The 57,671-nt window shown below is 71.2% G+C and carries 39 protein-coding genes and 1 pseudogene (2 of these 40 cut by a window edge); 18 read left to right on the top strand and 22 right to left on the bottom strand.

All coding sequences use genetic code 11. The features are described 5' to 3' along the window. Nucleotides 1–519, top strand: the 3' portion of a protein-coding gene (locus AB0959_RS27300; protein WP_366829218.1) for an iron ABC transporter permease. It extends 606 nt beyond the left edge of the window; only the last 519 of its 1,125 coding nucleotides appear in the window; the start codon falls outside the window, past its left edge; the stop codon is at nucleotides 517–519. Between the two features lie 4 nt (nucleotides 520–523). Further along, nucleotides 524–1,414, top strand: coding sequence for an ABC transporter ATP-binding protein (locus AB0959_RS27305; RefSeq protein WP_366829219.1), 891 nt, complete (start codon nucleotides 524–526; stop codon nucleotides 1,412–1,414). A 34-nt stretch (nucleotides 1,415–1,448) separates the two neighbouring features. On the opposite strand, the gene AB0959_RS27310 is transcribed toward AB0959_RS27305, so the two are convergent. Further along, nucleotides 1,449–2,396 (bottom strand): methionyl-tRNA formyltransferase, encoded by a 948-nt coding sequence (locus AB0959_RS27310; protein ID WP_366829220.1) that lies wholly within the window; start codon nucleotides 2,394–2,396, stop codon nucleotides 1,449–1,451. A 122-nt stretch (nucleotides 2,397–2,518) separates the two neighbouring features. Here AB0959_RS27310 and AB0959_RS27315 point away from each other — a divergent pair, with 122 nt between their 5' ends. From AB0959_RS27315 to AB0959_RS27330, 4 genes are all read left to right on the top strand, one after another. Beyond that, nucleotides 2,519–3,862: a lysine N(6)-hydroxylase/L-ornithine N(5)-oxygenase family protein gene (locus tag AB0959_RS27315; RefSeq protein ID WP_366829221.1), complete on the top strand. Its 1,344-nt coding sequence runs from the start codon at nucleotides 2,519–2,521 to the stop codon at nucleotides 3,860–3,862. A 124-nt stretch (nucleotides 3,863–3,986) separates the two neighbouring features. Continuing rightward, nucleotides 3,987–4,628, top strand: coding sequence for a phosphoribosyltransferase family protein (locus AB0959_RS27320; RefSeq protein WP_366829222.1), 642 nt, complete (start codon nucleotides 3,987–3,989; stop codon nucleotides 4,626–4,628). A 32-nt stretch (nucleotides 4,629–4,660) separates the two neighbouring features. Beyond that, nucleotides 4,661–5,125 (top strand): TIGR03668 family PPOX class F420-dependent oxidoreductase, encoded by a 465-nt coding sequence (locus tag AB0959_RS27325; RefSeq protein WP_366829312.1) that lies wholly within the window; start codon nucleotides 4,661–4,663, stop codon nucleotides 5,123–5,125. A gap of 87 nt (nucleotides 5,126–5,212) precedes the next feature. Then, nucleotides 5,213–8,311 carry an FAD-binding and (Fe-S)-binding domain-containing protein gene (locus tag AB0959_RS27330; protein WP_366829223.1) on the top strand — a complete coding sequence of 1,033 codons (3,099 nt, stop codon included), beginning with the start codon at nucleotides 5,213–5,215 and terminating at the stop codon, nucleotides 8,309–8,311. A gap of 37 nt (nucleotides 8,312–8,348) precedes the next feature. Here the strand turns inward: AB0959_RS27330 and AB0959_RS27335 are convergent, their stop codons facing one another. After that, complete coding sequence (locus AB0959_RS27335) at nucleotides 8,349–9,050, bottom strand: HAD family phosphatase (protein WP_366829224.1); 702 nt, start codon at nucleotides 9,048–9,050, stop codon at nucleotides 8,349–8,351. Nucleotides 9,051–9,069: 19 nt separating this feature from the next. Then, nucleotides 9,070–9,546 (bottom strand): Lrp/AsnC family transcriptional regulator, encoded by a 477-nt coding sequence (locus tag AB0959_RS27340; RefSeq protein WP_366829225.1) that lies wholly within the window; start codon nucleotides 9,544–9,546, stop codon nucleotides 9,070–9,072. A gap of 287 nt (nucleotides 9,547–9,833) precedes the next feature. Between AB0959_RS27340 and AB0959_RS27345 the strand changes: the two genes are divergently transcribed. Continuing rightward, a complete protein-coding gene (locus AB0959_RS27345) occupies nucleotides 9,834–11,333 on the top strand; it encodes an FUSC family protein (RefSeq protein WP_366829313.1) in 1,500 nt (499 codons plus the stop codon). A 201-nt stretch (nucleotides 11,334–11,534) separates the two neighbouring features. Beyond that, a complete protein-coding gene (locus AB0959_RS27350; protein ID WP_366829314.1) occupies nucleotides 11,535–12,611 on the top strand; it encodes a lactonase family protein in 1,077 nt (358 codons plus the stop codon). Nucleotides 12,612–12,885: 274 nt separating this feature from the next. Here the strand turns inward: AB0959_RS27350 and AB0959_RS27355 are convergent, their stop codons facing one another. Together AB0959_RS27355 and AB0959_RS27360 are read right to left on the bottom strand one after the other, a co-directional pair. Continuing rightward, complete coding sequence (locus AB0959_RS27355; RefSeq protein ID WP_366829226.1) at nucleotides 12,886–13,809, bottom strand: hypothetical protein; 924 nt, start codon at nucleotides 13,807–13,809, stop codon at nucleotides 12,886–12,888. Between the two features lie 193 nt (nucleotides 13,810–14,002). Next, nucleotides 14,003–14,986 carry a BadF/BadG/BcrA/BcrD ATPase family protein gene (locus AB0959_RS27360; protein WP_366829227.1) on the bottom strand — a complete coding sequence of 328 codons (984 nt, stop codon included), beginning with the start codon at nucleotides 14,984–14,986 and terminating at the stop codon, nucleotides 14,003–14,005. Nucleotides 14,987–15,281: 295 nt separating this feature from the next. On the opposite strand from AB0959_RS27360, the gene AB0959_RS27365 reads away from it, so the two are divergent. Then, entirely contained in the window at nucleotides 15,282–15,959 is a 678-nt protein-coding gene (locus AB0959_RS27365) for a uracil-DNA glycosylase (RefSeq protein ID WP_366829228.1), read from the top strand. 126 nt (nucleotides 15,960–16,085) lie between these two features. Here the strand turns inward: AB0959_RS27365 and AB0959_RS27370 are convergent, their stop codons facing one another. From AB0959_RS27370 to AB0959_RS27415, 10 genes and pseudogenes are all read right to left on the bottom strand, one after another. Beyond that, nucleotides 16,086–19,196 carry an alpha-N-acetylglucosaminidase TIM-barrel domain-containing protein gene (locus AB0959_RS27370; protein ID WP_366829229.1) on the bottom strand — a complete coding sequence of 1,037 codons (3,111 nt, stop codon included), beginning with the start codon at nucleotides 19,194–19,196 and terminating at the stop codon, nucleotides 16,086–16,088. A gap of 20 nt (nucleotides 19,197–19,216) precedes the next feature. Next, nucleotides 19,217–20,122 (bottom strand): beta-glucosidase, encoded by a 906-nt coding sequence (locus tag AB0959_RS27375; protein WP_366829230.1) that lies wholly within the window; start codon nucleotides 20,120–20,122, stop codon nucleotides 19,217–19,219. Beyond that, nucleotides 20,119–21,048 carry a hypothetical protein gene (locus AB0959_RS27380; protein WP_366829231.1) on the bottom strand — a complete coding sequence of 310 codons (930 nt, stop codon included), beginning with the start codon at nucleotides 21,046–21,048 and terminating at the stop codon, nucleotides 20,119–20,121. Before AB0959_RS27380 ends, AB0959_RS27375 begins: the two co-directional genes overlap by 4 nt. A gap of 5 nt (nucleotides 21,049–21,053) precedes the next feature. Then, nucleotides 21,054–22,484, bottom strand: coding sequence for an alpha-L-fucosidase (locus AB0959_RS27385; RefSeq protein ID WP_366829232.1), 1,431 nt, complete (start codon nucleotides 22,482–22,484; stop codon nucleotides 21,054–21,056). A 10-nt stretch (nucleotides 22,485–22,494) separates the two neighbouring features. Next, nucleotides 22,495–24,672, bottom strand: coding sequence for a GDSL-type esterase/lipase family protein (locus AB0959_RS27390; RefSeq protein WP_366829233.1), 2,178 nt, complete (start codon nucleotides 24,670–24,672; stop codon nucleotides 22,495–22,497). A gap of 8 nt (nucleotides 24,673–24,680) precedes the next feature. Then, a complete protein-coding gene (locus AB0959_RS27395; RefSeq protein ID WP_366829234.1) occupies nucleotides 24,681–26,576 on the bottom strand; it encodes a glycoside hydrolase family 31 protein in 1,896 nt (631 codons plus the stop codon). Beyond that, nucleotides 26,576–30,229 carry a beta-galactosidase gene (locus tag AB0959_RS27400; RefSeq protein WP_366829235.1) on the bottom strand — a complete coding sequence of 1,218 codons (3,654 nt, stop codon included), beginning with the start codon at nucleotides 30,227–30,229 and terminating at the stop codon, nucleotides 26,576–26,578. Before AB0959_RS27400 ends, AB0959_RS27395 begins: the two co-directional genes overlap by 1 nt. Further along, nucleotides 30,226–32,094: a glycoside hydrolase domain-containing protein gene (locus tag AB0959_RS27405; RefSeq protein WP_366829236.1), complete on the bottom strand. Its 1,869-nt coding sequence runs from the start codon at nucleotides 32,092–32,094 to the stop codon at nucleotides 30,226–30,228. Before AB0959_RS27405 ends, AB0959_RS27400 begins: the two co-directional genes overlap by 4 nt. A 149-nt stretch (nucleotides 32,095–32,243) precedes the next feature. Further along, complete coding sequence (locus AB0959_RS27410; protein WP_366829315.1) at nucleotides 32,244–35,219, bottom strand: TIM-barrel domain-containing protein; 2,976 nt, start codon at nucleotides 35,217–35,219, stop codon at nucleotides 32,244–32,246. Nucleotides 35,220–35,629: 410 nt separating this feature from the next. After that, nucleotides 35,630–35,731, bottom strand: a pseudogene (locus AB0959_RS27415) (sugar isomerase); the annotation flags it as partial. Nucleotides 35,732–35,755: 24 nt separating this feature from the next. On the opposite strand from AB0959_RS27415, the gene AB0959_RS27420 reads away from it, so the two are divergent. Continuing rightward, on the top strand, nucleotides 35,756–35,914 hold the full coding sequence (locus AB0959_RS27420; RefSeq protein ID WP_366829318.1) for a hypothetical protein: 159 nt from the start codon (nucleotides 35,756–35,758) through the stop codon (nucleotides 35,912–35,914). Nucleotides 35,915–35,976: 62 nt separating this feature from the next. Here the strand turns inward: AB0959_RS27420 and AB0959_RS27425 are convergent, their stop codons facing one another. Together AB0959_RS27425 and AB0959_RS27430 are read right to left on the bottom strand one after the other, a co-directional pair. Continuing rightward, on the bottom strand, nucleotides 35,977–36,765 hold the full coding sequence (locus tag AB0959_RS27425; RefSeq protein WP_366829237.1) for a DeoR/GlpR family DNA-binding transcription regulator: 789 nt from the start codon (nucleotides 36,763–36,765) through the stop codon (nucleotides 35,977–35,979). A gap of 648 nt (nucleotides 36,766–37,413) precedes the next feature. Continuing rightward, nucleotides 37,414–38,502 carry an exo-alpha-sialidase gene (locus AB0959_RS27430; protein ID WP_366829238.1) on the bottom strand — a complete coding sequence of 363 codons (1,089 nt, stop codon included), beginning with the start codon at nucleotides 38,500–38,502 and terminating at the stop codon, nucleotides 37,414–37,416. Nucleotides 38,503–38,795: 293 nt separating this feature from the next. Here AB0959_RS27430 and AB0959_RS27435 point away from each other — a divergent pair, with 293 nt between their 5' ends. Next, complete coding sequence (locus AB0959_RS27435) at nucleotides 38,796–39,377, top strand: hypothetical protein (RefSeq protein ID WP_366829239.1); 582 nt, start codon at nucleotides 38,796–38,798, stop codon at nucleotides 39,375–39,377. A 130-nt stretch (nucleotides 39,378–39,507) separates the two neighbouring features. On the opposite strand, the gene AB0959_RS27440 is transcribed toward AB0959_RS27435, so the two are convergent. Both AB0959_RS27440 and AB0959_RS27445 read right to left on the bottom strand, forming a co-directional pair. Beyond that, complete coding sequence (locus AB0959_RS27440; protein ID WP_366829240.1) at nucleotides 39,508–40,311, bottom strand: pectate lyase; 804 nt, start codon at nucleotides 40,309–40,311, stop codon at nucleotides 39,508–39,510. Between the two features lie 101 nt (nucleotides 40,312–40,412). Continuing rightward, nucleotides 40,413–41,393, bottom strand: a complete 981-nt coding sequence (locus tag AB0959_RS27445; RefSeq protein ID WP_366829241.1) for a polysaccharide lyase family 1 protein — start codon at nucleotides 41,391–41,393, stop codon at nucleotides 40,413–40,415. Between the two features lie 426 nt (nucleotides 41,394–41,819). Between AB0959_RS27445 and AB0959_RS27450 the strand changes: the two genes are divergently transcribed. From AB0959_RS27450 to AB0959_RS27460, 3 genes are all read left to right on the top strand, one after another. Continuing rightward, nucleotides 41,820–43,178, top strand: coding sequence for a PHB depolymerase family esterase (locus tag AB0959_RS27450; RefSeq protein WP_366829242.1), 1,359 nt, complete (start codon nucleotides 41,820–41,822; stop codon nucleotides 43,176–43,178). 221 nt (nucleotides 43,179–43,399) lie between these two features. Then, a complete protein-coding gene (locus AB0959_RS27455; RefSeq protein WP_366829316.1) occupies nucleotides 43,400–44,722 on the top strand; it encodes an SGNH/GDSL hydrolase family protein in 1,323 nt (440 codons plus the stop codon). 78 nt (nucleotides 44,723–44,800) lie between these two features. Beyond that, nucleotides 44,801–47,206 (top strand): SpoIIE family protein phosphatase, encoded by a 2,406-nt coding sequence (locus AB0959_RS27460; RefSeq protein ID WP_366829243.1) that lies wholly within the window; start codon nucleotides 44,801–44,803, stop codon nucleotides 47,204–47,206. Between the two features lie 41 nt (nucleotides 47,207–47,247). On the opposite strand, the gene AB0959_RS27465 is transcribed toward AB0959_RS27460, so the two are convergent. After that, nucleotides 47,248–50,136, bottom strand: a complete 2,889-nt coding sequence (locus tag AB0959_RS27465) for an XRE family transcriptional regulator (protein WP_366829244.1) — start codon at nucleotides 50,134–50,136, stop codon at nucleotides 47,248–47,250. 296 nt (nucleotides 50,137–50,432) lie between these two features. Between AB0959_RS27465 and AB0959_RS27470 the strand changes: the two genes are divergently transcribed. From AB0959_RS27470 to AB0959_RS27480, 3 genes are read left to right on the top strand one after another with little or no spacing between them, the layout of a single operon-like run. Next, complete coding sequence (locus AB0959_RS27470; RefSeq protein ID WP_366829245.1) at nucleotides 50,433–51,719, top strand: tryptophan dimethylallyltransferase family protein; 1,287 nt, start codon at nucleotides 50,433–50,435, stop codon at nucleotides 51,717–51,719. Between the two features lie 19 nt (nucleotides 51,720–51,738). Beyond that, nucleotides 51,739–53,106 (top strand): tryptophanase, encoded by a 1,368-nt coding sequence (locus AB0959_RS27475; protein ID WP_366829246.1) that lies wholly within the window; start codon nucleotides 51,739–51,741, stop codon nucleotides 53,104–53,106. Nucleotides 53,107–53,160: 54 nt separating this feature from the next. Continuing rightward, the gene (locus AB0959_RS27480; protein WP_366829247.1) at nucleotides 53,161–54,006 is read left to right on the top strand and encodes a methyltransferase domain-containing protein; all 846 of its coding nucleotides are present in this window, start codon (nucleotides 53,161–53,163) and stop codon (nucleotides 54,004–54,006) included. Nucleotides 54,007–54,163: 157 nt separating this feature from the next. On the opposite strand, the gene AB0959_RS27485 is transcribed toward AB0959_RS27480, so the two are convergent. Together AB0959_RS27485 and AB0959_RS27490 are read right to left on the bottom strand one after the other, a co-directional pair. Continuing rightward, nucleotides 54,164–55,549 carry a nucleobase:cation symporter-2 family protein gene (locus tag AB0959_RS27485; RefSeq protein WP_366829248.1) on the bottom strand — a complete coding sequence of 462 codons (1,386 nt, stop codon included), beginning with the start codon at nucleotides 55,547–55,549 and terminating at the stop codon, nucleotides 54,164–54,166. Between the two features lie 166 nt (nucleotides 55,550–55,715). Next, on the bottom strand, nucleotides 55,716–57,059 hold the full coding sequence (locus AB0959_RS27490) for an FAD-dependent oxidoreductase (protein WP_366829249.1): 1,344 nt from the start codon (nucleotides 57,057–57,059) through the stop codon (nucleotides 55,716–55,718). Nucleotides 57,060–57,246: 187 nt separating this feature from the next. Here AB0959_RS27490 and AB0959_RS27495 point away from each other — a divergent pair, with 187 nt between their 5' ends. Then, nucleotides 57,247–57,671, top strand: partial view of a DUF6214 family protein gene (locus AB0959_RS27495; protein WP_366829250.1) — the 5' portion only. The gene runs 46 nt beyond the window's last position; only the first 425 of its 471 coding nucleotides appear in the window; its start codon is at nucleotides 57,247–57,249; its stop codon lies beyond the right edge, outside the window.

Genomic DNA, 57,671 nt, shown 5'->3' on the forward strand with positions numbered 1-57,671 from the left:
ACCGACTACCTCATGGCCCGCGGCCAGCGCTTCCAGGCCCAGGCGGCCCTCGGCTGGCTCGTCGGCAACCTCAACGGCCGTACCTGGGACCAGATCGGCCCGCTCGCCGTCACCGTGGCCGTGCTCGTACCGGTGGCGCTGCTGCTCGGCCGGCTGATGAGCACCCTGCACCTCGGGGACGACGTCGCCCGCGGCCTCGGCACCCGCGTCCAGACCGTCCGGGTGGCCGTCCTGCTGATCGCGGTCGTCCTGGTGGCGTTCGGCACGGCGACCGCCGGTCCGGTCGCGTTCGTGGCGCTCGCCGCCCCCCAGGTCGCCCAGCGGCTGGCCGGCACCGCCTGCCCGCCTCCGCTGGCCGCGGGACTGACCGGCGCCGTGATGGTGCTCGTGTCCGACCTCGTCGCGCGCAAGGCCGTCCCGGGCACCGAGCTTCCGGTCGGAGTCGTCACCGGTGTGCTCGGCGCCCCCGTCCTGCTGTGGCTGCTCGTCCGCGCCAACCGCGCCGGTTCAGGAGGCTGAGAACGTGTCATCGAAGTACGAGGTGCCGCCGGGGCGTTCCGGATACCGGGCTGCGGCCGACGGCCCCGACCTGCGCGCCGAGGGCCTGCGCCTGGCCTACGACGACCGGGTCGTCGTCGAGGACCTCGACCTCGTCATCCCCTCCGGCAAGGTCACCGCGATCGTCGGCGCCAACGCCTGCGGCAAGTCGACGCTCCTGCGCGCCCTGGCCCGGCTGCTGACGCCCAAGGCGGGCGCGGTCCACCTCGACGGGCGCTCCGTGCACGCGATGCCCACCCGCGCCCTCGCCCAGAAGCTCGGCATCCTGCCGCAGTCACCCGTGGCGCCGGAGGGACTGACCGTCATCGACCTGGTGGGACGCGGCCGTTCGCCCCACCAGACCTGGTGGCGGCAGTGGTCGTCCACCGACGAGGAGGCCGTGCACGAGGCCCTGCGCGCCACCGCGATGACCGACCTCGCGCACCGCGCCGTCGACGAACTCTCCGGGGGACAGCGCCAGCGCGCCTGGATCGCCATGGCGGTCGCCCAGGACACCCCCGTACTGCTGCTGGACGAGCCGACGACGTACCTCGACCTCGCCCACCAGATCGACGTGCTCGACCTGGTCACCGACCTGAACCGGCACCAGGGCCGCACCGTCGTCATGGTCCTGCACGACCTCAACCAGGCCTGCCGGTACGCCGATCACGTCATCGCCATGAAGGCGGGCCGCGTCGCGGGCGAGGGCGCGCCCGCCGACGTCATCACCGCCGCGATGGTGGAGGACGTCTTCGGACTGCGCTGCGTGGTCGGCGAGGACCCGGTCAGCGGGACGCCGTTGATCGTCCCGATGGGCCGGCATCACGAGGGCGCGGACTCGTCTTCCGCCGTACCCGTGTCGGGCACCACGGGTTGAGCCCACCCGTGGTGCCCTTCCACCAGGGCGAGCCCTACGGACGGGTCGTCAAGTAACCGCCCATGGTGCGGAAGTAGTCCGTCGCGGCGTACTCCGTGCCGTCCTCCGTCCGCACCCTCTTCACCACCAGACCGGGCAGGCGGCCGGAGCGCGCCTCGGCACCGGCGACGATGACGACCCCGTCGCCCTCCTTGATGAAGATCCGTCCGGGCGTGCCGCCGTAACGGCCCTCGGAGACCGCCGCCGAGACGATGCGCAGGCGCTTGCCGCGGTGGTACGCGAAGGCGTTCGGGTACGGATCGGACTGGGCACGTACGAACCGCTCCAGGTCCTCGGCGGACCATGTCCAGTCGATGAGGCTGTCCCGCGGTGAACGCTTGTGGAAGAAGCTCGACCTGGAGCGGTCCTGCGGCGTCCACACCGCCTTCCCCGACGCGATGAGGTCCATGGAGTCGGCGACGATCGGGCCGATGAGATCGACCGTACGGTGGAACAGGTCCGTCGCCGTGTCGGCCGGGCCGACGGGCACGGCGCGCTGCAGCAGGACGTCTCCCATGTCGAGGTCGGCGTCCATCCGATGGGCCGTCACACCGACCTCCCTCTCGCCGTTGATCAGCGCCCAGATCAGCGGCGAGAAGCCGGCATAGGAGGGCAGCAGCGAGTCGTGGATGTTGAGCGTGCCGTGCGGTGGCAGCTCGAAGATCTCCGGCGGCAGCCAGGTCCGCCAGTTGTTCGCCACGATGATGTCCGGCTCGGCCTCCTTGAGTGCCCGCAGAAGTTCGTCGTCGCCCGGACGGTTGCGCAACAGCACGGGCACGCCGTGCTGTTCGGCGAGATCCGCGACCGAGTCGCTCCAGATCTTCTCGTACGCGTGCTCACTCTTCGGGTGAGTGACCGTCAGGACCACGTCGTGTGCGGAGTCCAGCAGAGCCTGCAGCGTTCGGTGTCCCCAGGTCTGGTACCCGAACATGACGACCCGCATGTGAGCCCTCCTCAGCCATTGCTAGGTAAGGCTTACCTTATCTAACATGAGCCTGCTTGGGGGAGGCTGTGTTCCAGCTTGGGGAACGCTGTACTCCCCCTAGGACAGGAGGAGATGACGCGGTGACGACGTTTCAGGGCGGGCCGGACTCCGACGACGAGGTCTACGACGTACTGGGCATCGGCTTCGGCCCATCGAATCTCGCACTCGCGATCGCGCTCCACGAGCACAGTGCGACGGCCGGCGAAGGGGAGGGGCTGCGCGCCGGATTCCTGGAGAAACAACCGCGGTTCGGCTGGCACCGCGGCATGCTCGTCGACGACGCCACCATGCAGGTGTCCTTCCTCAAGGACCTGGTGACGATGCGCGACCCGACCAGCGACTTCAGCTTCCTGTGCTACCTGCGGGAGCGCGGCAGGCTGGTCGACTTCCTCAACCAGAAGACGCTCTTCCCGCTCCGCATAGAGTTCCACGACTACTTCGAGTGGGCCGCCGCCCGCGTCGCGCACCTCGTCGAGTACTCCGCCGAGGTCGTCTCCGTACGGCCCGTCACCGAGGACGGCGAGATCCGTTTCTACGACGTCACCAGCCGCGTTCCCGGCACGGGGCGCTCGACCGTCCGCCGCACCCGTAGTGTCTGCGTGGCCACCGGACTGGAACCGCACCTGCCGCCCGACGCCTCACTGTCCGAACGCGTCTGGCACAACAGCGAGTTGCTGCCCCGGGTCGACGAACTCCTCCGTTCCGGCACGCCGGTTCGCCGCGCGGTCGTGCTCGGCGCGGGCCAGAGCGCCGCCGAAGCCGTCGACTACCTCCACCGCAGCCTCCCCGACGCCGAGGTCTGCTCCGTCTTCTCCAAGTACGGCTACACGCCCGCCGACGACAGCCCGCTCGCCAACAGGATCTTCGACCCCGAGGCCGTCGACCTGTACTTCGGTGCGCCGGCCGAGGTGAAGCAGTCGCTCTTCGACTACCACCGGGGCACCAACTACTCCGTCGTCGACATGGATCTGATCGAGTCGCTGTCCCGGACGATGTACCAGGAGAAGGTCCAGGGCCTGAAGCGGCTGCGGATGATGAACGTCTCCCGTATCCGCGAGGTCGAGCCGGGCGCCGACGAGGTGCGCGTGACGGTGGAGTTCCTGCCGACGGGCGAACGCGAGGTCCTCGCCTGCGACCTGCTCGTCTACGCCACCGGCTACCAACCCCGGGGCGTCGGCGACAACCTCGGCGAGGTCGGCAAACTCTGCCTGCGCGACGAGGAGGACGCCCTTTGCGTCGGACGTGACCACCGCGTGGAGACGGCCCCCAACGTCGCCGCCGACATCTACCTCCAGGGCGGCACCGAGCACACCCACGGCCTCACCTCGACCCTGCTGTCCACCGTCGCGGTACGAGCCGGGGAGATCCGCGCCGCCCTCCTCGCCCGCCGCCCGGCCGATCGCCTCCAGACCGCCGTGCGGTGAGCGCTGCCGTGTAGCGAGCCGTCGGGGCGGGTACACGGCACCTCCGACAAGGACACGGCCGTCTCGTAGCTCCCCGTGAGGGCGGGGATGCTCCCCGTGATCAACAGAGGGGAGATGGGAGCACATGCTGTTCCGTGACCGCAGGGAGGCCGGGCAGGAACTGGCTGGACAACTGCGCATCCTGTACGACAAGGGGGCGCTGCCCGACCCCGTCGTCCTCGCCCTGCCCCGCGGCGGCGTCACGGTGGCCCGTGAGGTGGCGCGGGAACTCGACGCCCCGCTCGACGTCCTCGTGGTACGGAAGATCGGTGCCCCGTTCCACGAGGAGTACGGCATCGGCGCGATCGTGGGCGACGATCCGCCGTTGTTCGACACCCACGCCCTGGAGCGGCTCGGCCTCAGCGAGGCCTCCCTCGCCCCCGTGGTCGACCGCGAGCGGCAGGAACTGCACCGCCGCGAGGCGCTCTACCGGCAGGGCCGCGAGGCTCCGGAGCTCCGGGGCCGCACCGTGATCGTCGTCGACGACGGGGTGGCCACCGGATCGACGGCACGCGCCGCGCTGCGTTTCGTGCGCGGCCGGGAGCCCGAACGCGTCGTCATGGCCGCACCGGTCGCCGCACCCGAAGCCGCCCACATGCTGGAGGGTGAGGCCGACGACGTGGTGTGCCTGGACCGGCCGCGCTCCTTCATGGCCGTCGGCGAGTGGTACCGGAACTTCGACCAGCTGACGGACAACGACGTGCTCGCGGCGCTGCACGGCGGCTGAGGGAGCACCGGAGGGAGGGCACGGTGCCGGACATGGCGCCCGAGGAGGCACGACGGTGGTTCACCGAGGCGAGGGTCGCGCGGCTGGCGACGGTCGACGCCGGCGGACGCCCGCACCTCGTGCCGGTGGTGTTCGCCCAGCGGGACGGCACGATCGTCACCGCCGTCGACCACAAACCGAAGAGGTCCCAGCAGCTCAGGCGGCTGCACAACATCGCGGTCCACCCGGCCGTCTGCCTGCTCGCGGACGCCTACGACGAGGACTGGGACCAGCTGTGGTGGGTACGGGCCGACGGCGGCGCCCGGGTCGTACCGCCCGACGCGCCCGGAGCGGACGCGCGGGCCGAGTACGCCGCGGCCGTCGACCTGCTCCGGCAGAAGTACCCGCAGTACCGGAGCCGGCCGCCCGAGGGTCCGGTGATCGTGGTCAGTGTCGTGGGGTGGAGCGGCTGGCGGGCATCCGAGGAGGACGGCACCCCGGCCGGTCCGCCGGGCTGACCCGCACCCGGCCGTGCTTGTCCCCTGCCCCACCTGGGTACCCGGCGGTCCCGTCCGGCAGGACGGCCGGGAGACACGGAGGGCTCGATGGGTGCGAGGACGGGTGTGAGGGAGACGCGGCTCAGCGCCGCGCTGCGCGAACGCGTGGACGGAGAGGTCCGCTTCGACGCCGGCAGCCGTGCCGCGTACTCCACCGACGCGTCGAACTTCCGGCAGACACCCCTCGGCGTGGTCGTCCCCCGCACCCCGGAGGCCGCCGCGGAGGCGGTGGCGGTGGCCCGCGAACACGATGCCCCGGTGCTCTCCCGGGGCGGCGGCACCAGCCTGGCCGGGCAGTGCACCAACACGGCCGTGGTGATCGACTGGTCGAAGTACTGCACGCGCCTGGAGTCCGTCGACACCGACGCCCGCACCTGCGTCGTCCAGCCCGGCATCGTGCTCGACGAACTCAACCGGCAACTCGCCCCCACCGGCCTGCGCTTCGGCCCCGAACCGGCCACCCACATGAACTGCACCATCGGCGGCATGATCGGCAACAACTCCTGCGGCGCCACCGCCCAGCGCACCGGCAAGGTCGTCGACAACATCGCCCGCCTCGAAGTGCTGCTCCCCGACGGCACCCGCTTCTGGTGCGGAGAGACGAGCGACGAGGAGTACGCCCGGATCGAGCACCGCGGCGACCCCACGGCGGCCGTGTACCGCGGCCTGCGGAGGCTGCGCGACACCTACGCCGACGAGGTGCGCCGCCGCTTCCCCGACATCCCGCGCCGCGTCTCCGGCTACAACCTCGACTCGCTGCTGCCGGAACACGGCTTCGACGTCGCCGGCCTGCTCGTCGGCAGCGAGTCGACGCTGGTCTCCGTCCTGCGGGCCGAGCTCGAACTGGTCCCCGTGGTCAAGGAGCGCTCGCTCGTCGTCCTCGGCTTCCCCAGCGTCTACCAGGCCGCCGACTCCGTGCCCGCGATCCTGCCGTACGAGCCGATCGCCCTCGAAGGCGTGGACGAGCGGCTGATCCGCGACCAGCGGATCAAGCACCTCAACCCCCGGATGCTCGACGAACTCCCCGAAGGGAACGCCTACTTGATGGTCGAGTTCGGCGGCGACACTATCGAGGAGGCCGACGACCTGGCGCACCGGATGCTGGACGCGCTCCAGGAGTCCGAGCACGACCCCGAGGTGGCGTTCCTCGACGACCCGGCCCACGAGGAGCAACTCTGGCAGGTCCGTGAGGCGGGCCTCGGCGCCACCGCCCACGTGCCCGGCCACCCCGACACCTTCGAGGGCTGGGAGGACTCGGCGGTCGCGCCCGAACGGCTCGGCGACTACCTGCGCCGACTCCACGACCTCTACGCCGAGTTCGGGTACGCCGACGAGACGGGGCCCAGCCTGTACGGCCACTTCGGGCACGGCTGCGTCCACACCCGCATCCCCTTCGACCTCTACTCCGCGGACGGGGTGGCCACGTACCGCCGCTTCATGGAGCGAGCCGCGGATCTCGTCGCCGAGTTCGGCGGCTCCTTCTCCGGGGAGCACGGCGACGGCCAGAGCCGCGGGGAACTGCTGGAGCGGATGTTCGGGCCGGACCTCGTCGAGGCGTTCGGCCGCCTCAAGGCCCTCTTCGACCCGGAGAACAGGATGAACCCGGGCAAGGTCGTGGCGCCGTACAAGCTCGACGAGAACCTCCGGCTCGGCGGCGACTGGTCCCCGCACGACCCGCAGGACCTGTACTTCCGCTACCCGGACGACGGCGGATCCTTCGCCGAGGCCGCCAACCGCTGCGTGGGTGTGGGCAAGTGCCGGCAACTCACCAACACGGGCGGGACGGTGATGTGCCCCTCGTACCAGGTGACGCGGGAGGAGGAGCACTCCACGCGAGGCCGCGCCCGGCTGCTGTTCGAGATGCTCGACGGGCACGGCGACAGCGCCGTACGGGACGGCTGGCGCTCGGACGCGGTTCGCGACGCCCTCGACCTGTGCCTGGCCTGCAAGGGCTGCAAGAGCGACTGCCCCGCCGACGTCGACATGGCCACGTACAAGGCCGAGTTCCTGGCCCACCACTACGCGGGACGCCCGTGGGAGCGCCCCCGCTCGGACTGGACGACGGGCTGGCTGCCCGCGCTCGCCCAGGCGGTGGGCCGCACCCGCTCCGGCCCGGTCGTGAACGCGCTCACCCACACGCCGCCGCTCTCCCGCATCGCCTCCGCGGTCGCCGGAGTCGAGCACCGCGAACTCCCGCTGTTCGCGGACGAGACGCTGCAGCAGTGGTTCGCCCGGCACGAGCCGAGGGGCGACGGGACACGGGGCACGGTCCTTCTGTGGCCCGACACGTTCACCAACTCCTTCCACCCGCACCTCGGCAGGGCCGCCGTCCAGCTGATGGAGGACGCGGGCTGGCGGGTCACCCTGCCCACCGAGCCCCTGTGCTGCGGGCTCACCTGGATCTCCACCGGACAACTCACCACCGCCAAGCGGATCCTGGGGCGCACGGTGCGCCACCTGGCCGGGCACCTGCGCGACGGGGGACTGGTCGTGGGGCTGGAGCCCAGCTGCACGACGGTCTTCCGCTCGGACGCGGGCGAGTTGTTCCCCGGCGACCTCGACGCCCGACGGCTGCGACACCAGACGGTGACCCTCGCCGAACTCCTCACCGAGCACAGCCCGGACTACGAACCCCCGCGCGTCCCCGACCGCTCGGCGCGGGCCCTCGCCCAGGTGCACTGCCACCAGCACGCGGTCCTCGGCTGGGACGCCGACCAGGAACTGCTGCGCCGCGCCGGGGTGGACGCCGAGCACCTGGAGTCGGGGTGCTGCGGGCTGGCCGGCAACTTCGGCTTCGAGCGCGGCCACGCGGAGGTCAGCGAGGCCTGCGCCGAACGGGTCCTGCTGCCGCGGCTGCGCGCGGCCGCCCCCGAGACAGTTGTGCTGGCCGACGGCTTCAGCTGCCGCACACAGATCCACGAACTGGACAGCGGCGGCCACGAGGCCGTGCACCTGGCGGAACTGCTGGCGTCCGCGCTCCCGGACAGCGGCGATCCGTCGCGCACGGCGTACGGCGTCGCCCCCGGCGCACGGCCCGCGCCACCGGGCCGCCTGGCCAGGTCCCTCGCCCTCGCGGGCATCGGCCTCGCCGCCGCGGGCGCCGCGGCCGGTGTCACCGGCGCCGTGGCGAGGATGCTGCGACGCTGAAAGGCTGCCGACGGCCGCCCGGCGGGGGCGGCGCCGGTCAGTCGCGCCGAACCGGGCGTGAGCGTACGAGCCAGTCGTATGCCTCCCGTGCCGTGAACGCGCTCTGACCGCCGCGCACCAGGAGCCCCGCCGTCGCGAACGCGGGGTCGTCCGTCTGAGCGGGCACGTAGGGGATCGCGATGCACCGCATACCGGCCGCGTGGGCCGCGGCCGCGCCGGGCGCGGCGTCCTCGAGGACGACACAGTCGGCCGGGGCGGCACCCAGCCGCCGCGCGGCCTCCAGGAACACGTCGGGCGCGGGCTTGCCGCGGGCCACCTCGTCGGCCGAGACCACGGTCTTGAGCCGGTCGGTGAGACCCGTACCCGTCAGGATCGCCTCGATCGCCTCCCGTGACGATCCCGAGGCCACGGCCATCGGAACACCCTCGCCGGCCAGCAGTTCCACGAACGCCCGCATCTCCGGGTAGACGCGGGTGGAGGCGCGGGCGAGCCGCAGATAGCGGCGGTTCTTGTCGGCGAGCATCTCGTCGACGGACGCGGAGAGGCCGTACCGCTCCTTCCAGAGGGTGATCGTCTCCTGGGTGCTGATGCCCACGTATCGCTCGTGGTCCGCCCAGGCGAAGTCGGCGACGCCCTGCTCGGCGAGCGTCTGCCGGCCCGCCTCGAAGTAGTTGGGCTCGCTGTCCACGAGGGTTCCGTCGAGATCGAAGATGACCGAGGTGCTGTCGAGACCGCTCATGGCCACAGGGTGCCAGTGATCAACTCCGCGCCGCCAGGCCCACCGACTCCACCAGCGGAAGCACCCGGTGGGGCACGCGCTCGCGGAGCGCCACCTCGCTGCGGGTGCGGACCACGCCCGGCAGGCTGATCAGTGTCTGGATCACGTCCTCCAGGTGGGCGTTGTCCCGGGCCACGACCCGCGTCAGCAGGTCGCCGCCGCCGGTGATCGAGAACGCCTCGATGATCTCTGGCACGGCGGCCAGCGCGTCGCCCACCTCGTCGAGATGCCCCTGGGTGACCTCGATGTGCACGAAGGCGAGAACGGGGTGGCCGAGCGCGGCGGGGGAGAGGGAGGGGCCCGTGCCCGTGATCACGCCGTCCCGTTCCAGCCGGTCGAGCCGGGCCTGGAGCGTCCCTCTGGCGACACCGAGGACGCGGGCGTACTCGCGCACGCTGGTGCGCGGCTGTTCCAGGAGCAGACGCAGGATGCGGGTGTCGAGTTCGTCCACGGCCATGGTCCGTTGGCCTCCCTGTCTCCTCGGCTGATCGCGAACAACTGTACCAATGGCCCAGTCGGCGGGGCACCTGTTGAGCCATCGCCGCACCGCTGCTTACCCTGAGGACATCAATGGCGCCGCGCAGCGCAGGACAGGCAACGAAGCCCGATCCGTGCCCGCGGCGCCATTCCCATGTCCGAATCCTGTCCCCTGTGTCTGATCCCGTGTTCTGAAGGTGTGGTGCTGTGCCGGTGTTGCTGGGACCCGTGTCGCTGGGTGGGGGCGGGCTGCCGACGGTGAAGAGGATGTTCGTCGCTCCGGATCCCGGACGGGCCCGGCTGCGGGTCTCCCTGCGGGCGGTGCTCGGCATCGGCCTCGCGGTGATCGCCACCGAGACCGCCGGGCTGTCGCTGCCCGCGTCGATCGCGGGCGGGCTCGCGGCTCTGCTCGCGCTGTTCACGGTCGCCGACCCGACCGTGCGCGGCCAGGCGGTCACCACGGCACTGCTGCCGGCCGTCGGCTTCCCGGTCCTCGCGCTCGCGACCGCCCTCCACGGCGTACCCCTGCTGCGTGACGCGATCTGGTTGCTGGTCGTCTTCTGCGGCGTGTACGCGCGCCGGTGGGGTCCGCGCGGACACGCGCTCGGCATCTTCGCGTTCATGACCTTCTTCGTCACCCAGTTCCTGCACGCGGTGCCCGGCCTGCTGCCGGAGCTGTACGGGGCGATGGCTCTGTCGCTGGTCGTTGCCTCCGTCGTGCGCTTCGGCGTGTGGTGCGTCGAGCGGCGCATGCCGGCCGCCGCCGCTCCGCCTCCGCCCGACGGGCGCGGGCTCGCCCGGCCGACCACCCGCCAGGCCTTCCAGACCACGGCCGCCTGCGCCTTCGCGATGGCCGCGGGCCAGGTGCTCTCCCACGAGCGCTGGTACTGGGCCGTCGGCACGGCCTGGTGGATCTTCGTGAACACGGCGTCGCGCGGCGAGACCCTGGTGCGGGGTTTCCGCCGTGTCGTCGGCACCGTCACCGGCATCGCCGCGGGTCTGCTCGTCGCCATCCCCCTGCACGGCGCCCCCGCGCCGACCGTCGCGCTCGTCGGCGTCTGCGTGTTCGGGATCTTCTACACGGCGCCGCTCTCGTACAGCTGGATGATGTTCTTCGTCACCGTCATGGCCGGCCTGCTGTACGGCCTGATCGGTGTGCTGGATCCAGGGCTGCTGGGCCTCCGCCTCGCCGAGACCGGTGCCGGTGCGCTGGGCGCCGTACTCGCGGTGGCACTGGTCCTGCCGGTCACCACGCACACGGTCACCGACCGGTGGGTGCGGCGGGCCCTGCACGCGGTGCACGGGTGCACCGCCGCTGCCGCCCGCCGCCTCGCCGGGGACGCCGACGCGGACCCCGCACCGCACGCGGCCGAGCTGGAGGTGCTGCTGGGGCGCGTACGGCTGGCGGTCGCCCCGCTCGTCCACCCGCTCAATCCGCTGCGGGCACGCAAGCAACGGGCCCGTCAGGTGCTCGCCCTCCTGGACGACTGCGCCCGGGAGGCCGGCGGTCTCGTGGCCGTCACCGCCGACCCGGACGCCTCGCACGACACCCGCCTCACGGCTGCCTGCCTGCGCGTCGAGGCGGCGGTCGAGACGCTGCTCGGCGCCGTACCGAGGTGCGCCGTACCGCGCCGCACCGTGCCGCCGTACGCGGGCGAGCCCGGTCGGCACCCGGGCGCCGACCAGGCCCTCGCCCACCTGCGCGGCCTGGAACACTCCCTCACCGCCCTGGCCGCGCCCCTGCGGTCGTCGTGGGCGAGGGCTTGAACGGTGCTGCCGACGTACCGGCGAGCAGAGCTCGTGGGCGCCCCCTTGATCACCCGAAAGCGTGGTGCGCTGAACGGCGACTCTCTGTGACTCTCCGCGGCGGCACCCGGGTGACGGCCATCTGGTCTAGACCTACTGCTACCGTCTGCGCCAACGGCACGGTGCCGGCAGGCGTGTCACCGAGAGGGGACGGCAGTGGCAGTGACAGATGTGGGCGCGGGTGGCGGCGGCGGGCGACGGGCGTTCATCGGCTCGTTCACGAGCGCGGGCGGTCCCGGCGTCGTCGTGGCGGCCGTCGACGAGGCGAGTGGCGCGCTGACCGTCCTGAGCCGCGCGGACGACGTCCCCGATCCCTCGTACCTCGCCCTGTCCCCGGGCGGCGACACCCTCTACACGGTCAGCGAGACGGCCGAGGGAGCGGTCGCGGCGTACCGCGTGACCGGTGACGAGGCCGACAAGCTGGTGCTCACCGGGCCGCCCGTCCCCGTCCAGGGCGACGGGCCCACTCACCTCGGCCTCGTCGCCGGGCACGTCCTGGCCGCCAACTACGGCTCCGGCAGCGTCACCGCCGTCCCCCTGCGCGCTGACGGCACCCTCGCGGAGGCCGCGTCCGGAGTCCTCCGGCACACCGGCTCGGGGCCCGACGAGCAGCGCCAGGAGGGACCGCACGCTCACCAGGTGCAGCCGGACCCGAGCGGCCGCTGGGCCGTTGGCGTCGACCTCGGCACCGACGGGGTGCTGGTGTACGAGCTGGACGCCGGAGTGCCCGTACTGCACCGCCAGACCACGCTCCGGCCCGGCTCGGGGCCCCGCCACCTGGCCTTCCACCCGAACGGCTCGTACGCGTACGTGCTGCACGAACTCGCCCCGATCGTCACCGTCTGCCGTTGGGACTCCGGCAGCGGCGAGCTCACACCGCTCGGCGAGGCCCCCGTGCTGCCGGGCACCCCGGACGGCGACGCCTACCCGTCGGGCATCGTCGTGTCGCCCGACGGCCGCTTCGTGTGGACGGCGACACGCGGCCAGGACGTGCTCTCCGTCCTCACGGTGGACGGGGACGGGGAGAAGCTCGCGCTCGCGGGCACGGTGCCGTGTGGTGGCCACTGGCCGCGCGCGCTCACTGCCTCGGAGGGATTCCTCTACGTCGCGAACGAGCGCTCGGGGAACGTGAGCTGGTTCGCGGTCGACCCGGACACGGGGATGCCCGGCCCGGAGGGTTCGGTCGAGGTCGCCGCGGCTTCGTGCGTGATCCTGGGCAGAAGCGCTGACCGGTACTGATCGCCGTTCTTCGGCCGCGGGTCTGGAGTGGTTGCTCGCGCAGTTCCCCGTGCCCCTGAAAAACCGGGGCGCGCCCCACCCACCAAGGGGCGCGGGGCTGTGTTGGACATGCGGCTCCGCCGCGTGGGCGCGACAAGCCACCACGGACCCGCAGCCGCGCGCACCCCCGCGGCACACCCCTCACGCGCCGAGGGACCCCACAGCGAAGGGCCCGCTCCCAAGAGGGAGCGGGCCCTTCGCGCATCCACGGACTCCCGCGAGCGCGGTACGTGGCTCAGCGCACCGGCATGCCCTGCGGCTGCTGGGGGGTGATGCCCAGCGCCGACGTGTACTTCGAGAGCGCCAGCTTGCCGATCGCCGGGTACGGGCCGAGCGCCTCGGCGGTGGAGCAGCCCGCCTCCTTGGCGGCCGCGTCCAGCAGACCGGCGTCGATCTCCGGGCCGATCAGGTACGGGGCGAGCGCGAGGTTCTGCGAGCCCGAGGAGCGCAGCTGCTCGGCCACCGCCGCGATCGAGCCCTCCTGGTCGAGGGCCGCGGCCATCACCGGCACGGCGAGGCGCGCGGCGAGCAGCATGCCGGTGATCCCGGCCGCCTGCACGGCCTCGTCGCCACCGACGGACGCGAGGATGATGCCGTCCGCGGCGGTCGCCACGGTGAACAGCCGGGCGCGGTCGGCACGCGCCAGACCGGCCTCGGACAGCCGCACGTGCAGCGCCTCGGCGAGCAGCGGGTGCGGGCCCAGGACGTCGGTCAGGTCGGCCGCGATACGGCTCTCCATGACGGCCTGGCGGACCTGGCGCAGCAGCGAGCTGTCCGGGCCCGCGAGCAGGGGCACGACGACGGCGACGGGGCCGTCCGGCTCCCTGACGTCCATGCCGGCGGCACGGGCCTGCTCGAAGCGGGCGGTGCGCTCCTCGGCGGCGCGGGCCAGCACCGACTGAAGGGTGGGGAACTCGTCGCCGCCCCCGTCGAGGTACCCGATCCGCGCGTCCAGGCCGGGCAGCTCGGAGCGCGCGATGCTCACGACCTCCTCGGCGAGGCTGCGTGTGGCGGCGCTGGGCGTGCCCGGCACCGCGAGGACGAGCGCGGGCGCGCCTTCAGGAGCCGCCAGCGGCTCGGGGCGGCGGTGCCGCCCCGGCTGGCGGGGTCGCGGCATTCGTACAGGCAGGCCGGATGCGGGCCCAGTGGGGGAGCTCATGGCGCCGCATGCTACTGGCTTCCTGGGCTCCCCTGTTCGGGGAGGGTGCAGGTGAGCGGTATCCGTCCTGATTTGTCTGATGAGTTGTGTGACGATCGGCGGAAAACCGTGGCGTTTCTCGCTGACGTGCGGTAGCGAGAGTGGCTCATCTCACAGTGTGACAGACCGGAAGAAACAAGTCCGTTTTGTGGTACTAGGTTTCGGCCAGGTGCACGTGCAGCATCCTCTCGTTGTCCGGCAGGACCGGTACTCCCTCGGCCAACTCGGTCGCGATGCGCACCGCGCCGTGCAGCGGATCACCCTCGGCCGCCACGCGCCGAGCGTGCGGCACCCGCTCCGCCAACTCCGCCTCCAGGGGTACGAGGAGAGGGGCGCCCATCCTGAACAGGCCACCGGTGAGGGCGACACCGGGCTCGCCCGACGCGGGGCAGACGGCGGCCGCGGAGTCGGCCATGTGCCGGGCCGCCGTACGCAGGACCTCCACCGCCACCGGATCCGCCTCGGCGCACGCCGCCACCTCGGGTGCGAAGGAGGCCAGCACCGCGGCACGGTCGGTGCGCGGGTAGAGCCGTCCGGGCAGGGAGGCGACCGGTCCGAACCGCTCCTCGGCGCGGGCCAGCAGCTGCGCCGAGCCGCCCGGCCGGCCGTCGTGGGCGCGCAGCGCGGCCTCCAGGCCCGCCCGCCCGATCCACGCGCCGCCACCGCAGTCGCCGAGGAGATGACCCCAGCCGTCCGCCCGGCGCCAGCTCTTCAGATCGGTGCCGATCGCGATCAGTCCCGTGCCGCCGGCGACCACCGCACCCGCCCGCGCCCCGAGAGCGCCCGCGTACGCGGTGACCGCGTCGGCGGCCAGCGCGACGCGACGCACACCGAGCTCGCGCCCGAGAGCGTCCGGGAGTTCTGCGCGCATCTGGTCGCCCATGCTCGCGAACCCGGTGGCGCCGATGGCCACCGCCCGCGGCGGACCGCTCCCGGCGTCGTCGAGCAACTGCCGCGCCATGGGCACGAGCTGCTCCAGCAGATGCCCGGCGTCGATGCCGCGCGGACCGGTCCGCACCGGTTGCCCGGACACCAACGCGGCGGTGCGGGCCCGGCCTTCGGAGGCCAGCACCACGCGGAGCCCGGAGCCACCCGAGTCCACGGCGAGCACGACGGGCGCCGCCCCGTTGGCGGTCACGACAGACGCCGGCTCATGGACTGCGCGACCGGGAACGACAGCCCCGCCGCGTGTGCGGGAGTTCCGCGTTCCGGATGTCCGGGATGAGGTGCCGACCGAGAATGACGGCCATGGCGGAGCGGCTTGATCACTGGACGGAACAAGCTCCCCTCCTTCCCGGTGATCGGCTGCGTGATCTCCTCGAGAGGCTCGAAGACCTCGATGAGGAGGAAGAGTAGCGTCGAGGGACGGCGTCCGCGCGCAGGGCCGCTCTGTTCGTGCTGGGGTGCGGCGCGTACCAGTACAGTGGCGCGCTGTGGCACCACGACCCTTGCATGAACTTGTTGAAGCCGGCTGGGCGAAGGCTCTTGACCCTGTTGCCGAACGCATCGCGGCGATGGGGGACTTCCTCCGGGCCGAGATAGCGGCGGGCCGGACCTATCTGCCGTCAGGGGCGAATGTCCTGCGGGCCTTCCAGCAGCCGTTCGACGATGTGCGTGTCCTGATCGTGGGCCAGGATCCCTACCCCACTCCGGGAATGGCCATCGGACTGAGCTTCGCGGTGGCGCCCGAGGTGCGTTCGTTGCCGGGAAGCCTGGAGAACATCTTCCGGGAGATGCACTCCGACCTCGGGCTGCCCAGGCCGTCGACGGGCGATCTGACGCCGTGGACCCAGCAGGGTGTGCTGCTGCTCAACAGGGCGTTGACGACGGCGCCCCGGAAGCCCGCGGCGCACCGGGGCAAGGGCTGGGAGGAAGTCACCGAGCAGGCGATCCGTGCGCTGGCGGCGCGGGGTACGCCGCTGGTGTCGGTGCTGTGGGGCAGGGATGCCCGCAATCTGCGGCCGTTGCTCGGGGATCTTCCTGCGATCGAGTCCGCCCACCCGTCCCCGATGTCGGCGGACCGTGGCTTCTTCGGCTCACGGCCGTTCAGTAGGGCCAACGAACTGCTGGTCCGGCAGGGTGCCCAGCCGGTCGACTGGCGCCTGCCGTAAGGCAGGGCTGTCGCGGCGGCCGAGCCTCCTGCCGAAGCGCGGTCGCCGACTGCCGGTCGGCGACCGGGCGAGACCCTCGCCCACGTCGATGCACGCGCCCTCACACAACGCGGGGCGGCCGTCCCGTCAGGACACCGTGAATCCGTCGAACGTGGCGATGCCCCGTGCGCCGTTCCAGCCGTTGGCCGCGGTCATGAAGACCCCGACGTCCTGTGCGGCGGTCGCGCCCGACGGTGTCGCCGTGCCCACCGTCGTCCAGGTGACGCCGTCCGAGCTGGCCTCCCCGGTGTAGGAGGCGCCGGACCTGGTCAGCCGCAGTCGCACCGGCGCGGTGAAGGAGCCCGACAGCGCGATCGAGTCGAAACGGCCGTCGCCGTCGGCGTCCCAGCTCAGCGCGCAGCCGTTGGACGGTGTGACCGCCAGGTTCACATAACCCGCGCTGCCCTGAGTGCCCAGGTCGTTGCGGACGCCGAGGCCCGCCCGGGCCCAGCCACCGGTCGCGTCCTGGGACGTGACCGTGACCTCGGCCACGGCTTTGTCGCCGTACGCGCCCGCCCGGTACACCGACCCGAACTCGTTGGTGCCGCCCCACAGGTCGGCCCCGGCGCCCTCGACGGCGATCGCGTCGCCGGCCTGGCCGAACACGGCGTCGTTGAAGGAGACCGTGCGGTACGGGTCGCCGACCCCGGCCGCGGCCACGAGCCGTACCGGCCCGACCGCCTTCCCACCGCCCGGGTACGCCGCCGCTGCGACGACCCGGCCTACCAGTTCCGTCGGCTCACCCGCCAGCGAGACCTCGAAGCGAGCGGCGAACGTTTCGCCGGACGCCACCGACGCCGAGCGCACCGGACCGAGCGGCTTCACCGCCATGCCGTCGGGGGCGGTGACGGAGAGCGTCACGCCGCGTGCCGCCGCGAACCCGTTCCTGTTGGTGAAGGTGACCGTCAGCGTCGCGGGCCTGCCCTCCGCCACCGCTCCCCGGTCGGCCCCCGCGGTGAGGACCGCCTGATGGGCAGTGGCGGCGAGCAGGTCGCGCACACGGCGGGCCAGGGCGTAGGGGGAGCCGTGGGGCTCGGTCGGGTACGTCTCGTGCGCGTGCGCCCAGCGGTCCTCCAGGGCGAACCAGTCGATCGTCGCCGGGGCCTTTCCCATGGCCAGTCCTTTGGCGAGCGCGTCGAAGTACGTCTGCCAGCGGGTGCGGTACAGGCCGCCGACCAGCCCGGACCACTCCCGGTTCGCGTAGTCGTGCAGGCCCTCCTCGCTGCTGGCGCGTCCGCCCCAGGTGGTGAGGAGGGAGCGGGCGTCGTATTCCAGGCGGTCCTTCTCGGCGCGGTCGGCGCCCCAGGTGCGTGCGTCGGCCAGCCAGCGGCCGAGGAGGTGCGGACGGGAGGTGGCCAGCAGGTCGTCGAGGAGGTCCATCCAGTCCAGCCAGGTCCTGGTCAACCTGCCGAACAGGGCCTTCTCCCCGGCCTCGTACGCGGCCTTGATCTGCGGCAGCAGGACACGGCTGCGGTTGGACAGGACCTGCCGGGCCACGTCGACGACGTCGTACCGGTAGGCCGAGCTGTCCCTCAACTCCGGTCGAACGGCGAGCAGTTCGGTGAGTGCGCCGTCGAAGGCCGTGGTGTCGTAGCGGTCCTTCTCCGGGCCCCAGGCGGCGGCCTTGTTCGCCGTCAGGCTCGGACGGGCACCGAACAGGCCGTCGGGTGCCTCGCTCCAGGAGTCCGCCCGGGACATGTTGTACGCGGTGTCGCGGATCGTCTGCCAGGCCGCGGCGGCGTGCCGGTCCGGGCCGCCGTAGCGGGAGAGGGCGTACGCGGCGAACCAGTCGTCCAGGTCGACGGTGCCGGGCGTCCAGGCCAGGTCGGTGAGGAGGGCGAGGGCGGGTGCGTTGTTGTCGGCGGCCTCCGGCATCGCCGCGATCCCGGCGAGCGAACTGCCTTGCTTGTCACGCCACTTGGGGTACTGCTCCACCCAGTCGGGGGCATTGGCGCCGATCGGGGTGTGGCCGCCGAAGTTCCAGATGCTGCCGAAGGCGTACGGGGTGCCGCCCCAGTCGCCCTCCCGGTCGGTGACGGTGGTGTAGCGGTCCGACAGGCCGTCCACGATCAGCATCCGGCTCTTGTCGACGGCGTCCAGGATCGCCCGGGACGGATTGGTCTGCCAGCCCAGGATCGCCCAGACCGCGCCCGGGTGGGCTTTCTGCAGCGCCGACTCCACGGCTTTCGCGGCCTCGCCTACCGGTACGTCACCGGGGTTGCCGCCCTCGTGCAGCAGATCCATCTTGTAGATCGTGCTCTCGCCGAACCGCTCCGTCTGGGCCCGGTAGAAGGCGGCGGCCACCTCGTCGAAGGCCATGGTCCGCGGGTCCAGCCAGTCGGGGCGCTTGAAGGCCCCCCAGGTGCCCTGCGCCACCACCGTCGCGTCCCCGCCGTGCCGGGCGGGGAAGTCGTCCGGCACGGTGCCGTAGTAACCCGGCAGGACCGGCGTCATGCCCAGGTCGCGAATCCGGTCCACGATCTTCCCGGCGAGCGCGGCACGTTGCTCGATGAGTTGCCGCGAGACCGGTCCGCCGAAGCCCGACATGTTCTGCAGCAGCCACCAGGGCTGGTGCGCGGGGGCCGGGATCCAGGCGCGCAGCGCGGCGTCGGAGTAACCGAAACGACGGAAGGCGTCGTAGTACACCGCGTCGCCGCCGATGTAGACGAGGACCCGGTTGACCCCGTGTACCGCCAGCACGTCCAGCTCGCGCTGCCACGCGTCCCAGTCGCGGTAGGCGCCGGTGTAACCCTCGTTGGTGTCGTTGAAGGCGAAGCGGTGCGGCACGTCGGCCGTTCCCGTGATCTCCTCGGCGGGCGCGGGGAGGGTGTGCGGCAGGTTCAGCTGCTCGCCGGTCCAGGAGACGGAGGCGTGGGCGGTCCGCCGCAGGTAGGTGTGGAGACCGGCGAGCAGCACCGCGGGGCTGGTGCCCTCCACCGTGAGGTGCCCGGCCCGGCCGGTGACCCGGAAGCGGTCGGTGTCGCCGTCGACGGGCCGCAGGGTGAACTGCCGGTGGTGGTCGGGAAGCAGACGCTTCAGCGCGGCCGCGGCGGGAGCGGTGTCGAACCGGGCGCGGCCGGCCGCGTACGCGTCCTGCGGGCGGGTCAGCAGCGCGGCGCCGCCCAGCGCGACCGCACCCGTGAGGATCCGTCTGCGGCTGATCCCCGTGCAGTCGAGGTCGCCTCGGTTGTCCTGCATGAACGTCCTTCCGACAGAGCTCAGTTGTTCGTCGTGATCGTCATGGCGAAGATGTGCAGGGCGGGGACGCCCGACTGGAGGCCGTCACTGACCTTGGGCAGGACCAGGGACCGCAGCTCCTTGCCGGCCGCCAGGTCGACCCCGAAGGTGAACAGGCTGACAGGGGTGTCGTCCCGGCCGGTGGTGATGTGGCGGTAGGGCACCACCACCGCGGCGGAGGAGCTCGCCCCGTACCAGTCGGGGACGGCGACCGGGAACGCCTGCTCGGTGCCGTCGGCGTAGACGACCTTGCCCTCGCCCTTGCCTTCGCCCCAGGTGCTGGTGCCGAGGAAGGACAGCCGGCTCCCGGAGCCGGACAGCAGCACGGTCTGGCCGGAGGAGACGACGTTGTCCTTGTTCCCTGGCCGGGTGTCCGGCCAGGTGAAGGGCACCCCGTCGTACGTGACCGTGGCACCCGGAGCGAGCCCCACCGACGCCAGCGCCTCGGCGGACAGGCTGGAGTTCGAGCCGTCGATGTTCGCGACCGTGAGGGCGTCGTCGGAGGCGATCCCCGCGTTGTCGAAGGCGCCCGGCAGCGACCGGTACGGCAGCAGAACGGAAGAGGTCGAACGGGTGCAGTCGGAGCCGTGCCGGTGCACGTCGAACAGCGCGTGCGCGGTGAACGTGATCCGTCCCTCGACGTCGTCGGAGAGGCGGGTCCGCCAGGTGCGCGTCACCGACCGTCCGGGGGCGAGGCTGCCCACGCTGTCCGGTTTCGACGTATCGTCCACGGCGAGGTACAGCACGGCGCCGCGCAGCGCGATCCCGGTGGTGTTGGTGAGGACGGCCGTCAGGGTCACGGCCTTGCCCGGCTCGGGTGCGGGTGGGGTGACGGTGAGCGAGACGGGCGGCGGGAGGAAGTCCTCCTCGGGGCGGTAGGCGTTCACGACTCCTCCACGGTGAAGTGGTCGAACACGGCCCGGACCGTCGTGCCCGGGTAGTTGAGGTTCACGGCGCTCGCCACCACACCGGCGTCCAGGGCGCCGTTCGCGGAGGGCACGGTCAAGCCGGCGATCTCGTTCCAGGCGAGGCCGTTGGTGGTGGAGTACGCGGTGTAGGTGGTGCCGGAGCGGACCAGGCGCAGCCAGGCGGGGTGGGTGGAAGCGCCGCCGCCGGCCCAGGTGTCGAGGTGTCCGTCGCCGTCACTGTCGGTCATGAACTCCACGCCGTACGACTTCGACATGGTGAGCACGGCGTAGCCGCCCTTCTCCGGCGCGGTCAGGTCGTTCGCGACGGCGATCCCGTACTTGGCGGCGGGATTGTCGCTCCCGGTGAGGCCGACCGTCTTGACCTGCACCACGCTCGACGCGGGGGCGGAGCCGGGCAACAGGATGCCGCCCTTCTCGTCACGGCCGCCGGACAGGTCACCGCCGCCCGCCCAGATCACCAACTGGCTGCCGTACTGGCCGAACCGGGCGTCGTCGGTGGTGGCGAACGTCCTGTACGGGTCGCGCACCCCGTTCGGTTCGTAGGGCACGCTGACGGTTTTCGCGGCCCGCGCGCAGTCGGCGCTGCGTCCGTCCACGTCGAAGAGCACGTGCGCGGTGAAAGCGACGTCCCCCGCGACATCGGCCGGCATCGACGTGCGCCACCTGCGCGTGACCTTCGCGCCACGGCGCAGATCACCGAGCGGGACGGTGCGCGCGGCGGTCGCCGCGCCCGGGTCCACCAGGTACAGGACGGCACCGCGCAGCGGGAACGGGCAGTAGTTGACGAGGACCGCGGTGGCGGTGACGGCGTCACCGCCGGCCGGTTCGGCGGGTTCGGTGGTGACGGTGAGGGTGGGGCCGAGGGTGTCCGTACGGGTGCTCACGCCGCTCACCGCCGCTCCCAGTCGACGGTGAAGGTGTTGGCGAGTTCGCTGGGAAGCTTCCCCGGGACACTGATGTGGACCTTGCCGTCGGAACGCGTCCACTTCAGCGGCCCGTCGTGACCGAGCAGCCGGATTTGCGAGGTCGCGGAGAGGGGAATGTCCGCGGGCACGGAGAGGGTGCCACTCGGGGCACCCAGCACGATGATGTTGAACTTGCCCGGGGTGACGGTGTACCGGATGCCGAGGGCGCTGCCCTCTTCCTCGGCCCGCACCCAGGGTGTCGAGCCGTAGATCGCGGGCCCGTTGACCTTCAGCCAGGCGCCGATGTCCCGCAGCCGCCGCTGCATGACGTCCGGGATCGTGCCGTCCGGCTTCGGCCCGATGTTCAGCAGCAGGTTGCCGTTCTTGCTGGTGACGTCGGCGAGCAGGTGGACGAGGAACTCGGAGGTCTTGTAGTCCCCCTCGACCTCGAACTTGTTGTAGCCCCAGGAGTAGCCCATCGTGATGCAGCACTCCCACTTCTGGGGATCCATCGTGGGGTTGGTGCGCTGTTCGTAGGTGGCGAAGTCGAAGTGCGTGTCGAAGCGGTCGTTGACCACGACACCCTTGGGGCGGCTGCGGTTCTTCGCCTTGTTGTAGTAGTGGGAGAGGGGCTCCTCACTGCGCCACGGCGGTTCGCCGGTGGGCCGGAACCACTGGCCGTCCGCCCACAGCAGTTCCGGGTCGTAGCGGTCGATGATCTCGTACAGCTGCTTCAGTTCGTAGTCCCCGATGTAGTCGTCGACCGGCCTGTAGCCGGTCATCGGGACCTCTTCACCGGTGTAGAAGTTCTTCATCGGCCGGCCGATCGCCGGGTTGAAGAACTCGCCGAGCGAGTAGTACAGGCCGGGCCGTACGGTGCCGCGTTTGCGGGCGGCCGTCATCAGTTCGCCGACCAGGTCGCGTTTCGGGCCGTACTTCCCGGCATGACGGTCCGTCACCTTGCTCGGCCACAGGGCGAATCCGTCGTGGTGCTTGCTGGTCAGTGCGAAGTACTCGGCGCCCGCCTGCTCGAACAGCCGCACCCAGGCGTCCGGGTCGTAGTTCTCGGCCGTGAACCGCGGGATGAAGTCGTCGTAGAGGAAGTCCTGGCCGTAGGTGTCGCGGTGGTACTTCCAGGTGGGATCGGTGTCGAAGCTCTGGTACCAGAGGTACCACTCGGCGGCCATCTGCCGGGCGGAGCCGGCGGGGACCGAGTAGACGCCCCAGTGGACGAAGATGCCGAACTTGGCGTCCTTGTACCAGCGCGGTACGGGGTGGGTGTCGAGGGACTTCTTCGTGGGCTCGTAGTCGGGGATGCCGTCGCTGATCGCGTGGGCGGCACCGGGCGGTGCCAGGAGCACTGCTGAGCCGAGAGCAGTGGCCGTGGTCAGGAAGCGTCTACGGCTGACGTTCACGGGAGACCTCTCAGTCGATGGTCGAGAAGGAGTCGAAGACGGCTGTGGTGGTCTGGTCGGGGTGGCCGAGGTTGACGGCGCTCGCGACCATCCCGGCGTCGAGGCCGCCGCCACCGGCTCCGTCGTCGGCGGACGGCACGGTCGCGGTCCCGATCCGCTGCCAGGACGTGCCGTCGGTGCTGGCGTACGCGGTGTAGGCGGTGCCCTCGCGGGTGAGCCTGAGCCAGGCCGGGTGGTACGAGGAGCCGCCGCCCTCCCCCACTCTCGGCTTCGCTCGAGCGGGGGGACCCCCACCGGTGTCCAGCCGCCCGTCGCCGTCGCTGTCGGTCATGAACTCCACGCCGTAGCTCCTCGACATGGTCAGCACCGCGTAGCCGCCGTTCTCCGGGGCGGTCAGATCGTTCGCGACGGCGATCCCAGCCTTGGCGGAGGGGCCGCTGCCGGTCTGGCCGACGAGGCGGGCGGTGACGCTGCCGGAGGCGGGCACGGCATCGGGCACATGGATGGCGGCCTTCTCGTCCTTCCAGCCGGCCAGGTCCTGACCGCCGGCCCAGATCGCGAACTGGCCGTGGTTCTGTGCGTATTGGGCGGCCTCGGCGGTGGCGAACGTCCGGTACGGGAGCTGGACCGCGGACGGGACGGGGGTGAGGTCGGCGGTCACGCTGTCGGTGTCGCGGCGCGTCCGGCCGCCCTGCCGGTAGGAGGTGCGTACGCCGATGTCGTACGGTCCCCATGCCGCGTCGGCGGACGGGGTGACGCGCCAGGTGACGATGGAACTCCCGCCAGGGGCAAGGGAGTCGCTGCCCGTTTCCCCCTCCACTGCGGCGGTCCAGCCGTCCGGCAGGCGCAGCCCGGTGGTCACCCGGGTGACCACCTTGGTGCCGGAGTTGGTGACGGTCGCGGTGATCTCCGTACTCCGGCCGCTGTGCAGGCTCGGGCGGTAAGGGATGAGCCGGACACGCGCCGAGGGGCAGTCGCGGGCCGCCCCGAGGACCGCGAGGTCGACCGCGTCGGCGAACGCCTTCATCCCGGTGTCGTTCGGGTGCAGATGGTCACCGGAGTCGAACGCGGCGGCGTAGCGGGTGGGGTCAGCCGGATCCCGCACCGCCTTGTCGAAGTCGGCGTAGCCGTCGAAGACGCCGCCGGAGTCGCGCACGAAGGTGTTGACCTTCTGCCGGTCGGCCTCCTTGGCCTCGGTCCAGTAGTCGCCCCAGCCCCGGTACGGGACCACGGTCGTGCCGATCACCCGCAGCCCCCGGGCGTGGGCCCGCCGCGCGATCTCCTTCATGCCGTCGATCACCTGGTCGCCGGTGGCGCCGCCCCAGCTGAGGTCGTTGACGCCCTCGAAGAGGATCACCGTCCTGGCTCCCGGCTGGGACAGCACATCGCGCTCCAGCCGCTGAAGTGCCGAGGGGTTGCCGTCGATCCCGGCCGTGATGCGGTTCCCGCTGATGCCCGCGTTCAGTACTCCGGCGGGGGAGGCACAGGCCGACAGCCGGGCCGCCAGGTAGTCGGGCCAGCGCCGGTTGGCGTCCGAGGTGGAGGCGGCTCCGTCGGTGATGGAGTCACCGAGCGCGACGACGGAGCCCCGCGCCCGCCCGCCCCGCACGTCGACACCGGTGAGGAACGGGAAGGTGGAGTCGGTCGTGGTGAACGCGTCGCCACCGGTGTCCCCGGCGTGGTCGCCGCCGCCGTCAGGCGTCCAGTAGACCGTCTGCAGCCCCATCCAGTGCTGGCTCACGTGGGTGAGCCTGCCGGGGAAGTACAGGCTGACCACCAGGTCGCTCCGGGCGGCCACGGGAATCCGCACCCCGTCGCTCGCCGCCTGCCCCCCGGCCGGGATCGTCACCGTCCCCTCGCCACCGAACGTCAGGTCGCGCGGGCTGGAGACGGACGAGCCTCCCGCGCGCCGCGCCACGGTCGCGTGCCCGATCGTCACCGGCTGGTCGGAGAACGCGTTGGTCAGCCGGATCCGGACGCTCGTCCCACCGGCGCTGACGTGCACCGGGATCCGCACGGTCACCTCCGACGTGCCTGGGTCGTACGACGCGTGCTGCGCGGTCGCCCAGGTCCCTGTCCAGCCGTGCTGTCGAGTCCCGGCTTCGGCCGGAGGCGCCGGGAGCAGGGCCGCAAGGGCAGCCACGACCGTGAGCATCAGCACGGCGAACGTGCCGCGTGTCGAACGCATCCCGCCCCCTACCGTTCCGCGCCGGTGCGCGCGAGTGCCCGGTACGCCTTGGCGGCGCCCTTGGCCTTGAAGTTGACGAAAGCCGGGGTCACGCCGAGCGGGGCCGCGTATCCCTTGAGCGTCACGGGGCCACGGACGACCTTGCCGTCGGTGACGTCATGCCAGGTTCCGGTCGGCAGGAAGACGTCCCGGGTTGTGCCTTCGTCGAGTTTCGGCGCGGCCAGCACGGCCGGGCCGAGCATCCACTCGTCAGCGACCGTGTAACTCGCCTCGTCCTTCGGGAAGTCGAAGAACAGCGGCCGCATGATCGGATCGCCGGTCTTCAGGGTGCTTTGCACCTGATCCCAGATGTACGGGGCCAGCCGCTCGTGCGTCGCGATGGCCGACCGGTAGAGGCCGACGGTCTCGCGGTCATAGCCGACCCACTCGCCGGTCGTCGCGTCCCGTACTCCGGTCGGCGAGGTCGAGGCGTACATCAGCGGCATCAGGGACGCCGCCTGCGCCCAGCGGGCCAGGACTTGCTTGCTGGGCGGCGGGTAGCCGAGCGAGCCGCCGATCATGTCGGTCTCGACGAAGGGGTAACCGATCGTGGAGACCGCCAGGTTGGCCGAGACCGCGGCGCGCAGCCCCGCGAAGGTGGTCGGCTTGTCGGCGGTGCGGGTGGCCCCCGGATAGGGGGCGCACCGGTCGTCGAAGAAGGCGGTGTCGAACTTGAACCCGGCGACCCCCAACTCATCCGTCTGGGCCTTGAGATCGTCGGTGTACCACTGCCGTGCGGCCGGGTTCGCCAGGTCGATCAAGCCGGTCTGCCGCCCGTTCCACCAGGTGAAGAGGCACGGCTTGGCCGGGTCGGACGGGTCCTTCAGCAGATACCCGTTGTCGACGGCTTCGGAGAAGTTGGCGGCGGTCTCGGGCATGTACAGGCCCGTCCACATGCCGAGGTCGAAGCCGAGGCGGCCGAGTTGCCCGGACAGGGCGGGCAGGTCGGGGAAGCGTTCGCCGAAGTCGGCGGCGATCACGCTCTCCTCGATCTGCAGAGCGTGTCCGCCGAGCCCGGCGCCGGCCAGCGCGCGGGCCCAGTCGAGGACGTTCTCCTGGGTCTGTTCGCCGTAGAGCTGGGCCCAGGAGTTCCACAGGGGGGTGGCGTACTGCTCGTAGGGGGTGTCGGAGCGTTCGGGCCTGCCGACCAGCGCGATGTGGTCGCGGTACACCTCGGCGGGGGTGTCCTCGACGAACACCGTGGAGGCGGCGGGCCGGTCCCCGGTGACGGTGAACTCGCCGAGCCCGTTGCCGCCGGAGTTGATCCGCACGTCCATCGGGTCGTTCGTGTCCGCCCGCAGTCCGGTGGCGCTGGAGGTGTACCAGAAGGGGGAGACCACCTGGTAGGAGGCCGGGCTGAACCCGGTGTCCACCAGTTGCCCGGAGTCCAGCGGCCAGGGCTGGACGGTCTGGTCGCTGTTCTCGCCGTGGCCGTACCAGTGCCCGGCGCGCTTGAGGTCGTACGCCGTGCTGAGTGCGTCGGCCTGCGCGCCCGACAGGGACCAGTTCATGTCGTACCGGTCGGAGCGCAGGGTGATCCGCAGATCTACGGTGACGTCCGGCAGGTCGGTGGCGGCGGTGACGCGCAGGGTGTTGCCGCTACGGGTGCTGCCGGTGGCCTCCCGGACGATGTGCCAGCCGGCGCCGATCCGGAACCGGAAGGCCGCGGGCGCGGTGGCCAGGACGGTCCGGCCGGCCCGCACGGTGGTGACGGCCAGCCGGTCCGTGGCGACACGCAGTTCGTAGCCGGCTGTCCCGAAGGTGATCGACTCGGAGTCGGCGGCCGCCGGGGCCGCGCCGAGCAGCGGGGCGGCCAGGATCAGCGCCGCCGAGCCGCGGCGGACGGTTCGTCTCGGCCCGGGCATCAGGCACCGCCACCGCAGGTCAGCTTGGCGTCGGCCCAGTCGGCGTGGTCCGTGGAGACATCGCCGTCCCCGTCGACCAGCAGGTCCAGCCAGCGCGCGCCGGTCACGTCCACGTCGATGTCGGTGCCGCCGTCGGAGCCGCGCACCACGGGGGTCGTGGTGAGGGAGCGGCCGTCGGCGATCACCTGGAAGGAGACGCTGCCGCTGTCGCCGACCTCGTCGTCCACCCCGGCGGTCGCGGTGAAGCGGGTGCAGCCGCCGCCGAGATAGACCCGGATATCGCTGTTCGCGTGCACGCCGAGGCCCCTGGCGTAGGTGGTGCCGCCGATACTCAGAGGGCGTCCGTCACCGGCCGCGGACTCCCCGTTGGAGGTGTCCTTCTCGACCGGGCCCCAGCCGTTGACCGCCTTGACCAGGGTGAGGTCGCTCACATAGGCGTCGGCGGACAGCCCGGGCGGTGGCACCTGTACGGCCCGTACACCGGTCACGGTGCCCGGACGGCCGGGCTGGGTGAGCTTGGCGGTCGCGGACAGGACGGCGTAGTGCACCGGGTCGCCGGGCGGGGTGACGGTGTAGTCGGCGGTCACGGTGTCGCCGGGCCGGACCCGGCCGAAACGGGTGGTGTCGCCGGTGGTCGCTCTCCAGCCGTCCGGGACCTTCAGCGCCAGCTCGACGTTCCGTGCGGTCGGCGCGTCCTTCGGCACGGTGAGGGTGACGGGGACCATGGCGGCGGTTCCGGTGCTCAGGAACGGTTCGGCGTCGACGGTGACACGGGCGCCGGAGTCCGGCATGGCGTACGTCTTGGCGCCGTACGAGGGCGCGGCCACCGCGGCGACCTTGATCCCGCCCGCCGAGGCGCCGAGGTCGACGAGCTTCGCCGAACCCGGGCCCGCGCCGGCCTTGGTGGACCACACGGCCAGAGCGATGGTGTTGATGCCCTGCTCGCGCAGGATGCCCTTGGGGATGACGAACCGTGTCTGCGGTCCGGTGTCCGGCAGGTAGCGGCCGATCAGCCAGCCGTTGACGAAGATCTGGGCGCGGTAGCCGGTGTTGCCGCCTGCGCCTGCGCCTTCCCCTTCAGTGAGATCGAGTGCGATCGCGTTGTCCTGGCCCTGCGGCAGGTCGAGCCGCGCGGAGGTGCGGTACCAGCGCACGCCGGGCCCGGTCCTCCCGGTCTGCCCGGAGAGGGTGGTGCTCTTCCAGCCGCCGTCGGGGTAACCGGAGAGGGACCAGCCGGCCCGTTCCCCGTACAGCCCGCCGTGGTTGTACGGCCCCCGGGCGGTGTCGACCGGGTCTTCGCCGCCGCGGCTGCCCTGGATCTTCCAGGTGAGGGTGGAGGCCCCGCCGATCACCTCGGCGCCGAGCAGGCCTCGCGGCTCCTTGGAGTAGTCGTGGCCCCACTCCTCGTTGTGGCCCGCGTTCTCCACCAGGACGGCCAGGATGTTGTCCCCGCTGTCCTTCAGCGCGCCTGCCGGGATGTCGAAGGAGTGCGCGCCGCTGCCGGAGCTGCCGAGGTAACGGCCGTTGAGCCAGACCGCGTACTGCCCGGTGTTACCGGTCTTGGCGTCGAGTGCGAGCGCCGTCGAGGCACCGGTGGTTCTGAACCGGCCGCGGTACCAGACGTCGCCGTGGTGGAAGCCGTACTCGTCCATCGCGAGGACCGGCAGGGACCCGGCCAACTCCGGGTTGTTGGCGGTGAGGTGGTCGGCGGTGATCCAGGTGGAGTCGTCGAAGCCCAGGGCGGACTCCGGTGCCTCCTCCTTGTACTTCCACGTCGTCAGCGGCGGCGGTTCGACCGGGCGCGGTGCCTGAGTGACGGCGACCTTGCGGCCGTTCCAGGTCACCTTCCTGGCGTCCGCGACGACCTCGATCTTCACGGCCTTGGTGGAGTCACCGGTCAGCTTCAGGGTGCCGCCGACCAGTTCGGCCGTACGGAGAAGGGACGGGCCTCGTACCAGCACCGGGCCAGCGGCGGTGTCCTGCCGCCACCAGCGGGCGGTCTCGGCGGTGTCGGCGATCAGCAGCTCCAGGCCGTTCACCAGCACGCGGGCCAGGCCCTTGTGCGTGTAGTTCAGGCGCAGGTCGCCGCGTTCGGCGTCCCAGGTGGTGGTGACATCGCCGTCGAGGAAGGTGACCTCGGGCCGCTCGGCGTACCGCAGGACGGTCTCGCCGGCCTCGCCCGCACGCCCGTACAGCAGCGCCACGTCCCGGTCGCCGATCCGGGCGTGCGTCATGATCTCCGAGGTGGAGTAGACGAGCCGCGTCCCGCCCAGGTCGTAGCCCGCGACGAGGAGTTTGGCGTCCCGGCCGTCGACGGTGATGTCTCCCTGCTGCGGGACGCGCGGGTAATCGCCGTCCCTGCCCGAGAGGGACATCGTGGTCTCGTCCTTGTCCTTCACGCGGGTGTCGGCATGCCGGACGGTGAAGAACTGGGTGCCGTCGTCGGGGTTGACGCGACGGTCTACGCGCAGCGCGTCGTCGGACGGGACGGGGGCCTCGGCCTTGTCCGTGCGCGCCAGCGAGGTCACGGAGTTGACCATGTACCCGAGGCGCTTGAACTCCTGGTACTTCGTCGTCAGTTGGCGGGACTCGTTGATCGGGGCCCCGTAGTCGTACGACGTGTAGACCGCGTTGGGGTCGGCGAGCCAGCCCCAGTTGGTGCCGCCGTACGTCATGTAGAAGGACTGACCGCTCACCCCGGCGGCGATGTTCATCTTGCTGAACACCCGGGTGAAGTCGGTGCCGGTCAGTTTCGCGCAGTCCTCGTATCCGGTGCCGCCCCAAGGGTCGAACGCACCGCCCTGTGCCTCCGGGATGATCAGCGGTGACTCGGGCTTCCACTCGTTGACGTACGCATAGTCGGGCAGGTTCTTCCAGGTGTCGGGGTCCTTGCAGTCGAAGCCCTGTGGGTAGGCGTCGAAGCCGTAGATGTCCGGGGCGCCCTTGCCGCTGACCCAGTTCCTGTTGGCGCCGCCGTCGTTGACGAAGGTGGGCACGTCGATGCCGTCTTCCCGCGCCCAGTCGATGAGGGTCTGCATGTAGTCGGCGTCCTGGCGGCCGCCCTGGTACTCGTTCTCGACCTGGTACAGGATCACTGACCCGGTGCCGCGGGTGTGTTGGTGGCGCGCGATGACCGGGTTGATGCGGCTCATCCACTCCCGGGCCGCCTGCATGTACTCCGGCTCGGAGGTGCGGTTCACGCCGGCCTGTGTCTTCCGCCAGGCGGGCATGCCGCCGCCGGAGACCTCCGCGTTGATGTACGGGCCCGGGCGGGCGATCACATACAGGCCCGCGCGTTCGGCCTCGTCGAGCAGCCGCTCCACGTCACGGATGCCGGTGAAGTCGTACGAGCCCGGCTTGGAGGAGTGGTAGCCCCAGTCGAAGTAGAGCGAGACCGCGTTGAATCCGCCCGCCTTGATCTTCTGGAGTACATCGCGCCACGCGCCCGGGCTGGGCAGCCGGAAGTAGTGGAACTCGGCGCCCCAGATGTACAGGGGCTTGCCGTCGACCCGCACGGAGTACTGGTCGTAGGTGACGGTGTGCCGCGACGGGGCCTGTTGCTCCGCCCGTGCCGGTGCCGCAACGCCCGCGCTGGTCAGGGGCATGACAGTCAGTGCTCCGGCGAGCAGCAGGTATCTCCACTTGGCCCTCATGACGTCAGCCCCTTCACCACTGCCGCCCGCGCGGTCTCGATGTCGCCCACGTCCTTCGTCCGGCCGTCGAGGTTCCGGGTCGCGGTGGTGAGGGCCTCGGTCAGGGCGTCGCTGTCGGCGCCGCCGTCCTTCTTCCGCAGCTGGGCGATGAGTTCGTAGTCCTCGATGCCCTCCTTCAGCTGCTCCCAGCGGATGCTGGACATCGGGCCGTCCTTGCCCGGGTAGACCAGGTACTCGTCGCCCTGCGTGAAGATGTGCACCGGCTGCCTGAAGGGGGCGCTGGTCCAGCTGTTGTACGACCAGCGCAGGAAACCGTCCAGATTCCGCTGGGCGGAGATCCACGGCAGCATCCGCGACTCGACGGCGGGCGAGTACGACAGGGTGTTGGGATGGGCCGGCGAGCCGTACACGTAGAAGGTCGTGATCTTCCTGGCCTTGCGGCGCTCGGCCACCTTCTCCTTCGTCATCGCGTCGATGCCGCCCCAGTCGACGGACAGGTTGGACGCGACGCCCTCGGTGCTGATCGAACCGGCCACGGAGATATGGTCGTCGAAGGCCGGCGCGACCTCGTGGACGAAGTCCTTGACCACCGTCATGGTGTCGATGGGCCGCTCGTCGAAGGACAGCCAGGTGTCCTCCAGCCAGCCCTTCGCCTTCAGGTGCTTCTCGAAGGCGGGAAGGAATGTTCCCCATGCCTCCCGCCAGCGGTCCCCGCCCAGATCGACGTTCTCGTAGACGGTCCTGCCGGTGCGGGTGTCGGTGTAGGTGAGGTGCTCCCGGTCCTGGAACGCCAGCATGGAGAAGGCGCCGATGTCGGGCCCGAGACCGGCGCGTCTGGCAGTCTGGACGTACGTGTCCCAGCGGCTGAAGTCGAAGGAGAACGTCCTCCCGTTCCAGCTCCAGCCCACCATGCTCGTGTACGGCGTGGCGGTCTGCGACTCCCGGGTGCCGAGCGACCACTGGTGGTGCCACGGGTTGTCGACGATGGTGGTGTTGATGACCTTCTGGCCGCGCGAGGCCAGGTCGCGGTCGTACTTCTCGATCAGCTTCCAGTGCCGGTCGGACCAGAGCTTGACGCCGTGGTTCTTGGCGATCGTCTCCGGCTGCGCCCATACGTCGAGGAAGAAGTCGTAGTCCTTCGGGTCGGGCACGCTTGTGTCGGCGACCTCGATGGCCAGCGGATAGTTCGCCTGGGTGCGGCCGTTGGCGCTGACCTTGACCGTGCCGGTGTAGGTGCCGGGCCCGGCCTTCTCGGGGATGTGGAAGGTGAACCACAGCGGCTGCGCCGCATACGCGGGCACGTCCACGGAGGAACGCTCCTCGAGTGCGTCGCCGACCACGTCGGGGTTGCGGTCGCCGGACACCTCCTTGGCGGAACTGACCTGGTCGATGGTGGCGGACCAGTCGACCTCGCTCTTGGAGCGCTGCACGGGTACGTACTTGACGAACCGGACCTGGGTGTCCGCACCGGACAGCTTCGCCCCGCCGGGCCCGGTGAGATCGCCGACCACGGCCTTGACGTCGTCGAGGTCCTGGCCGGAGGCGATCGCCAACTGCGCCGAGACCTGCTCGTTGCGCACGGCGGAGAGCTTGAGCTCCTTGGTGTCCTTGCCCTGGACGGCGGTCATCGGGTAGCGCGGGACCCGTTCCTCCGCCGAGCCGGCGAAGGAGCCGGTGGGAACCCAGGTGATGGTGTCCCTGGTACCCATGGCGTCGGCGACCTTGACGGTCAGCCAGGTGGTGGTGGCCTTGGAGTTGACGTCGGTGCCGGTGGTTGTCGTACCGGTGACGGCGATCGCGGTGGTGCCGGCGGCCACGACCACGCCCGCGACGAAGCCGGCGACAGCTGAGGACGTACGTGCCATGAGCTGGGTTCCCTCTCTCACGGGCGTGCGGGGAGTGGTCCCGGGGCGGGTCCCAGGGGGTGGGAGGCCTGCCGGGGAAACGGGGGTCTGCCAGTGGCGCCGGTGGGGATCAGGTGCGCCTGCGGGTATCGGTGGCGCCGGTGGGGGTGTCAGGAAGTGACGGAGAATCCGCTGAAGACGGCTTCGATGTTCTCGCCGGGGTAGTTGACGTTGGCCGCGCTGGCGACCATCCCTGCGTCACCGGTGCCTGTGGCCGACGGCACTCGGGCGGTGCCGACCTGCGACCATGTGTCGCCGTCCTTGCTGGCGTACGCGGTGTAGGTGGCGCCGTCCCGGGTCAGCTTGAGATACGCCGGGTGGTAGGTCGAGCCACCGCCCGCCCAGGTGTCGAGCTTCCCGTCGCCGTCGCTGTCGGTCATGAACTCAAGTCCGTAACTCTGCGTCATAGCCAGCACGGCGTAACCGCCCTTCTCGGGCGCCGTCAGGTCGTTGGCGAAGGCGACGCCGGCCTTGCCGACCGGTGAGGCGCTGTCCTGGGAGACCAACTGGGCCTGCACGGTGGCCTTCTCGCCGGCCGCGTCGTCGCGGTAGATGACGCCCTTCTCGTCCCTCCAGCCGGACAGGTCCTGGCCGCCCGCCCAGATGGCGAACTGGTCGCCGGCCTGGGCGTACTGCGCGTCCCCGGACGTGGTGGTGTCCGTCGTCAGGTACGGCTCCCGCACGCTGCCCGGGGCGGCCTTCACCCGCGCCTGCACGGTGTCGGAAACCTTCTGGGATCCGTTGTATCCGTTGTAGGTGGCCGTGCCCGTGAGGTCGTGGCTGCCCCAGCGGGTGTCGTCGGCCGGGGTCACCGTCCAGGTGGTGGTGAGTGTGGCGCCGTTCTTGAGTGACGTCGCGGTGGTCGGGCCGGTCGCCTTGGCGGTCCATCCCTCAGGCAGGTCCAGTGCCCCCCTGGTGTTCCGGAGGGTCCCGGTGCCCCAGTTGGTCACCTCGGTGGTCACCTCGAACGGCTTGCCCGCGTCGGTCGACGGGGCGTCCGGGGTGATCAGGACGGAGGCGGCCGGAGCGTCGTCGCGTTTGAGCGCTTTGATGGCCTTGGCCGCCCCCTTGGCCTTGAGGTCGACGAAGGCCGGGGTGACGCCGAGCGGCGCCGCGTACCCCTTCAGGGCCTTGGGGCCGCGGATCACGGTGCCCTGGTTCACGTCGTACCAGGTGCCCGGCGGCAGATGGACGGAGCGGGTGGCGCCGCTGCTCAGCTTGGGCGCTGCCAGCACGGCCGGGCCGAGCATCCACTCGTCGGTGACCGTGTAACTCGCCTCGTCCTTCGGGAAGTCGAAAAACAGCGGCCGCATGATCGGATCGCCGGTCTTCAGGGTGCTCCGCACCTGGTCCCAGATGTAGGGGGCGAGCTTCTCGTGCGTCTCGATCGCCTGCCGGTAGAGGTCGACCGTCTCCTGGTCGTAGTCCACCTTCTGCCCGGTGGTGGTGTCGTTGGTGTCCACCGGGGAGGTCGAGGCGTACATCAGCGGCATCAGCGAGGCGGACTGCGCCCACCGCACCAGCACGTTCTTCGAGGGTGCCGGCTGGCCGCCCGAGCCGCCGATCATGTCGGACTCGACGAACGGGTAGCCGATGGTGGAGATGGCCAGGTTCTGGGTGGCGGAGGCGCGCAGGGAGTCCCAGCCGGTGCCCTTGTCGACCTGACGGGTGACGAAGCCGGCCTCGTGGGCCGTCCGGTTCCAGTGCACCCGGATGCCGGCGCCCTGGAGGTCGAACTCGTCGGCGAGCTGCGTGCCGAGCTTCTGGTAGTCCGTGGCCTGATGGCCTTCGCGCGGCGCGCACTTCTCGTCGAAGAAGCGGGTGTCGAACTTCAGCCCGTCGATGTCGTACGTGTCCATCAGCTTCTTGAGGTTGCCCTCGTACCAGGCCTTGGCCTCGGGGTTCGCCAGGTCGATGATCCCGGCCCGACCGTTCCACCAGGTCACTTCGCACGGCTTGGTCGTGTCCTTGGCGTCCATGAGCAGATAGCCGTGGTCGACCGCGTACTGGTAGTTGACGGAGTCCAGGTTGATCCACAGGGTGACCCAGATGCCGAAGTCGAACCCCATGTCGTGGATCTTCTTGGAGAGGCCCTTGGGATCGGGGAACGTCTTGGGGTCCCAGGTGAGATTGCCGTAGTTCGACTCCCACTTGTCGTCGAGCTGGATGGTGTGCCCGTCGAGGCCGTTGTCGTGGAGGTCGGTGGCGTAGTCGAGCAGTTTCTCCTGGTCGACCTTGGTGTAGAACTGCGCCCAGGAGTTCCACAGCGGCTTGGCGTACTGCTCGTACGTGGCGTCGCTCTTGGCCGGTTTGCCGACGATGGCTACGTAGTCGCGGTAGACCTCCAGCGGGGTCGACTCGACGAACACGGTGGCCTTGTAGGTGTCGGGCGACGCGACGGTGAAGGTGCCGAGGCCGTCCCCGCCCTTGTTGAGCGCCACGTCCATGACGTCCCCGGTGTCGACGCGCAGACCGGTCGACCTGGAGGTGTACCAGAACGGGTCGATCATGTTGTAGGACGCCGGGCCGAAGGTCTTGTGGTCGACCTCGCCGGTGTCGAGCGGCCAGGGCTGGTTGACACCGGGACCGCCTTGCGGGGTCTCCGCCTCGCCGTGGCCGTACCAGTGGCCGGCCGACGACAGGTCGTAGGCGAGGCCGAGATGCTTCGGTCCGCCGCCGTGGACGTCCCAGTCGAGCTGGTAGCGGTCGGCGCGGGGGGTGATCCGGGCTTCCACCGTGGCGCCGTCGAGCGTGCTGTCGGCGGTGACGGTCAGGACGCCGTTCTTCCACGTCCAGTCGGTGACGCCGGTCGCGTGCTGCCACGTGCCGTCGGCCGCGGTGAAGCGCAGGGCGCCGGTGTCGCCGGAGGCGGTGGCCAGCACGGTCTTCCCGGCGCGGCGCGTGGTCAGGGCGAGTTCGTCGGTGGCCACGTCGAGGGTGTAGCCGGGGGCGCCGGCGGAGGCCGGCACGGAGACGGTGACGGCGTGCTCGGTGTGGGCCACCTCAGGTCCGCCGGTGATGGAGGTGGCGGGGCGGGCGGAAGCCGTTGCCGCCGCGCTGGAGCCGGTGACGGGCGCCATCAGCATGGCGGAGGTCAGGGCGGCAGCGAGCAACAGGCCGCCAGGACTGCTCAGTCGGGCGTGCACTCGTGTCCTCCTGTCGGACAGGACGGTGGCTCAGGAGCGGCGGTGCGTGGTGCCGGTGGCGTGCGGAGTGCACGGTCACGAGGAAGCGCGGTGCTTGGCAAGGCTTGCGAGCTGCTTGATCTTGCTTGCAGATGCAAGATTCCAAGTGATTTCGCTCATGCTCTTGCGGTAACCGTCACCTGTCAACATGCGGGACCCGCGGGCTCCCGAGTGCCCGGAGGGTTCTCGTGGAGCAGCTGTTGTCCTGGTGGGGGTCGGTCCCGGGGCCCGCTGAGTGGCCTCGGCGGGCCCGGGAACCGTTCGTAACGGACGGGTAAATTCTGTGCCCCCGAGATCCTTCCGAGGTGCCGTCAGGCCAGGATCACGGAACGGGTCACATGGCGCGGATTGTCCGGGTCCAGCCCGCGTTCCGAGGCCAGGGTGGCGGCCAGCCGGTGCACCACGACGAGGTCACCTCGTCCAGCAACCGTATGACCTTGACCAGAGCGATTCCCGGCTTCGTCACCTCCTACCACGAGCAGTGGCAGTACCTGTTCACCACGTCGCTCGTCGCGATCGTGCCCGTGGTGGTGCTGTTCGTCTTCGTGGAGCGCCACCTCGTCGCCGGCCTGACCGCGGGCTGCGTCCGGGGATGACGCCGGGATGCGCATCGCAGCCAAGGCCGTGGCCGGGGCCGCCACGGAAGCGGCGTTCGGTGTCAGGCGCGAATGACCTTCACGCCGGCCGCCGTGAACGACTCGGTCAGCTCGTCGGAGGCGGCCTTGTCGGTCACCAGGACGTCGATGTCCTCCACCGGGCAGATGCGGGCGAAGGCCCGCCGGTCCAACTTGGAGGAGTCGGCTACGGCGACGACCTGCTGCGCGCGGCGGGCCAGCGCCCGGTTGATGCTGGCCTCGCCCTCGTGGTGGGCGGTCGCCCCGTGGGCCACGTCGATGGCGTCAACCCCGATGAAGACCTGGTCCAGTGCGATCTCCGCGAGCAGTTCGGTGGCCAGCGGCCCGATCAGCTCGTAGGACGCCGGCCGGGCCACCCCGCCGGTCACCACGAGCTTGACGTGGCGCCGTACGACCAGTTCGTTGGCGATGTTCAGAGCGTTGGTCACCACGGTGACCGCCGTCTCGGCGCCGCCGGAACTCAGGTCGGCGCGGGTGGCCAGGGCCCGCGCCACCTCGGTGGTCGTGGTGCCGCCGTTCAGCCCCACCACGGCGCCGGCCTTCACCAGCCCGGCGGCCGCGTCCGCGATCCGCTCCTTCTCCGGAGCCTTACGCGCGGCTTTGTAGCGCAGCGGCAGGTCGTAGGCGATCGCGTTGATCACGGCTCCGCCGTGCGTGCGGGTGACCATCTGCTGGCGGGCCAGCTCGTCGAGGTCGCGCCTGATCGTCGCGGCGGAGACCCGCAACTCCTCGGCGGCCGGCTCGACTTCGATCCGCCCGTCGCGCGTCAGCATCTCCAGCAGCGCGCTCCACCGGGCCTGCGGTGCCGCCATGTCTCACAACTTCCTGTCGCTGGTGTGCGCCACGAGGTGCGCACCACCATGAAACCACAGCGCATGATTGGGTGTTTTATGGTCGCCAAACGAGCAAAATCCTGCACTACCCGCTACCTGCTGCCGCTGTCGCGGCTCTCCCACGCCGCGATCGGAGCCCGTCCGTGCCGCTGACTCTCACCGTCGACGTGGTGAGCTCCGCGTGCAATGTAAAGACGGGCCGTCGTCGCGTTCAACGTGATCACCCTGGAGCACGCCGAGGCCGTGGTCACCGGGGCGGTCCGCGACACACTCACCGCGGCGCCCGCGGCCGTCGACCCCCGGCCGGCCCATGAGCCGACCGGTGGCCGCCGGCCTTGGCGGCGTCGTGAACCGTTCCCGGGCCCTGCGCACGTCACCGTACGGCCCGTGCCGCTTGGCGTGCCCTCGCAGGGCCGCGACACGGCGTTTCTGTTCCCACAGGTGAGAGACAGCTGCTCACGCGCCCCGTGAGGGCCGGTGAAAAGGTCCATGAGCCGATGGATGACCCCGCACACCCGGTGGCCGAAGACTGACCGCACCTGACCGTCAGGTCGACGAACAGGCCCACCTACTAAGCGCACTTGATTCACGAACTCCCCTGGGACACACCCGGACCTCGGCGTGCCGTCAGCTCACCACCGCCGCGCGCACGCACAGCACGTCCGGCAGATGGGACGCCAACTGCTGCCAGCTGTCGCCGTCGTCCGCCGACGCGTACACCTCTCCGTTCCTGTTGCCGAAGTACACGCCCGCCGGGTCGGCGTCGTCCGTGCACATCGCGTCGCGCAGCACCGTGCCGTAGTGGTCCTCCTGCGGCAGGCCCGCCGAGAGCGGCTCCCACGTCTTGCCCGCGTCCGCCGTGCGGAAGACACGGCACCTCCGTCCCGCCGGGACGCGGTCCGCGTCGGCGGTGATCGGGAAGACGTACGCGGTGTCCCCCTGGTGCGGATGGGCCGCCGCGGCGAACCCGAACGTGGACGGCAGTCCCTCGCCGATGTCCGTCCAGTGCGCGCCGGCGTCGTCGCTGCGGTACACACCCCAGTGGTTCTGCAGATACATGCGGTCCGGTGTCACCGGGTCTCTCGCGATCTTGTGCACGCACTGGCCGAACTCCGGGTTCGGATCCGGCATGAACACCGCGGAGACACCGGAGTTGGACGGCGCCCAGCTCGCGCCGCCGTCCTTGGTGCGGAACACGCCGGCAGCCGAGACGGCGACCGTCATCGCCCGTGGGTCGCGCCGGTCGGTGAGGATGGTGTGCAGGCCCTCCCCTCCGCCACCGGGCACCCATTTGTCGCGCGTGGGGTGCTCCCACAGGGGCCGGACCAGCTCGAAGCTCTCCCCGCGGTCCGCCGAGCGGTACAACGCGGCCGGCTCCGTGCCCGCGTACACCACGTCGGGCTCGGCCGCCGAGGGGTGCAGCTGCCACACCCGCTCCAGCGACGTCCCGGTGTCCTGGGGGAACTTCACGGCGGCCCGGGCGGGCTCGGTCCAGGTCCGGCCGAGGTCGTCGGAGTGGAACACGGACGGCCCCCAGTGCGCGCTGTCGCCGCCGACCAGCAGCCGGGGGGTGTCGGCGCGGGTGTCGATCGCGACCGCGTACACCGCCTGCGCGTTGAAGTATGGGCTCTCGTCGAACTCCCAAGCGCCGCCGCCGCGTCGCCGTCCGACGAACAGACCCTTGCGTGTGCCTACGGTGAGCAGGATGTCGGCCATACCGGCCACCTCCGGGACGTCGTTGTCTCAGACACGGGCCAGTCTGCACCCCACCACTGACAATCGTCCCCGCCAAGGACGTCACCGCAGGTCGGAGCGGGTGTCCGGCAGGGAACGGGCAGGTTGGCCGGGCTGCCCTCCTGGCTTGGATCCGACGCTGCCCGAGCGGGCGACGACCGCGCGGATCACGCCGTCCGGCCGGGGTGACGTATTCGTCATGAGCATCGGGGAAGCCACCCGCGTATGGGAGAGCGGCCTGGCTTTTCTGTGCGTGCGTGAGGAGGGTGCCCACGATGGCGGCATTCCGAGGTCCGAAGGTGTGGCTGTGGCGATGGCAGCGGAACCCGCTGCGGCGCCGCAGCGACCGGCTCGAGGCATGGGTGGTCCTCGCGGCCTGGGGTCTCACCGTCCTCGGCGGGGTGGTCGCCGGTCTGCTGGCGACACGGTCCGTCGAGCACAACCTCGACCGGCAGCGGGTCGAGTGGCACCCCGTCGTCGCCCAGCTCACCGAGGACGCTCCGGGAACGACGGCGCCGTCCGGCTCGGGATCCGAACGCGTGTGGGCCGAGGTCCGCTGGACGGCGACGGACGGCTCCCCCCACACGGGGCAGACCCGGGTCGCGCCCGCCAGCACCGTGGGCACGCCGGTCACCGTCTGGACGGACACCGAGGGCCGCATGGTCACCCAGCCGGCCACGCGGTCCGAGGCCCGTCTGCGCTCCTCACTGATCGGCGTCATCGTGGGCGTGACCGCGGCGGGCGTGCCCTTCGTGGGCGGCCGTCTGGCACGCGGTCGCCTGGAGCGCCGCCGCATGGACGAGTGGGACGAGGAGTGGGAGCGCGTCGGACCGCTGTGGGGGCGGAAGACCTGGTAGCGGCTCTCGCCCCTCCGCTCACGCCGGAGCGGCTGCCGCGGGCGCCCACCGAGGGCGCCCCGCACAGCCGCCGGGTTTCCGGCCGGGGCCGGAGGGAGTCCGGAGCGAGTGCGGTGGGCTCAGCTGTGACTCAGCTGTACTTGATGTCGGACGTCGCGTACTTGCAGTACGTGCTGTCGGGCCCGCTGCCGTTCGTGGACGGCTCCGCGCCCGTGTTGTTGCCGATGTACTTCTGGCAGGGGACGATCTTCTTGCTGGAGTCCCCGATGATCGTGATGTTCCTCAGGGTCGCGCTGTCGCCGTAGTTGGTGTTGATGCCGGCGATCTTGCCGCCCTTCCAGTTCACCTCGATGCTGTTGAGGTTGATCGTCCGCTTGTACTGCGTCCTGCAGTTGCCGCACGAGCGGACGAAGGTGCCGAAGTTCTTCACCGCGAAGTTGGAGATGTTCAGGGTTCCGGCGCCGTTGAACTGGAACACCTTGTCGGTGGCTTCCTTCGCGCCACCGCCGGAGACGGTGTAGACGCTCGACGACGAGGAGCCCTTGAACGTCGCCGCGTCCTCGCCGACGTCCTCCCACCAGACGTTCTGCAGCGTGCAGCTGCCCTTGCAGTGGATGCCGTCCGCGGCGGGGGCACCGATGATGACGTTCTTCAGGACGGCGCCGTTGGCCAGTTCCAGGATCGGCCCCTGGTCCTCGTCCTGGCCGCCGGAGCCGAGGTCCCCGGTGCCGTAGAGGCGCTTCATCCCGTAGTCCTTGGTGCCGGAGACCGGGATGGTCGAGGAGACCCCCTGGCTGCCGTTCGGGGTGGGCCAGGTGGCGGCGCTCGCCGGAGAGGCGCTTCCTGCCATGATCATGCCAACCGAGAGGCCGAGTGTGGCCAGCGCTCCGGTCAGCGCGCGCGTGCGGGCGCGCGGGCGTGCCGCAGAAGTCATGTCCCGATTCCTTCTGTCCGGTGTGGTGTGGGCTGTTCTCTTCGGTGTGGGTGAGTGGCTGTGTGTGGGGGGACTGTGGGGGGGGGTGGTCCCGTGGGGGGTCAGAGCTTCCCCGCGCCCGCTCCGGACGTCACCGAGGCGACGACGGACGAGGCCGGCTCGGCCGTGTAGCCGTAGGGCGGGCTGGTGAAGCTGCCGGTCCTGGAGATCTCGGTGGCGGCTCCGCCGAGATCGTTGCCGCGCAGGTTCGCGTAACCGTCGACGTCGCTGCTGCGGTTCGTGGTGACCGCGACCTTCGTCGAGCGGAAGACGTTGTTCTCGACGAGCATCTGGGCGCCCATGCGCGAGTGGCAGGCGGTGTCGGCGCCGCTCACGTAGTTGTTGTAGAAGTGCCCGGTGCCGAAGCGCAGGCTCGGGATGCGTGAGTAGACGTTGCTGAAGCTGTTGTGGTGGTACGTCACCTTCAGGTGCCCGGTGTCCTCCGAGGCGTTGTTGTCGCTGTGGCCGACGAGCGAGCCCTTGAAGTGGTCCTTGAACGTGTTCCAGGACACCGTCACGGAGTCGGAGCCGTGATTGATGTCGAGGAGTCCGTCGTAGTAGTCCTTGTCGTGATCACGGTCCGCCGAGAAGGAGTTGTGGTCGATCCACACCTTCGTAGACTCCTGGACCGTGATGCCGTCGGCGGGCGCGACCGGCTTGCTGATGTTGAGATTGCGGACGACGACGTTGGCCGCCTCCTTGATCCGCAGTCCGCCGCCGGTGAAACCGGACGACGAACCGACGCCCAGGACGGTGGTGTTGGAGCCGATGTCGACCTGACCGCTCAGCGAGATCAGGCCGTTGACGCGTACCACCTTCGCCGCGTTCCCGGTGACGGCCGTCCTGAAGGCGGACAGCGTCGACACGGTCACCGGGGACGCGCTGCCGCCACCCGTGGTGCCCGCGCCGAATCCGATGGGCGAGGTCTCGGCGGCGCCCGCCGGCTGCGGGACGGCGACCACGGTGACGGCTGCGAGGGCGGCCGCGGCGACCGCGGCCAGGGCGGATCTGTGCGCTGCTGTGCGTGGGGGGAGAGTGCGCATGCGGGTGCTTCCCTTCAGAAGTACCAGGTGGATCACGGTGGATCATGGGTGAGCACATATGTGACCGTTGTTCGCCATGCTGATCGCTGCGCGCGAGCGAGGCCGACCGACGGGGAGGAGGCTGAGCTTCAAGGGATGCAATTCCCCAGGTGGTGCAGACCTCCCGTTGCCCCTATCTCATATACGAGATGAAGCTGTCGGGTCACGCTTCTGAACGGAAGGTAGGGGGTAAGCGCTTTCTGGTCAACGGTTCGCGCAGAAGGATTTCGCCGGGCCCGGCGCCGTCCGGCCACGGATGACCATCGAATCTTTTCGGAGTGTGGGAGCGCTTCCGTGACAGGCATGTGCATGCCACGATGCCTTCGCTTCCCGCAGTTGTTCCGCTGAGCGATGCCGTACGAGCCGCGATCAGAAAGGGACGAGGACGTGTCCACGACTGTCGGCACCACCGCGAGGAGACCGCTGCGTACGACACTCCTCGCAGGGCTGGTTCCCTTACTCGCGGCGGTGCTGTTCGCCGCCCCTCAGTCCTCGGCCGCCCCCGGAGCCGCAGCGGTTCCGCCGGGTGCCCAGGCGGCTCCCGCCGCCCCGGCCGAACGCGCGGCACCCGCCGCGTCCCTCACCGAGGTGACGAACTTCGGCACCAACCCCAGCAACCTCCAGATGTACCTGTACGTGCCGGACACCGTCACCGAGAACCCGGCCGTCCTGGTGGCCGTCCACTGGTGCACCGGCTCGGGCCCGGTGTTCTACCAGAACACCGAGTTCGCCTCGCTCGCGGACCGCTACGGGTTCATCGTGGTCTACCCGTCGGTCACCCGCAGCAGCAAGTGCTTCGACGTCTCCTCGCCGCAGGCGCTCAAGCGGGGCGGCGGCAGTGACCCGGTGGGCATCAAGTCCATGATCGACTACGTCACCCGCACCTACCACGCCGACACCGGCCGGATCTTCGCCACCGGCGTCTCCTCGGGCGCCATGATGACCAACGTCCTGCTCGGCGACTACCCGGACGTCTTCGCCGGCGGCGCCGCGTTCGCGGGCGTGCCCTTCGGCTGCTTCGCCACCACCGACGGCTCCGAGTGGAACAGCGCCTGCGCCAACGGCACCGTGACCCACACCCCCAAGGAGTGGGGCGACCTCGTCCGGAACGCCTACCCCGGCTACAGCGGGCCCTGCCCCCGTATGCAGCTCTGGCACGGTACCCAGGACGACGTCCTGCGCTACCCCAACTTCGGCGAGATGATCAAACAGTGGACCGACGTGCAGGGCATCAGCCAGACGCCCGCACGCACCGACTCGCCCGCGTCCGGCTGGACCCGCACCCGCTACGGCTCCACCGGTGACCGGGCCCCCGTCGAGGCCATCAGCCTCCAAGGCGTCGGCCACAACCTGATCACGACGGGTATGGCCGCACGCGTGATCACCTTCTTCGGCCTGGACAGCGGCGGCCCCGCTCCCCAGCCCCCGCCCGGCGGCTGCAAGGTCTCCGTCACCACCAACGCCTGGAGCACCGGCCTGACCGCCTCGGTGACCATCACCAACACGGGCACCACCGCCGTCAACGGCTGGAAGCTCGGCTTCACGCTCCCCGCCGGCCAGACCATCACCAACGGGTGGGGCGCCGCCTACGCCCCGGCGAGCGGAGCGGTGACCGCCACCAATGCCACGTACAACGCCACGATCGCCCCGGGCGCGAGCGTCGGCATCGGGTACCAGGCGAGCCACACCGGCGGCAGCGCGGGTCCCGGCGCCTTCACGCTCAACGGCGCCAACTGCACCACCTGACGTCGCTCACTCCCCATGCCGTAAGCCGGGCGCGCGCTGGTGGACCACCGGCGCGCGCCCCCGAGGTCATGCCCCGCGCACAGGAAGGCACGTTGCCCGTGAAGCCGTCGTCGAGAGCCCCGAAGCCGTCGACCGGAGTGCCGAAGCCGACGAGGCCGACGAGGTCGGCGAAGCGGCCGAAGTCGACGAAGCGGGCTTCGAGAAACGCAGCGCTCGCCCACCTGATCGCCGTGTGCGTCCTGGCGCTGGCCCTCGTCGCCACCTCGTCCGCGTTCGGCGCCATCGGCCACAGCGGTGAACCGGCGGCCGACCGGCAGTCCGTCGCCGCCCCACGGCACTGGGTGAACACCTGGACCGCGATGCCGCAGCTCACCGAGCCCGGCAACATGCCGCCCCCACCGTTCACCGGGAGCGACGCCGCCCTGGTCGACACCACCCTGCGGCAGACGCTGCGCGTCTCCACCGGCGGCGAGCGCATCAGACTGCGCTTCTCCAACGCCTTCGGCACCACCGCCCTTCCCCTCACCGCGGTGACCGTGGCCCTGCCCCGGGACGGGCAGGCCGGAGTCGACGCGATCCAACCCGGGAGCCTTGAGCGGGTGACGTTCAACGGACGAGGGTCCGCCACCGTGCCCGCCGACGCCCAACTGGTCTCCGACTCCCTGGACTTCCCTCTCCGGCCGGGCACGAACCTGACCGTGACGGCCTACCTCGCCGAGGGCCAGAAGTCGCTCGCGCTCACCTCCCACCCCGGCTCCCGCACCACCTCGTACCTCCAGCACGGCGACCACACGACGGCCGCCGACCTGCCCGGGGCGACCGCCACCAACCACTGGTACCTGCTCAGCGACGTCGAGGTCGCCTCCCGCGCCACCACGGCCGCCGTCGCCGTCCTGGGCGACTCGCTCACCGACGGCCGCGGCTCCACGACCAACGGCAACAACCGCTGGCCCGACCAGTTCTTCGACCGGCTCCAGGCCCGCCCCGACACCGCCGACGTCGCCGTCCTCAACCAGGCCGCGGGCGGCAACCGCGTCCTCAACGACGGCCTCGGCCCCAACGTCCTCGCCCGCCTCGACCGCGACATCCTGTCCCGCAGCGGCGTCGCCTGGCTGATCGTCTTCGAGGGCGTCAACGACATCGGCACCGCCGCGGCCACCGGGGCCGCCCAGCGCGCCGTCACCGCCGACCTCGTCGCCGCCTACGAGCAGATCGTCGTCCGCGCCCACGCGCAGGGCATCCGCGTGTACGGCGCGACGCTCCTGCCGTTCGGCGGCAACACCCCGTACGACGACCCCGACGGGCTCCGAGAGGACACACGGCAGGCCGTCAACGACTGGATCCGCACCAGCGGCACCTTCGACACGGTCATCGACCTCGACCGCGCGGTACGCGACCCCGCCGACCCGCGCCGTCTGCGCGCCGAACTCCACGACGGTGACTGGCTGCACCTCAACCCCGAGGGCTACCGGACCCTGGCCGCAGCCGTCCCCACCCGGCTCTTTCGCACCCCGCCCGGGCCCGCCGGCCTCACCGACGACTGAAGCCGGTCGCCCCCTTGGCCTACTCCCGGTGCCGGACTCCGCTTGAAGCGGGCACCCGGCGGGACCATTCTTGGGCATATGGTGACGCCTCCGCGCGACGACGAGCGGGCGGCCCCGGCCGGTGACGCCATGGCTGTGGTCGACGCGCGCGGCATCGTCACGGGCTGGAGCGAGGGCGCCCGGCTGCTGACCGGGTACACGGCCCCGGAGGTCACCGGCCGGCCGGCGGCGGACCTGGTGGACGCAGACCCGGCCGGGGCCTGGCGGGACCTGCGCGAGGGGGCCGCCGTCGTCCCCGTACGGCACCGCGACGGATCGCGCATCGAACTGACCTTGCGGGTGTTCCCCCTCCACGGTGAGCGGCAGGCGTATGTGATCACCGCATCGCCGCCCGACGCGTGGGAGCGGAGCCTGGGTGACCTGGCATTCCAGCAGGCCTCCATGTCGATGTCCGTCTTCGACACCGGACAGCGCTACCTGCGGATGAACGACACGGGATGCCAGGTCATGGGGCAGCCCTGGGAGGTGTTCCGGCACCGGTACTTCCCGGACACCGTGGAGGACGCCGTGCACAGCCGCGGCTTCCTGCGCCATCTGGAGATCGTGGTCGAGACCGGGCGGCCGGTGCACTACGAGAGCTGGACGCGCTCACCCTCCGGCCGGCGCATGCACGCCTGGAACACCGAGATGTGGCCGGTGCGGGACGCGTCCGGAGCGCTCATCGGCACCGCGCTCGCCGCGTTCGACAGCAGTGAGCAGTTCGCGGCGCGGCAGCGCCTGGCCATGCTGAACGAGGCCGCCGGAGCCATCGGCACCAAGCTGGACGTGGTCCACACCGCCCAGCAGTTGGCCGATCTGGTCGTGCCCCGGCTCGCCGACTTCGCCAGCGTGGACCTGCTGGACGCGGTGCTGGAGGGCGAGGAGCCCACCGTGGGCGTCCTGGGCGCCGAGGTGGAGCTGCGCCGGGCCGCGCACCACTCCCTCACGCCGGGGGTTCCGGAGGCCGTGATCGACCTCGGCGCGGCGGACGTCTACCCGCCCTCGTCACCCCCGGCCCAGGCGCTGGCCTCCGGCGACGTGGTGCTCACCCGGACCGGCGTACCGGACCTCGACGCGTGGTTCACGCGGCACGGCGCCCGGTCCGACAAGCTGCGCGAGGCGGAGGACCATGACATCTCGCTGATGGCCGTGCCTCTGATGGCGCGCGGCACGACTCTGGGCGTGGCGGTCTTCGTACGGCTGCTGACCCCCGAGAGCCCCGACGCCTTCGACCGCGACGACGTGTCGCTGGCGCAGGAGCTGGCCAGCCGGGCGGCCGTGTGCGTGGACAACGCCCGCCGCTACACCCGGGAGCGGACCACCGCGCTGGCCCTGCAGCGCAGCCTGCTCCCGCAGGCCGTCGGGGGACAGGCGGCCGTCGAGTTCGCCTCCCGCTATCTGCCGGCGCTGTCACAGGCGGGCGTGGGCGGCGACTGGTTCGACGTGATCCCGCTGTCCGGCACCCGGGTGGCGCTGGTGGTCGGCGACGTCGTCGGCCACGGCATCCACGCCTCCGTGACGATGGGCCGGCTCCGTACGGCCGTGTGGACGCTGGCCGACGTCGACCTGCCGCCGGACGAGCTGCTCACCCACCTCGACGACCTGGTCGGACACCTCGCCACCGCCGAGAGCGAGACCGCCGGGGAGATCGGGGCGACCTGCCTGTACGCCGTGTACGACCCGGTGTCCCGGCACTGCACGATCGCCGCCGCCGGCCATCCGCCACCGGTCGTGGTCTGCCCCGACGGAACCGTGCAGGTCGTCGAGGTGGCCGCAGGCCCGATGCTCGGCGTCGGCGGGCTGCCGTTCGAGGCCACGGAGCTGGAGCTGCCGGAGGGCGCGGTCCTCGCCCTCTACACGGACGGTCTCATCGAGGCCCGCACCTTCGACGTGGACGCGGGCACGGCCGCCCTGTGCTCCGCCCTGGCGGTCCCGGCCGAGAGCCTCGAAACCATGTGCGACACCGTCCTGAAGTCGCTCCTTCCCGACAACCCCGCCGACGACGTGGCTCTCCTGATCGCCCGCACCCGCGCCCTGGACGAGGAACAGGTGGCCGTGTGGGACCTGCCCTCCGATCCGGCCATGGTGGCGACGGCCCGCCGGCACGCCTCCGAGCAGCTGACGCTGTGGGGCCTCGACGAGGCCGCCTTCGTCACCGAACTCGTGGTGAGCGAACTGGTCACCAACGCCATCCGCTACGGCGGCTCCCCGATCCAGCTGCGCCTCATCCGCGACCGCTCCCTCATCTGCGAGGTCTCCGACGCCAGCAGCACCTCACCCCACCTGCGCCGCGCCCGCACCTACGACGAGGGCGGCCGCGGTCTCCTCCTCGTCGCCCAGCTCACCGACCGCTGGGGTACCCGCCCGAGCGGCACGGGCAAGACGATCTGGGCGGAGCAGTCGCTGCCCATCGGCGAGCCCTCACTGGCGGCCTTCGGCCTCTGACACGACGTTCGGCAGGGGGGCTGTTCACTGCAGGGGGCTGTTCACCTACGGCCCGCGCAGGGCGGACGGTAGTCGACGCCGGGGAAGTGGCCGGCCCACTGGGCGCGGCTGATCGTGTCCCGGACGTACCCACAGGCGTGGGAGAGCGCGGAGCCCAGGTCGGTGTTCCAGATGTGGGCGGTCTGGTCGCCGCTCGCCGTGATGATCGTGCCGTGCGCAGCGAGGTACCGCACAGCCTTGACCGACCCCGCGGGATTGGTCAGGAAGGCCTGTTCGGTGGGGTGCGAGCGGTCGGTCACATTCCATTCGTGCACCCGACCGTCCTCGCCGGTCGTGACCACCGCGCTGTTGTCAGGAGCGAACGCCACGCCGGTGACCACGTCGGTGTGGCCGCGGAGTCTGCTCAGCCGGCGGTGGCGTCGAGGGTCGGTCACGTCCCACAGGCGTGCCGTGCGGTCGTCGCTTCCGGATACCAGGGTGCGACCGTCACTGCTGTAGGCAAGGACGTCGACGAAGTTCTCGTGGCCTCTGAGGATGCCGATGGTGGGCGCGTCGTGCGGGTCGGTCACGTCCCAGATGCGGACGGTGCGGTCGTCGGAGCCCGAGGCCAGTGTCCTGCCGTCAGGGCTGAAGGCGACCGGTTTGACGTTGAGGGTGTGACCGGTCAGCCGGGAGAGGAAGCGGGGGCGGTCCGGATCGGTCACGTTCCACAACCGGATGGTGTTGTCGTAGCTGCTGGTGGCGGCCAGTTTGCCGTCCGGGCTCAGGGCCATGTCGTAGACGAGTTCGCTGTGGCCCGTGGGTGTCCGCGACAGGAGCGCGGGACGCCGCGGGTCGGACACGTCCCAGAGATGGATCACACGGTCGAGGCCGACAGCCGACAGCGTCTCCCCGCGCGGTCCGAAGGCCAGCGCATGGGTGCTGTCGTCGGGCCAGTCGAACACGCTCAGCCGACGGGGGTGCCGGGGATCCGTCATGTCCCACAGGACGATCCGTCGGCTGTCGCCGGCCGTGGCGACGGTGCGGCCGTCCGGGCTGACAGCCAGCGCGTACCCGGCCAAGGAGCGGCCGGCGGGCGTGTTCGACAGCGTGCTCAGCAGACTGTCCCGGGTGTCCGTGCCCGGTACCAGACGGTAGGCGGCCAGAGCGATCTGAACGGCCAGTGACTGGTCGCGCGGGCGCAGGTTCACCGACGCGTCGGCGGCCTGGAGCGCGAGGGCTCCGCGGCGCTGCTCCGTGACGGTGTTCTGGGCATGCACGGCGAAGCCGACGGCGGTCACGGCGCAGAGCAGCAGCACGATGAGGGCGGCGACGAGGCGGCGCAGACGGCGGACCCTGCGGCGTACACGCAGTGCCTCCGTCGTCTCCGCGGTCTCGCTCGCGTCGAAGAAGGCGCGTTCCCGGGCGGTCAGGGCCTCCCTGGGGAGGTCCTTCACGGCGGCCAGGCGTACCCCTCGGTAGAGGGTGTCGGGGTCGCGGTCCAAGGACTCCCAGACGGCGGTGGCCTCGGTGAGTGAGCGGTGCAGGCGCAGTTGGTCCCGGTTCTCGCTCAGCCAGCGGCCGAGCCGGGGCCAGCAGCGGATCAGTGCCTCGTGGGTGAGCTCGACATGGTCACGGTCGACGGTCAGCAGGCGGGCTCGGGTGGCCTGGTCGAGGACCAGCGCGGTGTCCTGCGTGTCGTCGAGTTCGTGGCGCGGTACGCGGCGCTTGGTGTCCTCGGTACCCTCGCCCAGGGCGATGAGCCGTAGGAAGAGCTGTCGGGTGATCAGCTGCTGGGTGTCGCTCAGACCGGAGTGGAAGGCTTCGGCGGTCTGGGCGAGGGCGCCCTCGAAACCGCCCGCTGCCTGGAACGCGGCGAGAGTGAGGGCGTTGCCTCGCCGGCGGTGCCAGGTCTCCAGGAGTGCGTGCGAGAGCAGGGGCAGCGCCCCCGGCCGGCCGTGGGCGCCGGCTGTGAGGGCCGCGAGGAGGGCGCCTTCGACGGTCAGTCCGGCGCGGGTGGCGGGCCGGACGACAGCCGCTCGGAGTTCGTCGGTGGTCATCGGGCCGACGGGGACGTGGGCGTCGGCCAGGGCGTCGACGAGGTCGGGGAGCCGGGTGCAGTGCGTGTAGAAGTCGGACCGCACGGCGAGGGCGACGCGGCAGCGGCTGTCGGAGGTCTGTGCGGCGTGCAGGAGTGAGGCGACGAAGGCGTCGCGTTCCTGGGCGCTGCGGCAGAGGGTGAACACTTCCTCGAACTGGTCCACGATGATGATGAGTTCGTCCGACGGGTCGGGCGAGCGGGTGAGGATCTGCCGCACCACACGGTGGAGAGTGCGCGGCTCTGACGCGAGTTCGGCGTGCAGGGATCCCGGCGCGATGTGGGCGTGAGCCGCCAGCTGGATCGCGCATTCCTCCAATGGGTGCGGGCCCGGAGTGAGAACCAGGGCTGGTGTTCCGGAGAACGCGGGAAGCAGCCCGGCGCGCAGCACCGAGGACTTTCCCGATCCCGATGCCCCGAACAGAACAAGGAATCTCTTTTTCTTCAGGTGTTCGACCAGTTTGCCGGTGAGATTCTCACGGCCGAAGAACGTGTCCACGTCGGACTGCTGGAAAGGTGCCAGCCCGACATAGGGCGGCGACGTCGTGTCGCCGTCCCGATCCGGGGTCGCGCCCACAGTCCCGGCAGTGCGTTCGGCCGCCGTCCTGCGCCAGATCAACTCCCATTCCCGCTCGTCACCGCCGCAGGCACGAACGTAGGCGAGGGTGACGGCCAGTGTGGGCAGTTGACGTCCCGCCGCGGCTCCGGAGAGCGCCGCGATCGAATAGTGCGCCCGTCGCGCGAGCTCCCGGTAAGTGGGACCGCCGGCCTCTTCCCGCAACCTCCGCAATCCCGCGGCGAAATCCAGCAGCGGACCGCCCCGCGTATCCAGCGGGCGCTCTCCACGTGGCACCTGTACGCACCTTTCTCGGGTCACTCGGATTGTTCACCATGCGTTTGTTCAGTGCCAGCCCGCCGATCGTGAACAACGGGCAGCGGCTACAAACGGTGCATCAGGCCCCGCACGAGGGCCGGAAAGCGATCGGAAGTCGGCGCAGGCCGCACCCGGGCCGCTTGTCTCCCCTGCGAATCCCTTCGCACCACAACGCATCACTTCGCAGGAGAGCCGAAAGCCCAAGCCCGTCGGCGACATGGCCTGACGGTGACCGACTTCACCGATCCGCGAGCAGGACCGATCTGGGAGGACGTATGAACGCGTACACGCGACAGTGCGCCGGACGGCAGGGCGGAGCTGTGGGCACACCGCCCCCCGCCTCCGGTCTGCTGCCGGAAGCCACCGGGCCGGACGGGAGGACCGCGGAGCATTCCGGCCTGGACCAGCTGGGCGGGTTCGCCGCCGCGCAGCTGGGACGGCTGTGCGACGTGGTCGGGATCGACGCACCGCGCCGGACCGCCCATCAGCAGGTGCTGTGCGACCTGCTGGGCCCTGCTGCCGCACGGCCCTTGGCCTCTCCGCCGCCCTCACCGTCGTTCGTCTCCGACGATCACACGCCGGTGGAGTTCTCGCTGACGTTCCCCATGGGGGCGGACGTCGTGCTGCGGGTGCTGGCCGAGCCGGGGTGCGCCGCCCGGACGCTGTCGGGCAACGCCCGTACGGCATGGGCGGCCGTGGGACGGCTGGCGGCGCAATGGGGGTTCCGCCTCGACGAGTTGACGCGCGTGAGCGACCTCTTCCTCCCGCCGGTGCCGCACGGGCCGTTCACCCTGTGGTGCGCCCTCGAACTGCGGCCGGGCGGCCCACCGGGACTCAAGCTGTATCTGAACCCCGGCGTGCGGGGCGCGGATCGGAGCCTGGAGACCGTCGAGGAGGCCATGGCGAGGCTCGGCCACGGACCGGCGTTCGAGCCCGTGCGGTGCTACCTGAGGTCCCGCTTCCCCGAACGGGCCACCCTCATGTTCTTCGCCTTGGACGTGGGCCCGTGGGCCGAGCCGCGGGTGAAGGTCTACGTCGTCCACCACGACGCCACGGCCGCCGACGCGGGGGACGCGGCCCGTCTCGTGCCCGGGGCGTGTCCGGACCGCGTGGCGGATCTGTGCCGCCGGATCGGCGGGGACGGGCCCTTCAGCCGGCTCCCCCTCATCTCCTGCTACTCGTTCACCGGCGCGGACACCGGCAGTCCCACCGGCCACAGCATCTATGTCCCCGTCCGCGCCTACGTCCGCGACGACCAGGAGGCGCGCGACCACGCCGTCCGGCTCCTGCGGGAGTACGGCGTCCCGAGCGACCCGCTCGACCGTGCGCTCGCCGCGCTCACCGCTCGGCACCTCAGCGCCGGAGTGGGCCTCATCTCGTACCTGAGTCTTGTCCAGGCCGGCCGGCAGGCACCGCGGATCACGGCCTACTTCTCCTCCGAGGCGTACCGCGCCTTCCCACCACGGGACGACACCGGACCCGGACCCGGACCCGAAGCCGCGGCCGACGGCCGCTCCGCCACAAACCCCGCCCGTTCGGCCGGCGCGTCGGCGGACCAGTAGCCCGAAAGGAACATCGACCGTGGAACCGTACCGGATCAAGGTTGTCGAGCCGATCCCCGTCACCACCCGCGAGCAGCGGCAGGCCGCCCTCGCCCGCGTCCACTACAACCTCTTCGACCTGCGGGCCGACGAGGTCACCGTCGACCTGCTCACCGACTCGGGGACCGGAGCCCTCTCCGCCGCCCAACTGGCCGCTGGGATGGAGGGTGACGAGTCGTATGCCGGGTCGCGCTCCTTCCAGCGCTTCCACGACACCGTCAGGGAGCTGACCGGCTGTCCGCACATCCTGCCGGTGCACCAGGGACGGGCGGCCGAGCGGCTCCTGGCCTCGACGCTGCTCGGCCCCGGCAGGATCTTCCTGAGCAACACGCACTTCGACACCTTGCGAGCCAACGTAGCGCTGGCCGGGGGCGAGGCCTGGGACCTGCCCTGTCCCGAGGCCCGGGACCTGGACAGCACGGAGCCGTTCAAGGGGAACATCGACACCGCCCGTCTGAAGGCCGTCCTGGACGGACCGGAGGGCCCTCGCGTCGCCGCCGTGATCATGACGCTCACCAACAACGGCGGCGGGGGCCAGCCGGTGTCCATGGCCAACCTGACGCTGACCTCGTCGCTCTGCCGGGAGCACGGCGTGCCTCTGATCCTGGACGCGGCACGGTTCGCGGAGAACGCCTGGCTGGTCACCCAGCGGGAGGCCGCCTACCGTGATCACAGCCCGCGGCAGGTCGCCGAGGAAGCGTTCCGGCTCGCCGACGGCTGTGCCATGAGCGCGAAGAAGGACGGCATCGCCCACATCGGGGGCTTCCTGGGCCTGCACGACACCGACCTGGCCCGGGCTTGCGAACTGCTGCTCATCGCCACCGAGGGCTTTCCCACGTACGGCGGACTGGCCGGACGCGACCTGGACATGGTCGCCCAGGGCCTGACCGAGGTCACCGATCCGCGGTATCTGCGCGCACGGGCCGAGGACACCGCCTACCTGGCGGACCTCGTGCGGTCGGCGGGCGTCGACATCGTGGAGCCGCCCGGACTGCACGCGCTCTACCTCAACGCGGGCCGTCTGCTGCCGCATATCCCGCCGCACAACTTCCCCGGCCAGGCCCTGGCCTGCCGGCTGTATCTGGAGGGCGGCATCCGCAGCGTGGAGCTCGGCTCCCTCTACCTGGGGACGGAGGACGAGAACGGCACCCCACTCACCAGTGCGCCCTACGAACTGCTGCGACTGGCGGTGCCGCGCAGGACGTACACGCGTGGCCACTGGGACCACGTCGGGCGGACCCTGGCCCGCACGGTCCGTGACGCCCACCGGATTCCCGGCCTGCGCATCACCGAACAGCCCGCCTCGCTGCGGCAGTTCCGGGCCAGGCTCGCCCCGGTCGCCCCGTAGGCGCGGACCCTGCGGAACCCACTTTCGACATCCCTCACGAAAGGCACCCCACCCATGGGACACGAGCAGCGCGTGCGCGCCTTCTACGACTACGCAGGACCCGCCTACGAGGCGCTCATGGACGACGTCTGGCACCACGGAGACCCGGTGGCGGAGGCCCGCGGCCTGTCGCCGCAGCAGGCCGCCCGGGCACTGGAGGAACGGCTGGTCCGCCTGGCCGGGCTGGGCCCGGGCGACCGGGCGCTCGACTTCGGCAGCGGCGTGGGCGGGGCCACCGTCCACATGGCCGCCTTCACGGGGGCGACCTTCGTCGGGCTGTCCAACAACGAAGGGCTCTCCCAGCGCGCCCGCCGACTGGCCGCCGAACGGGGACTGGCCGACCGGGTGCAGTTCCTCACCGTCGGAGACGAGGACTACACAACCCTCGCCGCCTGGCCCGGCATGAGCTTCGACGCCATCACCTTCTACGAGTCCGTATGCCATCTGCCGCACAAGGAGCGGTTCTTCCGGTCGGCCCACCGGCTCCTGAAACCCGGAGGGGCCCTCGTCGGCGTCGACTGGCTGCAACGGCCATTCGGCGCTCATCGGACGCCGGAGGAGATCGCGCGCTTCATCGACCCGGTCAACGACACCATCCGCCTCGCCGGCCTCGGCACCCTCCACGACTACGAGTCGATGCTGGAGGACGCCGGGTACCACGTCACCCTCGCCGAGGACCTCTTCCCCGGCGTCCCGTGCTGGGGCAGCACCCCGCCGGAGGATCGGCCGAAGTGGCTCGGTTACGACGGTCCCGGGGGCGAACTGATCCAGGCCGGCAAGCACGCCCTCGACGCCGCGCGCGGCGCCGGCGTCTTCACCGTCGGCGCCTTCGCCGCCCACCGCCTCGACTCCGCCTCCTGACGGCGTCGCACCTGGGCGCGACGCAGCAGCCGCGCCGATCGTCTCGGCGTCAACCGTCCGATGCACGGCCTGGGGGCGCCGATAGGGGCGGACGGTGGCGCCGTGCAGGAGCGGTGTGACGCACGGTGCCACCGCCGAAGGCTCCGAGGCCACAGCACTAGGCGGCCTCTTCCCGGGCCTTCCCGGCGTCTTCCTCACCGCTACCGACCACCACGCCGTCCTTCCCGGCCTTCGAACCGGCCTTCCCGGGCAGGTGGTTGAACAGCAGGTTCAGCAGGATCGCCGTCAGGCAGCCCGCGCTGATCCCGCTGTCCATGACCGTCTGGAACCACTCCGGGAACTTGTCGTAGACCGTCGGCACCCCGACCGGCAGCATCCCCACGGCCACCGAGACCGCCACGACCGTCAGGTTGTGGTTGCCCCGGAAGTCGACCCGGGTCAGCGTGCGCAGGCCACTCGCGGCGACGGTGCCGAACATCACCAGGCCCGCGCCGCCGAGCACCGGCGCCGGTATCGCGGCGACCACCGCGCCCAGCTTGGGCAGCAGACCGAGCAGGACGAGGATGCCGCCCGCCGTGGCGACGACCCAGCGGCTGCGCACGCGGGTCATGCCGACGAGGCCGACGTTCTGGGCGTACGCCGTGTACGGGAACGTGTTGAACACACCGCCGAGGACGGTGGAGAAGCCGTCGGCCCGCAGTCCGTCGGCGAGGGAGCGCGGCTCGACCTCGCGGTCGGTCATCTCGCCGACGGCGATCAGGTCACCCGTCGTCTCGGTCATCGTCACCAAGGCCACGACCAACATGGACACGATCGCCGAGACGTGGAAGGTGGGCGCGCCGAAGTGGAACGGCGTGCTGATGCCCAGCCAGGCGGCGCCCCCGACCCCGCCGAAGTCCGTGAACCCGAACGGCACCGCCACCGCGAGCCCCACGCCGATGCCGATCAGCACCGCGATCCGGCTCAGGAACACCGGCGCGAACCGCTGCACTGCGAGCACCACGAGCAGGACGAAGGCGGCGAGCGCCAGGTTCCTCGGCTCCCCGAAGTCCTTCGCGCCCACCCCGCCAGCGGCCCAGTTGCCGGCGACCGGCAGCAGCGAGACCCCGATGATGAGGATCACCGTGCCCGTGACGAGCGGCGGGAAGAAGCGCAGGAGCCGGCCGAAGACCGGTGCGAGCAGCATGATCGCGAGGCCCGCCACGATCACCGACCCGTAGATCGCGGGCAGTCCGCCGCCGTCCGTGCCGATGAGCACCATCGGCGACACGGCCGCGAACGTACAGCCCTGCATGATCGGCAGCCGCACCCCGAACCGCCACACGCCCACGCACTGGATGAGCGTCGCGATCCCGCACACCAGCAGGTCCGCGGTGATGAGATACGCGAGGTCGGCGGGCGACAGCTTCATCGCCCCGCCCACGATCAGCGGTACGGCCACCGCGCCCGCGTACATGGCGAGCACGTGCTGCAGGCCGAAGGCGGCCAACTGGCGTACGGGTGGGACCTCGTCCACGGGGTGTACGGGGGCGGGGGCGGCCATGGGCACTCCAGGGGCGGCGGTGAGCGGGGGGCGAGTGGGGGACTTCCGGACAGCACGAGAACGTACGGCGTTTGAACAGTTTGTTGATTTCGGCGTCGTTGCCGCTAGGTGTCATGCCCACCGAAGAGCGTCCGATCCCGAACGACCGATCCCGTTGAGGCGTGGCTCAGCCGTGCGCCGTCCGCGCCGCCGTCAGCAGTGACTCCCAGTCGGGCAGCTTCACCACGCCCCGTCCGAGCGAGGCCCCGAGCTCCGCCTCGGCCCGCTCGATCGCCTGCCACCCGGACCACTCCACGGGCGCGATGCCCGCCGCCCGCAGCGCGGTGAGCGGATCGCCGGGCACCTCCCGCCGTACGAGGACGGGGGCGTCCTCCAACAGTGACGTCACCGTCTCCTTCGAGCACGGACGGTTGGTGCCGATCACTCCGGTCGGACCCCGCTTGATCCACCCGGCCACGTACTCGCCCGGAGCCACCACGCCCTCGCGCAGCACCCGCCCGGCCAGATGCGGCACCGTGCCGTGCTCGGCGTCGAACGGCAGCCCTTCGAGCGGCACCCCGCGATACCCCACGGACCGCAGCACCAGCTGGGCCTCGATCTCCTCGTACCGCCCGGTGCCCGTCACCCCGCCCCGCCCGTCCGGCGCCGTCCGCTCGAAGCGCACCCCGCACACCCGGTCGCCGTCGGCGAGGAACTCGACCGGCCGCAGGAAGAACCGCAGCCGGATGCTGTGCCGGTCGCCCCCGGTGGGCAGGGAGGCCCAGCCTCGCAGCACCTCCACGTTGCGGCGCTGGGGTGCGGGGAGCCCGGAGGGATCGACGTACGCCGGGTCGAGCTCCAGCTCCGTGGGGTTCACACTCACCTTGGTGTCCGGCAGGGAGCTCAGCTCGCGCAGTTCCTTGGTGGTGAAGCGGGCCTGCGACGGGCCGCGCCTGCCCACCATGTGGACCTGGGCGACCGTGCTGGCGGCGAGGGCGCTCAGGGCCGCCTGCGGCATGTCGGTGGGGCTCAGTTCCCTCGTGCCCCGGGCCAGCATCCGGGTCACGTCCACCGCGACGTTCCCCACGCCGATCACCACGGCCGCCCGCGCCCCGAGTGCGAACCCGTCGGCGAGGGAGTCCGGGTGCGCGCTGTACCAGGACACGAACTCGGTCGCGGACCAGCTGCCCCGCAGCTCCTCGCCCGGGATGCCGAGATGCCGGTCCGTGGCGGCGCCCACGCAGTACACCACCGCGTGGTACAGCGTCCGCAGCCGCTCGACCGGCAGTCCGGCCTGACCGACCTCGACGCCGCCCAGGAAACGGACCCGCTCGTGCTCCAGCACGGTGCGCAGGTTGTTCTGCAGCGACTTGATCTTCTCGTGGTCGGGCGCGACCCCGTACCGCACCAGGCCGTAGGGGCACGGCAGACGGTCCAGGACGTCGACGCACACCGCGGGATCCTGCTGCACCAGGCTCTGCGCGGCATAGACCCCGCTCGGTCCCGAGCCGACGACGGCGACACGCAGCACGGTGGAACTCCTTGAGCGAGGAGATCGCTGATGCCTTCAGGATCGCACCGCACCGCTCACGACGGGAGGGGATCGGGCGCGACACCACCCGACGGGGTGGCACACCGCTGCGCTGACGGGGTGCCGTACGGGACCAGGCGTGCGTGGTGGTGCGCGGCGGATGTGATCGCTCGCTTACGTTGCGCATGTGCTGGAAGCATCGTTTGTCCACCTTTCCGGTCGAAACCGTCCGGACGGGGTCGTCTCCGTGTGGCCCGCGTGGGAAGTGCAGGAGCGCGGCGGAGCCACCGCCTGGTACAACGCACGGCTGGCCTTTCCTGACGGCGCCCGTGTCGACCTGCTCGCCGTGGTGACCGGAGGGCACGTCCTCCTCGAAGAAGTACGGGCTCAGCCGGCGCTTTCCCTGGACGACCTGACCGTGCTCGCCGACTGGATCGAGGGTCCGCTCTTCGAGGCGTGCGGGGCCCGGTCCGCCTGGCCGCAGGGCGTCGAGGGGTCGCGGCGTGTCGCCGAGGAGTACCGCGCCGCCCAGGAGAGGGGGACCGATCCGGTCCTCGCGGTGATGCGCGCGACCGGTCACAGCCGCCGCAGATCGCTCAAGCTGATCGCCCA

The organism is Streptomyces sp. NPDC046862 (assembly GCF_040704615.1).
Taxonomy (GTDB): Bacteria; Actinomycetota; Actinomycetes; order Streptomycetales; family Streptomycetaceae; genus Streptomyces.

Coding starts and splice junctions, on each gene's coding strand:
- AB0959_RS27435 (WP_366829239.1), top strand. CDS start 38,796: ATGGCGGCATTCCGAGGTCCGAAGGTGTGGCTGTGGCGATGGCAGCGG.
- AB0959_RS27405 (WP_366829236.1), bottom strand. CDS start 32,094: ATGGCACGTACGTCCTCAGCTGTCGCCGGCTTCGTCGCGGGCGTGGTC.
- AB0959_RS27460 (WP_366829243.1), top strand. CDS start 44,801: ATGGTGACGCCTCCGCGCGACGACGAGCGGGCGGCCCCGGCCGGTGAC.
- AB0959_RS27370 (WP_366829229.1), bottom strand. CDS start 19,196: ATGCAGGACAACCGAGGCGACCTCGACTGCACGGGGATCAGCCGCAGA.
- AB0959_RS27340 (WP_366829225.1), bottom strand. CDS start 9,546: ATGGCCGTGGACGAACTCGACACCCGCATCCTGCGTCTGCTCCTGGAA.
- AB0959_RS27320 (WP_366829222.1), top strand. CDS start 3,987: ATGCTGTTCCGTGACCGCAGGGAGGCCGGGCAGGAACTGGCTGGACAA.
- AB0959_RS27355 (WP_366829226.1), bottom strand. CDS start 13,809: ATGAGCTCCCCCACTGGGCCCGCATCCGGCCTGCCTGTACGAATGCCG.
- AB0959_RS27325 (WP_366829312.1), top strand. CDS start 4,661: ATGGCGCCCGAGGAGGCACGACGGTGGTTCACCGAGGCGAGGGTCGCG.
- AB0959_RS27445 (WP_366829241.1), bottom strand. CDS start 41,393: ATGCGCACTCTCCCCCCACGCACAGCAGCGCACAGATCCGCCCTGGCC.
- AB0959_RS27310 (WP_366829220.1), bottom strand. CDS start 2,396: ATGCGGGTCGTCATGTTCGGGTACCAGACCTGGGGACACCGAACGCTG.
- AB0959_RS27390 (WP_366829233.1), bottom strand. CDS start 24,672: ATGCGTTCGACACGCGGCACGTTCGCCGTGCTGATGCTCACGGTCGTG.
- AB0959_RS27430 (WP_366829238.1), bottom strand. CDS start 38,502: ATGGCCGACATCCTGCTCACCGTAGGCACACGCAAGGGTCTGTTCGTC.
- AB0959_RS27485 (WP_366829248.1), bottom strand. CDS start 55,549: ATGGCCGCCCCCGCCCCCGTACACCCCGTGGACGAGGTCCCACCCGTA.
- AB0959_RS27440 (WP_366829240.1), bottom strand. CDS start 40,311: ATGACTTCTGCGGCACGCCCGCGCGCCCGCACGCGCGCGCTGACCGGA.
- AB0959_RS27330 (WP_366829223.1), top strand. CDS start 5,213: ATGGGTGCGAGGACGGGTGTGAGGGAGACGCGGCTCAGCGCCGCGCTG.
- AB0959_RS27425 (WP_366829237.1), bottom strand. CDS start 36,765: ATGGCGGCACCGCAGGCCCGGTGGAGCGCGCTGCTGGAGATGCTGACG.
- AB0959_RS27345 (WP_366829313.1), top strand. CDS start 9,834: ATGTTCGTCGCTCCGGATCCCGGACGGGCCCGGCTGCGGGTCTCCCTG.
- AB0959_RS27395 (WP_366829234.1), bottom strand. CDS start 26,576: ATGCCCGGGCCGAGACGAACCGTCCGCCGCGGCTCGGCGGCGCTGATC.
- AB0959_RS27400 (WP_366829235.1), bottom strand. CDS start 30,229: ATGAGGGCCAAGTGGAGATACCTGCTGCTCGCCGGAGCACTGACTGTC.
- AB0959_RS27470 (WP_366829245.1), top strand. CDS start 50,433: ATGAACGCGTACACGCGACAGTGCGCCGGACGGCAGGGCGGAGCTGTG.
- AB0959_RS27480 (WP_366829247.1), top strand. CDS start 53,161: ATGGGACACGAGCAGCGCGTGCGCGCCTTCTACGACTACGCAGGACCC.
- AB0959_RS27410 (WP_366829315.1), bottom strand. CDS start 35,219: ATGCTGATGGCGCCCGTCACCGGCTCCAGCGCGGCGGCAACGGCTTCC.
- AB0959_RS27335 (WP_366829224.1), bottom strand. CDS start 9,050: ATGAGCGGTCTCGACAGCACCTCGGTCATCTTCGATCTCGACGGAACC.